Below are 56,504 nucleotides of genomic sequence, written 5' to 3'. Positions count from 1 at the left end.
GGTCGAACTCCCCGCCGGCCAGCCCCGCTGCGAGCCCCTCGCCGACGACCGTCTCGTTCTCGTAGATCCGGGCGGTGTCGAGGTGGCGGTAGCCGAGCGAGAGCGCGGTCGCGACCGCGTCCGGGTCGTCGATCCCCATCGTTCCGAGGCCGACGGGCGGGAGGTTCATACGAACGAATCGCGTGGGGCGGTCAAAAAGCGGTTCGGACCAGGCGCCGCCGACGGCCACCGTCGCCGCGGCGGCGGGCGCCCTCAGGCCGAGTCGTCCGCCTCGGGGGCCCGCCCGCAGATGCTCACGAGGTCGTGGAGGTCGCCGATCTCGTAGGTCGGATGACAGGAGAGCTCCGTCGACCGCCGGTGGGGACGGCGGATGAACGCCGAGTCGATGCCGGCGTTGTCGGCCGCGCGAACGTCGGACTCGTTGTCGCCGACGAACAGCGCCGTCTCGGCGCCGAGGTCCTCGAGGGCGCGCTCGATGTAATAGGGCGAGGGCTTCTTCCGCGAGAGGCTGGCCACCGAGGGCTCGCGGCCGTACGCGACCTCGAAGCGGCCCGCCAGCCCGAAGTGGTCGAGGAGCGCGTCGACGGTCGCCTGCTGGTTCGAGGAGACGACGCCGAGCGAGGCGTCCAGCGCGCGGAGCGCGTCGACGTCGTCGTACGGCGTCTTCTGCCCCCTCCGCGCGGCGTCGATCTGCGCCGCGGCCGCCGTCTCGTCTCTGACACGCCAAAACTCCGCCGGGTCGACCCCGTAGCGCTCGCAGATGTCGGTCAGCGTCGCGGGGTCGACGCCGACGGCGACGTCGTCGACGTGCGCGAGGTCCGGATCCTCGACGCCGAGGCTCACGAACGCGTCCCACGCGGCCTCGCGGAGCGTGTCGAACGGCGTCCGCCCGACCAACACCCCGTCGTTGTCGAGGACGACGGCGTCGTACACGCCTCTCTCTGTGACGGTAACGGGCAAAAAGGTTTCACACGCCGGGAGCGCGGCGCTTCACACGCCGAACAGCCGGAGAACGAGCCCGGCCAGCAGCGCGAGGGTGCCGACGATCACGCCGACGAAGGGGATCGGAACGGGGAGCGGAATCACGATCAGCGCGACGCCGACGGCGATCAGCGCGGTCGAGAGCTTCACGTCCCGACTTCGTCGGCGACGCCCAAATACCTTCAGGCGAATTTCGACCGTCAGACGACGGTCGCCGCCGCGCGCGACGACTCCCGCACTTTCAATACCCGGCCCGTCGAATCCTCAGAACGGACTATGAACATCTCTGATATCGCAGTGCCGGAATACGTCGAGGTCGACGTCGACGAGCGGCTCGCCAAGGTCCGTTCTATCTTCGAGCGAGAGAACCCCAAGGGGATCGTCGTCGTCGAGGACGGCGAGTACGCCGGCGTCGTCGGCGAGAAGCAGCTCATGCGCTCGCGCATGGAGGACGACACGAAGGTGTCGGCGGTGATGAAGCCGGCGCCCTCGGTCGACCGCCACGAGGACGTCCGCGAGACCGCCCGGCTCCTCGTCGAGGGCGACGTGAAGATCGCGCCGGTCTACGAGGGCGAGAAGCTCTTCGGGATCGTCACGGTCGACCAGATCCTCGAGGCCGTCCTCGACAGCCTCGACGCGATCACCGTGGGCCAGATCGCCACCGAGGACGTGATCGGCATCGGCGAGACGGAGAGCGTCGGCCGCGCGATCAACCGCCTCCGCGAGAACGGCGTCTCCCGGCTCCCCGTCCTCGACGACGACGGCGACCTCGTCGGCGTCGTTACCACCAACGACATCGTGGAGTTCGTCGTCCGCGACCAGGAGCGCCAGGGCAGCGGCGATCGCGCGGGCGACATCGACCGCATGCTCGACATCCCCGTCTACGACATCATGTCGAGCCCGGTCGTCACGGCGGCGCACGACGAGACGGCCCAGACCGTCGTCCAGCGCATGTTCGACAACGACGTCTCCGGGTTAGTCGTCACGCCCGAGGGCGCCGACACCGTCGCCGGGATGGTGACGAAGACCGACGTGCTGCGCGCGCTCACGTTCACCGAGCAGGACTCGATGGACGTCCAGATCACCAACGTCGACCTGCTGGAGGGAACCACCCGCGAACACATCGTCGAGTCCATCGAGCAGGTCGCGGACAAGTACGCGGACATGCACGTCATCCACGCGCACGTCCGGCTCCACGCGCACAAGGAGAAGCTCCGCGGCACGCCCCTGATCCAGTGTCAGATCCGCCTCCGCACCAACGAGGGCCAGGTCGGCGGCTCCGGCGAGGGGTACGGCGCCGAACACGCCTTCCACGTCGCGCTCGACAAGTTAGAGCGGAACGTCCTCGAGATCAAGGGCGTCAACGCCGACGAGGAGTACCGCGGCCAGCTCCTCCGCAAGCTCGGCGAGCTGTGAGCCGATAGGCGCCCGAATCGGCGGGCGCAGTCGTCACGCCGTCGACCTGCTCACCGACACCGCCGACCTGCTCGCCGACCCCGTCGACGGATCTCGACGCTGTCAACGGACCTCGATCGGTCGCTACGAGCGTTCGGTCCCCCGTCTTTGCCTCCGCCGCTGTCCGCTTCGGTTCGTCCCTCGTGACGCTCAGGTGTCGGTCCCCTCAGCGAGCCCGTCGCCCACGATCCGAAACGTCGCGGTGTCTCCGGCGGGCTTCGAGCGGTGTTTTTCCAGAGTTGCCCGACGGTTCCCGCCGCGGAACCGGTCGACCCGAACGATCGCGCCAGTCCAGTGGTTCAGCGTGTTGCCCCCGAGCGCGCGGTCGCGGTCGCCCTCCGGGTCCGTGAACACCTGGTTCGTGATCACGACGGCGATGTCGTGACGCCGGGCGAGCGAGAGGAGGTGCGTCACCTGTTTGGCGACCTTGCGGAGCGACTCGCCGCCCTCGGTGTCGCCGGCGCGCTCAAGGCGGTAGAAGCCGGTCGCGGAGTCCAACACGATCAGCTCGACCTCCTCGGCGAGCTCCTCGGCGTCGCGGACCGCCTCGCGCTGGTCGTGGAAGTCGTACGCCTCCGAGATGACGAGCCGCGAGGCGAGCTCCTCGAGGGAGTCGTCGCCGTCGCCCCGGTCGAGCCGCCCCTCAGCCATCTGCTCGAAGCGGTCGATCGAGAGCCCCTCTGTGTCGATGTAGAGGGCGCGGTCGCCGCCGCCCGCGACCTCGACCGCGGCGGCGAGCGCGAGGTTCGTCTTCCCCGCCGCCGGCGGCCCGTACACCTGCGTGACGACGCCGCGCTCGAAGCCGCCGCCCAACAGCTCGTCGACCGGGCGACAGCCGGTCGGGATCGGATCGCTCACTACCGAGCGATTCGCTCGCGCTCGTATTTAAACGGTCGATCGCGGCACCCGTCCGGGCGAGCGCCGTCGCTCGTCGAGGTGTAATAAGTGTGAAAGAAACGGAGATAGGCGTCGATCGCGTCGAGCGACAGCCGAAATCCGGTAGTGCGTGCGGACGCGCCGTCCGCTACGTGGGGGTTAGTTGCGGACGAGGTTCGTCGCGCGGGGTCCCTTGGGGGACGATTCGATGTCGAATTCCACTTCCTGACCCTCCTCGAGGTCCGGGCCGCCGACGTCTTCCATGTGGAAGAACACGTCTTCGTCGTCGTCGAGGTCGCCGTCGTCAGTCGAGATGAAACCGTAGCCGCCAGTGTCGTTGAAGAAATCAACCTTACCGTTTGCCATTGCGAATAAACGTACAGCCCGTTCGGGGATAACCCTTGCGAGGGGCACGGTACCACGGGGGTTCCGGACGTTCGTCTATCCGAGAAACGCCGAATACCGCCTCGTCTCTGGCCGCTACGGTCGATGTTCCAACTCTCTCGGTCGTGTTCACCGCGCGCAACCAGCCGCGGGGTTCATTTACGAGCGACCACGTAGGTCGGACAACGACATGGACCGCCGCCACTTCCTCCGCTCGCTCGCCGCCACCGGCGCCGCCGCCGGCGCGACAGCCACCGCCGGCTGCGCCGGCGTCCTCGGCGAGTCCGGTCCCGAGGGAACGATCCTCGGCCCGCCGGAGCAGACTCGGGGAGACCCTGTTCACCCGATCCAAGGCGACGAGATGCCCGAGTTCACCGTGCCCGACCCGATCACGGGCGAAGAGATATCGACGGCGCAGTTCGAGGGCGAGCGCGCGTTCCTGTGGACGATGTTCTACACCCACTGTCCCGACGGCGTCTGTCCGGCGCTCATCCTCCGCCTTCGGCGCGCACAGGAGGTCGCCGCCGAGGAGGGGTTCGAGGACGAGGCGGCCTTCCTCCCCACCACGTTCGACCCCGAGCGCGACACGGCCGAGGTCCTCCGGGAGTACGCGGACCAGCGGGGCGTCGACCTCGACGCCGGCAACTGGCACTTCCTCCGCCCGGAGACGTACGAGCGCGGACAGGAGCTGTTCGACGAGGAGTTCGGGCTCAAAATCGAGAAGGCGTTCGACAACGACTACGAGAGCTTGGAGTACACGTTCCCGCACTACGGGCTCATCCTCCTCGTAAACAAGCGGGGGATCGTCGAGCGCGCGTACCCGCGCGGGCCGGCCACCGACGTGGAACGGATCGTCGACGACTTCCGACGGGTGGTCACGGCGTGAGGCGACGGCACCTGCTGGCCGGGCTCGCGAGCGTCGGCGTCCTCGGCGGAGCGGGCGCCGTCGCGACCGGCGGAGTGCCGGACGCCCTCGGTGGCGAGTCAGCCGGTAGTCAAGGCGCCAGCGGCGGGTCGGAGCCGATCGAGCCGGTGACGCTCGACACCATCGAGGCACCGGGCAGTCGCGACGGTGAGGTGACGCTTCCGGCGCCCGACCGGCCGACGTTCGTCGACTTCTTCGGGACGTGGTGTCCGCCCTGCGCCGAGCAGATGCCGGCCCTCGCGGCGGCCCACGATCGGATCGGCGACGAGGTGCTGTTCGTCTCCGTGACGACGGAACCTGTCGGCGAGAGGATCAGCGAGGACAAGGTGGTGAATTGGTGGCGTAAACACGACGGTAACTGGCTCGTCGCGGCCGACGTCTCGGCCGAACTCGCGGCGCGACTCAACGTCGGCAGATATCCGAGCGCACGCGCCATGGACGCCTCCGGGCGCGTGCGCTGGGCGACCTCCGGCACCCACACCACCGAGGAGTTCGTCGCGGGCATCGAGCGCGTGGTCGGCGATGACTGAGTCCCGATGACCGACGTCTCGCTCGCGACCAACGTCCCTTTCGCCGTGACCGCGGGCGTGGCAACGTTCTTTTCGCCGTGCGCGTACCCGCTTCTCCCGGGGTACGTCGGCTTCTATGTGAACTCCGTCGAGGCCGACTCCGCCTCGGTCCTCGGGGCCGGAGCCCGCGGCGTCGCGGCTGCGGTCGGCGTGTTAGCGACGTTCGCGCTGCTCGCCGGCGCGACCGTCCGGGTCGGCTACTCGACGCTGTCGAACATCACCGTCTTCGAGACGCTCGTCGGCGGGCTGTTAATCGCCTTCGGGCTGCTCGTAGTCTCGGGCCGGATGCCGTCGATATCGGTTCCCCTTCCCGAGCGGCGGTCGAGCGTCCTCGGCTTCGGGGTCTTCGGCGCGGGGTACGCGCTCGCCGGGGCGGGCTGCGTCGCGCCGGTGTTCCTCGGCGTCGTCGCCCGCGCGATCGCGCTCCCGTCCGAGGCGGCGCTCCTCGTCGTCGCCGTCTACGCCGGCACCGTCGCGGTCCTGATGGCTGCGACCACCGTCGCGACCGGAGTCGGCCTCGTCAGCAACGCGAACCGGGTGATGGCTCACGCCGGGCTGCTGAAGCGGATCGCGGGCGTCGTGATGGTCGTCGCGGGGATCGGCCAGCTGTACCTCTCGCTGGTCGTGTACTGACCGACGGCGACGCGGCCGATCGGTGTCGGACGTTCCCGAGTCTCCCGTAGGTTCTTAAGTGATACCGCGGAATCTCCGTACAGCCGAACCGAACGGTTCGGTCCCCGTACCATGAACCTAGACGAGTTCACCGCCGAGAACGCACCGACCGACAGCGCGGAACCGTTCCAGCGCGAGAACAGCTACACCCTCGACGTCGACGTCGACGGCACCGTCATGGCGAAGGCCGGCTCGATGGTGGCGTTCACCGGCGACGTGTCGTTCACCGGGAAGGCCTCCGCGGAGGGCGGCATCACCGGGTTCCTCAAGGAGGCCGCCACCGGCGAGGGGACGCCGATCATGGCCGTCGAGGGACAGGGCCACGTCTACTTCGCCGACGACGGGAAGAAGGTCCAGGTCGTCGAGCTCGACGCGGGCGAGTCGATCACGGTCAACGGCGAGGACGTGCTCGCGTTCGAGGAATCGCTCTCCTACGAGATCAGCGCCATCGACAGCCTCGCCGGCGCGCTCGCTGGGGGCTTCAGCAACGTCTACCTCGAAGGACCGGGGTACGTCGCGCTCACCACCCACGGCGACCCGATCGTCTTAGAACCGCCCGTGGCGACCGACCCGAGCGCGACCGTCGCGTGGAGCGGTACCTCGCCGGACGTGGAAGTCAACCGGAGCCTCTCGGACATGATCGGTCAGGAGTCCGGCGAGCGCTACCAGATGCGCTTCGACGGCGATGGCGGCTTCGTCGTGGTCCAGCCGCGAGAGGAACACGTCTGAGGCGGGGCGAGAGGTCGACCCCGCGACCGCGGCCACCGCGCCGTCGGCTTACCGCGCTGCCAGATTACCGCGCCGCCAGCCAGTCTGCGAAGCCGCCGGTGAGGAAGTCGACGTAGTCGGTGACGCCGAGGATCAGCGAGACGAGGATGACGATAGCGACCGGGAGCCGAACGACCCAGATCCACGCGACGTCGAGGCCGCCGACGTCCGCGATCCCCTTCCGAAGCTCTTCGCGGCCCAGATCCGGAACGACCCAGCCGACGAACAGCACGAGCAGCAGCGAGCCGAGGACGAGCAGAATGCCGTACGCGAGCCCGTCGTACAGACCGAGGAAGATCGTGTCGACCGCGACGGGCACGCCGAGCAGGAACACCGCCGCGCCCACCGCAGCCGCGGCCGGCACGCGAGCGACGCCGACCTCGTCGATCAGGTAGGAGACGAGCACTTCGAGGATGCTGATCGCGGAGGAGAGCGCCGCGATCCCGACCATGCCGAAGAAGACGATTCCGAGGACTCGACCGCCGGGGATCCCCGCGAACGCGGCGGTGAGGCTCACGAAGATCGCGCCGGGACCGCCCGTCCCCGGCTCGATACCGACCGAGAAGAGGACGGGGAAGACGACGAAGCCGACGAGGACTGCGACGAGCGTGTCGATCGTCGCGATGGCCCCGGCGTCGGCCGCGAGATTCCGGTCCTCGCCGAGATAGGAGGCGTACGTGATCATCACGCCCATTCCGAGCGAGAGGGTGAAGAACGCCTGTCCGGCGGCGGCGGGGAGGATCTCCGTCCAGTTAGCGGCGATCGTGCCGAAGTCGGGCGAGAGGTAGTAGGCGTACGCCGCGCTCGCGCCATCGAGGGTCGATCCGTACGCGGCGAGGCCGACGAGCAACACCAGAATGGCGGGCACCATTACCTTCACGCTGAGTTCGATCCCGCGCCTGACGCCGGCAGCGATGATGCCGACGACGAGCAGCATGAACAAGGCGTGGAAGACGACCGCGTCGAGACCGGCCGAGACCGACTGGTAGAGCGCGTTCGCCTCCGACGGATCGGTCAGCGTGTATCCCTCCGTGATCCCAATGAGCGTGTACCGGAGGAACCAGCCCGCGACGACGCTGTAGTACGAGAGGATGACGAAGCCGGTGACGACGAACAGCCACCCGGCGTACGACCAGACGCCGCTCCCCAGTTCCCGCAGCGCGCCGACGGGGTTCCTCTCGGTCCGCCGCCCGATGACGAACTCCACGAGGATCGCCGGGAACCCGATCAGCGCGACGAACGCTAAGTAGGTGATCAGAAACGACGATCCGCCGTACTGGCCGGTGATGAAGGGGAACCGCCAGACGTTCCCCAGCCCGACCGCGCTACCCACCGCGGCGAGGATGAACCCCATCCGCGTTGCCCACGTCTCGCGTGCCATTGATATCTGAGAGAGATCCCCAACCGTGTAAAAACGTGTCTCTCTGCCGCTCTTACCGTTAATCATCGAACGTGATCAATCGGGCACCGGCGTGACGAGGACGGACTGGCGCCGAGGGACCCTCAAAGTCGCCGAGAATCGCCCCGGAGCAACGGCCGAGACCGATCCGCATCGGGGACCGTGAATTTAATAGCCGGACAGAGACCTCACGGGGTATGGAACGCGTAGACGTCGCGATCGTGGGCGGCGGGCCGGCCGGGTCGTCCGCGGCGCACGCGGCGGCGACCGGCGGAGCGGACGCGCTGGTCATCGAGAAGGGGGTCCCCCGGGCCGACCGCGACCGCCTCGGTCCCGACTCAACCGACGCGGCCGGAATCCTGGACTACTGGGTGGACATCATGGGGATCCACCCCGACGAGTTCGACGACGGGGTCGTCCAGCGCGAGCTGAACCGCGCGGAGTTCCGCGGCCCGGACGAGTCGGCGACGCTCACCGCCACCGGCATCGACTCCTCGTACGACAAGTTCGGGTACACCTTCCAGCGTGCGCGCTTCGACGACTGGCTCCGCGACCGCGCGGAGGACGCGGGCGCCGAGTACCGCGTCGGCACCTCCGTCCGCGGCGTCGACACCGATCTCTCGGTGACCCCGGACGACAACGACCCGCGACACACGCTCGAACTCGCCGACGGGGGGACCGTCGGCGCCGACTTCGTCGTCCTCGCCGACGGCCCGCAGCGGACCGTGACGAACCGCGTCCTAGACGAGTACCTCCCCGCGGACGCGCAGGCCTCGGAACGGTTAGCCTCCCGGACCGCGAACCACATCGCCTATCAGGAGTACCGGCGCGTCCCCGAAGAGGTGTTCGAGGAAGTGAACGACGCCCTCGTCTTCTGGTGGGGCGTGATGCCCGGCGAGACCGCGTACCCGTGGATCTTCCCGAACGCGGACCGCGTCTGTCGGGTCGGGCTGACGATGCCGATCGGCCTCGACATCGACGAGGTCGACGCCTCGGAGTACGCGCTGCTCCACGAGGACGACGAGTCGATCCCGCAGGGCGGCGAGTACATCCGTCGCCTCTTAGAGTGGCAGTACGGCGACGAATACGACGTCGGAGAGGAGTTCCCGGTCGTCGAGGACGCCGGGAAGCGGAACGGGACGGAGACGTATCCGATCTCGTCGACCCGGCCGATCGACTCGCCCGTCGACGCCGGCATCGCGGTCGCGGGCGGCGCGATGGGGACGACCTCGGCGTTCCACGAGGGCGGCGACCACGTCGCCGTCCGCACCGGCGCGATCGCCGGGGAACTCGCCGCCGAGGGCGACCTGGCCGCCTACAACCGCCGCTGGAAGGAGGCGATCGGTGACGAGGTCGTCCGCAACGTGACGATGGCGGACATGGTCGCGGAGTACGAGCCGGACGACTGGAACCGGGTCATCGGCGCCGCGGACGCGATGCTCGCCGCCGAGGCGGGCGGCAGCCTGCTCTCGCAGCCGTACCGCTCCGGCTGGGAGTCGGCCAAGCTCCTGCTCGGCTACAAGTGGAACAAGCGCCGGGTGAAGAAGAACTACGTCGGCATCGACGAGAGCGAGTACGTCTACTGACGCCGCGTTCGCGCGGATGTCCGCGCGGTACCGGCGGTATCGCCCTCCTTACCGGATCACCGGCGCCGCTAACTCGACGGGTTCGGTATCGATCCCCGAGACATCGACCGGCTCGACCTCGTGAGTCGGCCAGCGGCCCGTCTTCGTGAGCCGCTCGGTCAGATCGGACGTGACGAGGTGCGTGTCCTCGCTTTTCGTCCCCTGAACCGTCGGATTCCACGCGTAGCCCATGGGGCGCCGGACCGGCTCGTCGCTCTCGGGGGTCGCGATCCACTCTCGGCCAGCGAACCCGGCCGCGCCGCCCTGGTGGTGTTGCTCCCACTCGTCCGCGAAGCCGACCTCGTCGTACGCCGCTCGGATGGCCTCGAAGACGTCGCCGGCGGTGTCGGGGGCGTCGGGGTCAGGTGCGTCGCTGTCGGCGCCCTCCCCGCCTCCGGAGAGCGCTCCGGCCGCGGCGGCCTCGGTGGCTCGGAGGGCGGTCGCCTCGACGCGCGCCGCGGCGCGGTGGCGCTCCTCGAACCAGTCGGGGGCGTCGAACGCGACGGTGCGCGTCATCGAGGCGTACAGCCCCGCGCGCTCGGCGGTGACGGAGACAAGCGCGTAGTCGCCGAGGGCGGCGTCGCTCGGCGTGTAGTGGCGGAACGCCTGCGCCCGCTCCGCGCCGCCGACGAGGACGACCGGCGTATCCACGTCGCGGGAGGCGAGCGAGATGTCGATGCCGGCCGCGACCTCGTACTCGGGGTCCTCCGGTTCGAGGTTCCGACAGACGGTCTCCACGGCGGCCGCGACCTCGCGGCCCAGCTCGCGGTAGCGCTCGACGTCGTCGTCGGTGAGCGGCTGCCTGAGTCGGCTCCCGTCGACGCCCTCGAAGCCGGGCACGTCGAAGTCGGCGGCCGCCGGCGCGGGCGAGCGCTCGGCGACGGCCTCGGCGAGCGAGCCGGCGTGCCACGGGACCGACTCGACCGCGAACGCGTCCGGGAGCTCCTCGTCGGCGAGCCGATCCGCCTCGATGTTGTCGGTGATCACGCGGAGCTCGCCGTCGTAGCCGGCGGCGGCGACGCCCGTTGGCGCGTCAGCGTCGACGACGTTGTCGCCGCCGGTGAGCCACGCGAACCCGTTCGGGCGGGCGAACCAGACCGCTTCGAGCCCGCGCTCGTCGAGGTACGCGTCGAGCCTCTCCGTGCGGGCGGCAAGGTCGACCATACGGACGGACTGTCGGCGAGCGGGTAAAAACAGTCGAAAGCCGTCGCGCCGTCGGCTCCGAGGGCCTGCCGTCTCCCGATCGGCGGGCGGTAACTCCCCCCGTCCGGATCCCCGAAACGAAAGGTTCAATTACGTCCCCCGGATACGACGAGACGCGTCAGTAAGCCCCTGCGGGTTGGTAGTCTAGTCCGGTTATGACACCTCCTTGACATGGAGGAGGCCGGCGGTTCAAATCCGCCCCAACCCACTTCCTTATACGCGAAAACAGTACGACGAGGACGTTACGTACCATAACGAACACGAGACCGGTACGGTTTCGCATATTAACCTATATACCGACAGTTGATAGTATTATCTCATGGAGGATCGGACTCGGAGAGAGGTTATCACGGTCGGGGCAACCGGACTGGTCACCGGCGTCGCGGGATGTAGCGGAGCGATTCCGGACGCCGTCGAGCGTCGAGCGCTCTCCGGGAACGTGGAGGACACGGAACCGCCCGAACTGGGCGGATTCACAGAGGAAGAGCTGGACCGCGCCGAGTCGCTGGGGGAGGACGTCCGCGAGGCGGTCGCGGTGATCAGGGGCGAGAACGGAGCGGGCGGCACCGCGTGGTTCCTCGACGACGGTCGGCTCCTCACGAACAGCCACGTCGTCGACGGCAACGAGCGCTTCGAGGCGTGGCCGATCGCCGGCGAAAAGTTCGAGCCCGACCTCGTGGGAGCGTCTGATTACTTGAACAGCCCGTACCACGACGTAGCCGTCCTCGAGACGGATTTCTCGCCAACTAACCGGCTCTCTCTCGGCGAGTCGGACTCGGTCGAGACGGGACAGCCGCTCATTCAGGTCGGCCACCCGTTCGGGATCGGCGACTGGGTCGTGTCGATCGGGCGGTACGTCGAGCGCGGGAACGGGGAGACGCTGCTTACCTCCGTCCCCTCGCTGAGCGGCAACAGCGGCGCGCCGCTCCTCACGCTCGATGGGGCGGTCGTCGGGATCACGACCGGCGGAGTACCCCGGGATCAGCTGAACTCCCCGCGGCCGGAGCCGGTCGACCTGAAAGTGTACGAGGAGTTCACCGACTACGAGTGGGCGACTCACGATGACACCTCGGTCCTCAACCGGTACGTCGAGGAGTTCTGAGTCCCAGCCGGAGCGAGCCCGGACCCCGGACCGTAGGGGGCGCTCAATGCGAAGTTTCTTTTACGCTAGCCCGGAGGGTACGGACAGATGAGTGACCGCGGTGGCCGAGCGTCGGACCGAACCGAATCCCCCGATTCAAGCGGTGAAACGGCGGATTCGTTCGATCCAACGCCGTCGACCTCGGTCGACGACGACGAGGGGTTGGCGGGGCGGTTGGTCGTCGTCTGCGGCCTGCCCGGCGTCGGCAAGACGACCGTCGCCGAGCGGGTCGCGGACCACGTCGACGGGCGGATCCGCCGGACCGACGTGATACGCAAGGAGCTGTTCGACGACCCCGAGTACACCGACGCGGAGACCGAGGCCGTCTACGCCGAACTCCTCGCACGCGCCCGCGACGACGTCGACGCCGGCGACGCCGTCGTCCTCGACGCGACGTTCGCGGACGCCCGGTTCCGCGCGGACGCCCGCGAGACGGCCGCCGCGGCCGCCGCCGAGTTCGACCTCGTCGAGGTCGCCTGCGACGAGGCCGTCGTCGAGCGCCGGATCGAGCGCCGCGACGGGATCAGCGACGCCGACTTCGAGATCCACCTCCACTTCAAGGAGCTGTTCGACGAGGTGGCGACCGACCACGTCGTCGTCGACAACTCCGGGACCGAGGCGGAGACGTTCGCGCAGGTGGACGCCGCGTTCGGGGAGAACGTGGCCGGCGAAGACCAGCCGACCGACCGCGGCGACCGATCGGCCCCGGTCACCGACGCGGAGTGAGCGTCGCCCTCCGCGGTACCGGTTTCGTGCGAACATATCGCGTGACGCGGGCACACACTCGTCTCCCATCACTTATACGGGCGAGCGCACTACGGGTGGTATGAGCGAAGAATCCGGGCGGAAGAACCTCCGCATGCCCAACGACGACGAAGTGTTCGCCGTGGTGACCGAGCACCTCGGCGGCAACCACGTTCAGCTGCGCTGCGCCGACGGCGTCGAGCGGCTCGGCCGAATTCCCGGCCGCATGAAGTACCGCACGTGGATCAGCGAGGGCGACGTGGTCCTCGCCGAGCCGTGGGACTGGCAGGACGAGAAGGCGAACGTCGAGTGGCGCTACGAGGACGAGGACGCCGACCAGCTCCGCCGCGAAGGCCACATTCAGTAGTCGAACTACCCGCACCGCGTCGCTGTCGATCGACTTCTCGCGGTTTCTCTCCACTCCGATACGACCCCGGTCGGGCGGCCGCTCGCTCGACCGTACCGGTTTTCGAACGCCGATAGCGACCGCATCGGCCCGTATCGCGACGGAGCCGGACGGGAAACACGCATCTGGACCATCGTAGTATTGTGGAAACTATCCAAAACCATTATTACCACGAGGCGCGTACGGCTTGGTATGAGTTCGACAGAAGCCGCACCCGGAGAGCCGATCCAGCTGACCGACGCCGACGCGTTCGACGAACAAGTGGCCGACGGCGTCGTCCTCGTCGACTTCTACGCCGACTGGTGCGGCCCGTGTCAGATGATGGAGCCCGCCGTCGAGGCGGTCGCGGAAGACACCGACGCGACGGTGCTGAAGGTCGACGTCGACGTCCACCAGGCGTTAGCCGGCGAGTACGGCGTTCAGGGCATCCCGACGCTGCTCGTGTTCGCGGACGGCGAACTGGTCAATCAGATGGTCGGCGCGCAGACCGAGGAGGCGCTGGCGGACGCGGTCCGCCAGGCCGACGCCTGATCCGAGCGAGACCCGCCGCGGCGCCGCCGAAACCGACACCATGAGAACGATCCAACTCGACGACGACCGTATGACCCCCAGAGAGCTTCGCGCGGACGTCCCGGCGCTCGGCGACGCGGCGTACTTCAACTTCGGCGCGCACGGGCCGAGCCCCGAGTACGTCGTCGAGGCGGCCGGGTCGTTCGTCGCGGACCACGAGTACGGCTCCGCGACGACCGACCCGTACGAACACGCGTTCGAGACGTACGACCGGGTGCGCGAGCGGATCGCCGAGTTCGTCGGCGCCGACCCGGAGGAGATCGCGCTCACCGAGAGCACGACCGACGGGATCAACCGCGTCGCCGGCGCGATCGACTGGGAACCGGGCGACGTCGTCGTCCGGACCGACCTCGAACACCCGGCCGGCGTCCTCCCGTGGCAGCGCCTCGAACGCGAGGGCGTCGAGGTGCGCGTGTTGGAGACCGAGGACGGTCGCGTCGACCGCGACGAGTACGCCGAGGCGGTCGCGGACGCCCGCCTCGTCTGCTTCAGCGCGATCACGTGGACCCACGGCACCCGCCTCCCGGTCGCCGACCTCGTCGAGGTCGCGAACGACGCGGGCGCGTTCACCCTCGTCGACGCGGTCCAGTCGCCCGGGCAGGTCCAGATGGACGTACACGAGTGGGGCGCCGACGCGGTCGCGGCCGCCGGCCACAAGTGGACGCTCGGTCCCTGGGGCGCCGGCTTCCTCTACGTCGACCGCGACGCCGCGGCCGACCTCGAACCCCGCGCCGTCGGCTACCGGGGCGTCGAGGACCCGACCGGCGACGAGATCGAGTTCAAGCCCGCGGCGGGGCGCTTCGAGATCGGAACGACGACGGCCGCGGCCCACGTCGGCCTCGTCGAGGCGCTCGACGCGGTCGACGCCGTCGGTCTCGACGCGATCGAGTCGCGGATCGAGTCGCTAACCGACCGTCTCAAGGACGGCGTCCCGGAGGACCGACTGCGCAGCCCGCGAGAGTACGAGTCGGGGCTCGTCACGATCGACGTCGACGACCCGGAAGCGACCGTCGAGCGGCTCGGGGAGCAGGACATCGTCGTGCGGTCGCTGCCGCATCCGAACGGGATCCGGGCGTCGGTCCACGCCGTCTCGACCGAGGCCGAGATCGACCGGCTCGTCGAGGCGCTGGAACCGGAGTGGTGAGGCGGGGCGGAGCGAGACGCGGCGGCCCGTGGCAGCGCGACCGCCGTCGCGAGGGACGCCCGTGCCGCGCGATCGGACGCGTTTTGTCACTCCGCGCGCAAGACCGGGCATGGGATTCCACACGTTCGACGCCGAGGGCGCTGACCGCTTGGAGCGACCGGCGGTGCGGTATCGCTGGGTGTCCGCCGAGGAGCTGATCGGTCCGTTCGCGGCGGACGCGTTCGGCGTCCTCGCGGACCTGGGAAGCGGCACCGGCTTCTACACCGACGACGTCGCCGAGCACGCCGAGACCGTCTACGGCGTCGACGTCCAGTCCGAGATGCACGAGTACTACCGCGAGAAGGGCGTCCCCGACAACGTCGACCTCGTCGCGAGCGACGTGTCGGACCTCCCGTTCGCGGACGGCGAGCTCGACGGCGCGTTCTCGACGATGACGTACCACGAGTTCGGCAGCCCGGAAGCGATCGAGGAGGTCGCCCGCGTCCTCCGCTCGGACGGGCGGTTCGTCGTCTTCGACTGGTCGGCCGACGGCGACGGCGAGCACGGCCCGCCTGTCGACGAGCGCTTTTCGGTGAGCGACGCGCGCGACGCGCTCGCCGAGGCCGGGTTCGACGTCGAGCGCGCCGAGACGCGGACCGAGACCTTCGCGCTCGTCTCGCGGGCGCCGTAGGCGACGGCTCCCGACGGGGGTATCGAGCGACCCGAAGCGGCGCAAACCCGCCCCACAGGGTCCGATTCGAACGTTCGTGAAGAAATACCGTTAGGTGCGTTCGGCGCGTAAGCGAGGTATGTCCGTTCGCCACCGATCGGTCGCCGTCGCCGCGCTCGCGCTGCTCGCGACGCTCGCCGCGCGGCCGGTCGCGGCCCACGTCGACTACGTCACCGAGGACTCGGGCGATCCCCTCGACGCGGTCGCGTTCGTCGCCGAGGTGCTCTCCGACCCGTTCAACGCGGCGCTGTTCGCGGGCTCCGGCCTCCTCGCCGCCGCCGGGGTCGCGGCGTATCTCTGGGTGCGCCCGACCGTCGTCGACGTCGTCGTCCTCCGCGAGAAGCTCGCCGGCTACGGCGACCTCGTCCCGTGGATGCTGCGGCTCGCCGTCGGACTCCCCCTCGTCGGCGCCGGCTTCCAGGGGTACCTGTTCGCGCCGACCCTCTCGTTCGACGTCGGGGCGAGCCCGCTGCTCCGCGTGCTCTTCATCGGGCTCGGCTTCTTCACCCTCTTCGGGCTCGCGACGCGGATCACCGCCGCGGCCGGCCTGCTGACGTACGCGTGGGTGCTCGTCGCCGGCGACCCCCTCGTCGTCCTCGCGGTGGAGTACGTCCCGGTGTTCCTCGCGCTGCTGATACTCGGCGGCGGTCGGCCGAGCGCCGACGACATGCTGCTGGCGGTGGCGAGCACGCCGGGGTCGTACTACGGCCGGATCGACCCCGTCCACCACCTGAAGTCGTTCCTCGACGAGGCGACCACCCCGCTGCGGCGCTATGTTCCGACGGTGCTCCGGGTCGGAATGGGCGTCTCGTTCGTCTACCTCGGGCTGATCCAGAAGCTCGCCGACCCCGGCAGCGCGCTGCTCGTCGTCGAGAAGTACGACCTCACGTCGGTCGTCCCCGTCGACCCGGGGCTGTGGGTCGTCGGCGCCGGCGTGACCGAGGTCGCCGTGGGGCTCGCGCTGATCGCGGGGTTCTTCACCCGCGGCGCGGCCGCGCTCTCGTTCGTGCTGTTCACGACGACGCTGTTCGGGCTCCCCGACGACCCCGTCCTCGCCCACGTCGCGCTGTTCGGTCTCGCCTCCGCCGTCTTCACGCTCGGCTCCGGGCCGCTCTCGTTCGACCGGTGGTTCGGTCGCCCCGCGCTCGACGACGGCGAGGAGCCGGTCGCGGCGGCCGACTGACGGTCGGGTCGACGCGTCCCCGCCGCGGGGCGGCGCTCGGCCCGGCCGGCGGTTTTTAAGTCGCTCTCGCGCGGTGAGGGAGGTATGCGAGTGGACCTCGGAAACGCCTTGGAGACGACCCCCGGGCTCACGACGGAAACGCTGGACAGACTCGACGACCGCGTCGCGGCCGCGCACGAGCGGATCGCGGGCGGGATGGCCGACGACGAGTTCGGGTACGCCGCCCTGAACCTGCCGGAGGCCGCCGACCCGGACGCGATCTACGCCGCGGTCGACGGGTTCGACCGCCCCGAGGCGGTGCTGACGGTCGGCATCGGCGGGAGCGCGCTCGGCGCGGCGACGCTGTCGAACGCCCTGTCGAGCGACGTGGACGCGTACGTTCTCGACAACGTCGACCCCGACGACACGCGGGCGCTGCTCGCCGACCTCCCGCTCGACGACACCGTCGTCAACGTCGTCTCGAAGTCGGGGACGACCGCCGAGACGCTCGCGAACTTCCTCGTCGTGCGCGAGGCGATGGCCGACGCGGGCGTCGACTGGACCGAGCGCACGCTCGTCACGACGGGCGAGGCGGGGAACCTCCGACAGCTGGCGGACCGCCACGACCTCCCGTCGCTGCCGGTCCCGGACGGGGTTCCCGGGCGGTTCTCGGCGCTGTCGACGGTCGGGCTCGCGGTCGCGGCCCTTCAGGGCCACGACGTCGAGGCCGTCCTCGCGGGCGGCCGCGACGGAATGGAGTCGCTCGCGGGGTCGCTGTACGAATCACCCGCGTACGCCTACGGCGCGGCGACGTACGCGCTCGCGGAGCGCGGCGCGCGCACCAACGCCGTGATGCCGTACGCCGAGTCGCTGGAGACGTTCGCGGAGTGGTTCGCCCAGCTGTGGGCCGAGAGCCTCGGGAAGGACGGGCTCGGGCAGACGCCGGCGCGCGCGCTCGGCGCGACCGACCAGCACTCCCAGCTCCAGTTATACCGCGCCGGCCCGCCGGACAAGCTGGTGACGCTCGTGCGACCGACCGAGCGTGCCGACGTGGGGATCCCAGAGACCGAGCTGGACGGACTCGCGTACCTCGGCGGGTCGTCGCTCGGCGGCCTGCTCGACGCCGAGTTCGAGGCGACCGAGGCGAGCCTCGCGGCCGCGGACGTCCCCAACGTGCGCGTCGAGATCGACCGCGTCGACGAGCGGGCGCTCGGCGAGCTGCTCTATGGCATGGAGGCGGCCTGCGTCCTCTACGGCGAGCTCGCGAGCGTCTCGACGTTCACGCAGCCCGCGGTCGAGTGGGGGAAGAAGGCCGCACGCGGGCTGCTCGGCGGCGGAGACTTCGCCGAGGCCGAGGCGGTCGACGAGAAGCGCGAGCTGCGGATCGAGTGAGCGGCGGGCTCGGCGTCCGGCTCGAACGCGCGCGACGCCGAGTCGACATCCGGTGCGTCTAAGCCTCGGGGCGCCGTACGACCCCCAATGAGCGACGACGCACCTGGCTCGGCGGTCGCCGAGCGAGTGCTCCGGGTCGCGAGCGCGCTGTTCGCGATCGTGTTCGCGCTCCTCGTCGCGAGCGCGATCACCGTCCCGGCAGCGGACCTGGCGGTCTCGATCGGGCTGGTCACGGAGGGGTCGACCGGCTACCAACTGCTCCGGACGGTGCTCCAGTTCGGCGGGTTCGCGGTCGCGGTCGCGGGGTACCTCGCGATCACGGGCGAGTGGGAGCTCGCCCGCGTTTCCCGACCCGACGCGCGCCAGGCGGCGATAGTCGTCGGCGGCGGGGCCGTCCTCTTCGCGTTCCAGTACGGGGCGCTGTTCGCGCTCGATCAGGTCGGGCTCTCGACCGGCCAGAACCAGGCGGTCGTCCCCGCGGGCGACCCGGTCACCTACTACCTCGCGATGATCGCGGTGTCGCTCGCGGTGGTCGGACCCGTAGAGGAGCTGCTGTTCCGCGGCGTCGTCCAGGGCGGCGTCCGGCGCGCGTTCGACGCGGTCCCCGCGGTGCTTATCGCGAGCCTCGCGTTCGGACTGATCCACCTCCCCTCCGTCTCCGGCACCCCGGTCGAGCGGTGGGCGTACGTCGGCGTCGTCGTCGTGCTCGGGTCGGTCCTCGGCGCGCTCTACGAGTGGACGGACAACGTCGTGGTCCCGGGACTGGCGCACGGCGTGTACAACGCCACCATCTACGTGGTGCTGCTCGCGCAGGCGCTCTGAGGGGCCGGAGCGGCGGGGACCGAGGTCACCGGTTCGCCCTCGGCGCTGATCACCCGCCGGCCGAGCGCTCCGTGACGGCGAGTTCGCCCGAGAGCGACTGCGCCGACGGGGGCGCGATCGCGATTCCCTCCTCGTCGAACCGACGCTTCACCTCGCGGCGGAAGTCGGACCGGAGGGTCGCCACGTCCCTGTCTCCGGGGTCGTCGACCCACAGCTCCGCCTGGACCGTGATCGCGTTCTCGCCGAGGTCGAGGACGCGCGCGTTCGGCGCCGGGTCGTCAAGGACCGCTCCCGTGTCGGTCGCGACCGAGCGGAGCGTCATGAGCGCCCGCTCGACGTCCTCGTCGTAGGCGACGTACACCGTCTCCGTGATCCGGTAAGTGTCCCGGCCGTACGGGCGGGTGAGCGCGTTGCTCGTGAGTTCGGTGTTCGGCACCGATATCGTCTCGTTGTCCGGGGTCCGGACCCGCGTCACGCGGAAGTCGACGGCCTCGACGGTCCCCTCTCCGCCGGGCCACGCGATCCAGTCGCCGACGTTGAAGTCGGGGTCGGCCACGAGGAAGATCCCGCTGATGAGCGACCCGAACACCTGCTGGCCGGCGATGCCGAAGACGAAGGTGATCGCCGCGATGACGATCGCCGAGTCGGTGAGGACGGCCCCATAGCCGGCGGCTATCACGCCCGTCAGCGTCGCAAACCCGATCAGCGCCACTCGGACGTACGTCCTGACCGCCGTCTCGATCGTCGGGTTGTTGCGGTTCCGCGCCCGCACGACGCGGACGACGAACGGCACGACGACGACCTGTCCGAGGACGTAGACGGCCGCGAGCGCGACGAGAAACCAGAACAGCTCCGAGAGCACGCGGTCGTACGCCGACACCAGTTCTGTCGCCCACCTTGGCAGCGCCGTCAGCCGGATCATACGGTCGCGTCGCGTCGCTCCGATAAAAATCCCGGACCGCACGGGAGCCGAGCCGACCGCTCAGTACCCGTCTTTCCCCCAGCGCAGGTCGTCGTACGTCGCCTGCTGGTCGCTGCCGAGGCGCTTTCGAACTTCCGACCGAGCGCCGCCATCTCCGGGACCGAGCCTTCTCCGGGACCGAGATTTGATCCAGTTCGCAACCATACCGCTCGAACGCACTCTCGAGCGCGAACTGAGGACCGAAGACAGAGGAAAATATATATCGAGTAAATAGAGGTATGTGACCTCCGTACTGGTCAGAGTAGTCCGGTGGTATCAGTCCGGTCTCGTACCCCTATTATAAACGGCTTTTATGTGGCTTCCCGAGCGTCCACGTGATGACGCAGGACGGAGAGCGTCTGGCGGACTTAGTATCGCGTCGTAAGATTCTCGTCACGACCGGAGCCGTGGGAGCGGCCGGCCTCGCGGGCTGTTCGGGCGGGAGCGACGGCGGCGACGGTAGCGACGGTAGCGACGGAAGCGACGGTAGCGACGGCGGCGACGGCGGCGACGGCGGCGACGGCGAGGACGAGAGCGCAGACACCTCGCCCCTGACCGCGGACGGCTCTTCGACCGTGTACCCGATCACGAGCCTCGCGGGGTCGCTCTGGAACGGGAACGCGCCCGCCTCCGACGAGGAGTACTGGGGCCCCGGGCAGTACGGCATCGACACGGACCAGAACATGGCCGACTACTGGGCGGGCCTCTACGGCTTCGAACCCAGCGGCGAGGAGGGGACGCCCCCGTTCTTCACGAGTATCGGCCTCAACCACACCGGCGTCGGGCTGGAGAAGCTCGAGCGCGGCCAGGTCGACATCGGTGACGCGTCCGCGCCCGTCAGCGCGGAGTTCCCGGATCGGAGCGAGGAGGAACTCGAACCGTTCACGGACCACGTCGTCGCGGTCGACGCTCAGCCGATCGTCGTCAGCCGAGAGATCTACGACGCGGGCGTCACTGAGCTCACCCTCGAAGACGTTCAGGACATCTACCGGGGAGACGTCACCAACTGGTCGGAGCTCGGCGGTCCCGACCGCGAGATCAACGCCGTCGGCCGCGCCGAGGGCTCGGGGACCGACACCTCGTTCCGCGTCAACGTCCTCGGCGACCCGGACGCGTCGATGGGCGGCGTCGACGTCCGTCAGGGGCAGAACCAGCAGGTCGCCTCGACGGTCGACAACACTGACAACTCCATCGCGTACATCGCGCTGGCGTTCCTCGAGCCCGACGGCGGCGTGCCGCCGGTCGCGCTCACCATCGAGGGCACCACGTACCGCTACGGCGAGAACCTCGGCACGCTCGATTACCCGCTCTCGCGCGCGCTCCACTGTTACACCTGGGACGGCACCTCCAACAAGGAGGCGGCGTTCATCCGGATGATCCTCAGCGAGTACGGACAGGAGATGTTCGTCGAGCCGAACGACTACCTCCCCCTCGAGGACGAGTTCCGTCAGGAGCAGATCGACGCGCTGCCGGAACCGTCGGCGTAACGCCGAGGGCTCGCGGTGCGCCGTTCTTCGGCGCGCCGGTCTCCGGAGATTCCGCGCCGACGTCCGGCCGACGCGGCGACCCATCTTTCGGGCCACGAGAAGGCCATTCATGTTTCAGTATACGAACGAGCCGTTCACCGATTCACCACACACGCACGAATGAAACTCAGTAACACTAGCATCGCCGGCTTCGAGGGACGAAGCGTCACGGACGCGGACCGTGGGGTCCTCCTCACCGGTCTCGTAGGCGGGGCGTGTCTCCTCGTCGCGTTCGGGCTCTTCCTCTCGAACTCGACGCTGACCGTCGTCCCTGTCTCGGGCTTTCTCGCCGCGACGGCGTACGGGTGGTTCAACCACCAGGCGGCCACGGTCAAGTCGGTGACCTTCCTCGCGACGGTCGCGACGACGGTCATCTTGGGGCTCATCTCGATCTTCCTGATCGCGCGCTCGATACCCGTGTTTCAGCACATGGGGATACGGATCTTCGGGCTCACCGAGCCGGTCCGCGTGTTCGGAGTCACCCTCATCCCCGGCGTCGGAGAGCTCTGGAGCACGAGCGGGGACGTCTACTCGCTGACCCCGATGATCTGGGGCACGCTGATGACGACCGTCATCGCGATGCTCGTCGCCGGCCCGCTCGGCGTCGCGGGCGCGGTCTTCATCGCGGAGATCGCCCCGCCGACCGTGCGCGAATCGGTGAAGCCCGGCATCGAGATACTCGCCGGCATCCCCTCGATCGTGTACGGGTGGCTCGGATTCGTCCTTATCTCGCCGTTCGTCTACGACCACCTCGGCACGCCTGGCCTCGGAAACATGGCCATCGTCGGCGTCGTCATCGGGCTGATGGCGCTGCCGACGGTCGTCTCCGTGGCCGAAGACGCGCTGACGAGCGTCCCCAACTCGATGAAGGACGGCTCGCTGGCGCTCGGCGCGACCGACTGGCAGACGATCAAGGGGATCACGATGCCGGCATCGTTCTCGGGCGTCTCGGCGGCGGTCCTGCTCGGCGTGGGACGCGCCGTCGGCGAGACGATGGCCGCGACCGTGATCCTCTCGAACGTGGTCCAGCTGCCCGAGCCGCTGTACAACGTCTTCGGGAACACCATCTCGCTGACCAGCCTCATCGCGAGCCAGTACGGTAACGCCGACGGGATGCACATGCAGGCGCTGTTCGCGGCCGGCGTGGTGCTTTTCGTCTCCGTGATGTTCCTCAGCATCGTCTCGCAGGCGGTCGAATCGCGAATGAAACGGAAACTGGAGGGCCAAGCGTGAGCACCGTCACCAACCGCTCGCTTCGAAGCGACCAAGGCGACGGCTTCGTCCGTCTGACCGACAGCGTCGTCGGCGTCGGTATGACCGTCATCGGCCTGTCGGCCCTCGCCATCGCCCGCGTGATCACCGGCGACACCGCCGCCTTCGGACTCAATGCGTTCGAGTGGGTCGCGCTCGCGCTCGCCGCGGCGGGTCTGACGGTCGTCGGCCTCGGCGTCGGCTCGTTCCTCGGGACCTTCGAGACGACCCCGGAGGAGCGCGGGACCGTCGGTCCGGCGCTCGGATTCGGCGGGATCGCGCTCGCTGCGGGAGGCCTGACGGCGTCCCAGACGCTCGGGCTCCCGCTTGTCGTCTCCCTACCGGCCGCGCTGGTCGCGGGGCTGGCCGTCGGCGGCTTCGTCACGCTCGCCCGCGAGGACCTCGGGACGACGCTCCCCGCGGGCGGACTCGCGCTGCTCGTCGGCGCGCTCGTCCTCGCCGACGTCGTTACCGCCGGCTGGACGTGGGCGCCAGAGGGGTTCTCAGTCACGTTCCCCGGCTACATGGTCATCCCGGTGCTCGCTGGGGTGGCGTCGCTCGTCGCCTGCTGGGCGGCGGTGTCGGCCCGGAGCGGATTCGGCGCCGCGGGCCGGCAGTCGGCGGCGTACTTCCTCGTCGGGCTCAACGCGATCGGGATGCTCGTCGTCCTGGCGACGCTGATCCTCTTCATCGGCGTGAAGGGGTTCGGCCGGGCGACGCAGGGGATCGTCTTCGACCCGCTCGCCTTCGAGTTCCGCTGGCCGTTCGTCATGGACGGGTACAACTTCCGGCCGGACGTGGCGAACGGCGTCTTCCCCGCCGTCGTCGGGACGGTGTGGCTCGTGATCGGCGCCGTCCTCGTCGGCGTCCCGCTGGCCGTCGGCGCGGCCGTCTTCCTCTCCGAGTACGCTGAGCGCGGCCGGTTCACGCAGCTGGTCGAGGTCGCGACGAACGGCCTCTGGAGCACGCCGAGCGTCGTCTTCGGCCTGTTCGGTTACGCGTTCCTCGTCCCCCGGTTCGGCAACACCACGTCGCTGCTCTCGGGGATGTTAGTGCTCGGGTTCATGCTTCTCCCGCTGGTGACGATCACCAGTCGGGAGGCCATCAAGGCCGTCCCCGACGAGTACCGCGACGCAAGCGCCGCGCTCGGGGTGAGCCAGTGGGAGACGATCCGAAGCGTCGTCGTCCCGACGGCGCTCCCGGGCATCGTCACCGGCGTCATCCTCGGGGTCGGTCGGATCGCGGGGGAGACGGCCCCGATCCTGCTCGTGATGGCGGGCGGGCTGCGCGACGACGCGCCGAGCGTGCTGGGTTCGTTCCAGTTCGTCGCGCGGCCGCCGTTCGTCGTCAACGACGCGCTCCTCCAGAGCGCGCCGGCGCTACCGTATCAGCTCTACGCGACGATCACGGCGGGCGTGAGCGGCAACGAGGAGTTCGGCTGGGCGACCGCGTTCGTCCTTCTGGCCGTCGTCTTGAGCTTCTACGCGATCGGCGTCGGCACTCGCATCTACTTCCGGCGGAGGTTACAGCATGAGTAAGGCTACGAGCGAATCCACGACGGCGGCGGAACAGACCACCACCGGGGAGACCGACGAGCGCGTCGACCCCGAGTGGTCGAACTACCAGTTCAGCGGCGCGCCGAAGATGGCGGTCGAGGACCTCGACGTGTACTACGGCAGCGACCACGCGCTCGACGGGATCTCGATGGAGATCCCCGAGCGCAGCGTGACGGCGCTCATCGGCCCGTCGGGCTGCGGGAAGTCCACGTTCCTGCGCTCGCTCAACCGCATGAACGACCGCATCCGGAGCGCGCGCGTCGAGGGGTCGGTCAGGCTCGACGGCGAGGAGGTGTACGCCGACGGCGTCGACCTCGTGGAGCTCCGGAAGCGGGTGGGGATGGTGTTCCAGAATCCCAACCCCTTCCCGAAGTCGATCCGTGACAACGTCTCCTACGGGCCACGGAAGCACGGCGACCTCGAAACGGGGCTTCTGGCCCGCGCGCTCGGCCGCGACGACACCGAGGAGCTCGACGACCTCGTCGAGCGGTCGCTCCGCCGGGCCGCCATCTGGGAGGAGGTGAACGACCGGCTCGACGACAACGCGCTCGGGCTGTCGGGCGGCCAGCAGCAGCGGCTCTGCATCGCGCGCTGTCTCGCGACCGACCCCGAGGTCATCCTGATGGACGAGCCGGCGTCGGCGCTCGACCCCATCGCCACCGCCAAGATCGAGGACCTGATCGACGAGCTCGCGGAGGAGTACACGGTGGTCATCGTCACGCACAACATGCAGCAGGCCGCGCGCATCTCCGAGCAGACGGCGGTGTTCCTCACCGGCGGCGAGCTCGTCGAGTACGACGAGACGGAGAAGATATTCGAGAACCCGGAGAGCCAGCGGGTCGAGGACTACGTCACCGGCAAGTTCGGGTGACCAGCGTGCCCAGAGACCGATACCGCACCGAGCTAGACGACCTCCGAGACAGGGTCGTCGCGCTCGGCGAGGCGGTCTTGGACCAGTTGGAGACGGGACTCGACGCCTTAGAGTCGGGCGACCCGGCGGTCGCCCGCGAGGTCATCGACGGCGACGACGCGATCAACGACGCGTACCTCTCCGTCGAGGCGGACTGTATCGACCTCTTCGCGCTCCAACAGCCCGTCGCGAGCGACCTGCGGTTCGTGGCCGCCTCGTTCAAGATCCTGACTGACCTCGAACGGATCGGCGACCTGGCGACGAACTTCGGACGGTACGCGCTCGCGGAGCCCGGCGAGTCGCCGCCGGCGGTCGACGCCGTGGCGATCGGCCGCGAGGCGCGCGACGCGGTCGAGGACGCGCTGACCGCCTACCGGACGCGAGACATCGAGCTGTGCCGCGAGATCCACGCCGGCGACGACCGGATCGACGCCCTGTGTCAGCGCGCGAGCGAACAGGTCGTCCGCGACCTCGTCGAGCGCGCGACGGGCGAGGTGGCGGACGACTCCTGGGGCGTCGAGCGCGTCCTCGACGACGTTTCCCGGCTGCTGCTCACGGTCCGCGACGTCGAGCGCGTCGGCGACCACGCCGTCAACGTCGCCGCGAGGACGGTGTACATGGTCGAACACGACGCCGAACTCCTCTACTGAGACGATGGAGACCCGAAAACTCCAGCGGGTCGGCGGCGGGACGTACACCGTCTCGGTCCCCAAGCGCTGGGCCGTCGAACGCGGTCTGGACGCCGGGACCGAGGTGCGCCTCTACGCGCACGCCGACGGCTCCATCGTCGTGCGGAGCTCCGAGCGGGACGGCGCGGCGTTGGAGGGCGTCGCGCTCGACGTCGACGGGGACGACGCGGCCCTCGTGCGACGGCTGCTTCGAGCGGCCTACGCGACCGGCTACGAGCGGGTGACCCTCACCCCCCGCGACTCGCTTGCCGACGGCCAGCTCCGCGCCGCGCGGGAGACGAACCGCGGGCTGGTCGGGACGGAGGTCGCCGCCGACACCGCCGACGAGTTCGCGCTCCACAGCGTGTTGGAGACCGCGGACGTGTCCGTTCGCCAGACGGTCGTCCAGCTCCGGTTCGTCGCTCGGTCGGCGCTCAGACAAGCCGCCGTCGCCTTCTGCGGAGACCGGGACGCGGACCTCGAACGACTCCGCGAGCGGGCGGCGGAGGCGGACCGGCTGTTCGAGATGGTCGCCCGCCACCTCAACCGTTCGCTCGTCTCGATGGCGGAACTCGACCGCCTCGGCGTGGACCGTCCGGCGCTCTTCGACTACTACGTAACCGCGAGGGAACTCACGGCCGTCGCCGACCTGAGCGTCACGGTCGCTGAGACCGCCGGGGACTCCTCGGCGGCGATCGGCGACCGGCTCGTCGCGGATCTCGAAGCGACGGTCGACGACGCCGAAGCGCTGGTGGCGGCGGCCGCCACGGCGGTCCTCGAAGGGGCAAGCGCGACGGACGCGCACGAGGTGCTGGCGGACCGCGACGAGGTGACCGCCGGGCTCGACAACCTCGAAGCGGCCGTCTTCGACGACTCGGACGCGTCTTTCGACGGAACGGCGGCCGACGCACGGGCGCTGACGCGGCTGCTTGACGCGCTCGGCCGGATCGCGGACCATTCGGCGGAGATCGGGACGGTGGCGATGCGGGCGGCGATGCGCCCGGACGCGGAGTGACGGTGGCGTCGGCGTCGGTCGCGCCGTCTCGCCCCGCCCTGCCCCGCGCCGTCTCGCCGGCGGTTCAGTACGTTTCTTTCCCCCAGCGCAGGTCGTCGTACGTCGCCTGCTGGTCGCTGCCGAGGCGCTCCTCGAACTTCCGGCGGAGCGCGGCCTTCTCGGTCGCGGAGATCCGCGCCAGCTCGTCGGCCTTCGAGACCGGCTCCGGCGGGCCGCGCGTCGCCGCCACCTCGGTGACCACCTGCCGGGTGAGCCGTTCGCGGGTCGCCGCGTCGCGGGTGAACGCGTACGGCGCCTCCAGCTTATACGTCACGTCGGTCCGCGGGTCGTAGACGACCATGAACGTGGGCTCGTACAGCTCCGGGTCGAGCTCGCGCTCGACGCCGAGCGCGTCGCCGTCGGCGGCCATCGGCGCGTCCGCGCCGCCGCGGCTGCGGAACCAGGTGGTGAACGTGAGGTCGTCGTCGAGGCGAGCGCCGCGGGCGGCCGCGGGGTCGTCACCGTCCGTTCCGACGGGTTCGGCGCCGTCACCCTGCTCCCGCCGCTCCAGCAGCCGCGTGAAAAGCGCCGTGTCGTCGGGCCACGGCGACTCGACGCCGGCGCGCGAGAGCGCCCGGACCGCGGCGCCGCTCGCGGGGTTCTTCACGAAGCCGGCCAGCGGCACGCCGCGCTCGGCGAACCGCTCGACGAGGCGGACGTACTTCTCGATCACCGCGCGGGGCTTCGCCTCGCGGGCGAGCGCGCCGAGCTCGGGGTCGCGGTCGGCCCAGGTGAAGAGCTCCTTCGGGTAGATGGGGCCGTCGAGGACGAGCAGCTCGTCGACCTCGTCGGCGCGGTCGAGCGCGTGGGTCCCCTCCGCGAGGTAGAGGGCGAGCGCGTGGACGACCCGCTCCGCGTAGCGGTTCACCCGCGGCACGTGGAGCACGCGCTGTTTGGTGTGCCCCTCGTCGCGGCGGGTCCACTCGCTGTCGAAGCCGGCAGTCGAGTCGCCCGCGTGGACGGTGGCGACGATGGTGCGGTCGCGGTGGAGGTCCAGATCCGTCGGCGAGCTCGCCATCGCCGCGTGCGCGACGTCGACGACGAGGCCGTTTTTAAATGTCGTCGGGTTGATCGTCCCCGAGTCGAGGCCGTGGACGGTCTCGAACGGGCGCTCGGCGAGCGCCACGTCGTCGATGGCGGCCCGGCGGCGCTCGTGGTCGCCGAGCGCCGCGATCACGACCCGCCCGTCGCGGCGCAGTTCGGGGAGCCACTCGCGCCACACGCGCTCGGCGAGGTCGTCGTGGTCCGTCGCGTCCACGTCGCCGCCGATGCCGTACGCGAGCTGGGCGATGTTCTCGACGTGGATCGGATCGAGCGTCACGACCGTACGGCGGTCCGGACGGATATAAAAGTCGTCGGCCGCGCGGTCGACGGCACCGTCGCGGCCCGGCGGCGACTCGATCCGTCGAGCTGAATCGAGGGACGGCCGATCGGGACCGCCGATCGACCGAACCAGTTCGGACTACGTCAATTTACCAGCAAAATGGGCCGAAAGAGGAGTCTCGTCAGCGAATGGCTCCAGTTTCTTAGCGTCGCTGCGCACGCTAAACGACGGTATCAGGGATAATAGTTGGAGGCGATGTGTTTTTAAAACATACGACAACCCACGGGTATGGCAGAGACTGCGACCGGGATAGATTCGGGCGGATCGGGCGGGCTGACCGGGAGCGTACGAGAGGTGATCCGGTACATCCCTGACGGCACTTCGATGCCGGAAGAGATGTGGGCGCCGCGCCACCGGAACATCCTGATCGCGACCGTGGTACAGGTGCCGCTGTTGATCGCGATGGGGCTGTACAGCGGGACCGAGTCGATCACCGGCGCGCAGATCCCGGCGACGCCGCCGTGGATGCTCGGCGGGTTCGTCGCCGTCATCCTCGCGACCGCCGCGCTGGCGAACTGGTCGGGGCTCGGGCGCCGCCAGCGGACGGTGCTCACGGCGTTCAGCCTCATGACCGTCTCGATGGCGATGGTGAAGCTGTCGGGCGGGTACATCGAGGCGCACTTCAGCTTCTTCGTGTTCATCGGGGTGCTCGCGCTGTACGAGGACTGGCTCCCGTTCGCCGTCGGCGTCGGGTACGTGGCGATCGGCCACGGCGCGTTCAGCCTCATCGACTCGAGCCTCGTCTACAACCACACCGCGGCGATCGAGAACCCGATCGTCTGGGGCGGGATTCACGCGGTGTTCGTCCTCGCGCTGGCGGGCGCGCTGATGGTCAACTGGTACTCGATCGAGAAGTCGCGCGAGGCGGCGCGCGAGCAGCTCGAACTGGCCGAGCGGAAGCAGTCGGAGATACAGGACGTCGAGGCGGCGAAGGCGGAGGTCGAACAGCGCCGCGAGGAGGTCGAGCGGCTGAACAGCCACCTCGAGACGAAGGCGGACGACTACAGCGCCGCGATGGACCGGGCGGCCGACGGCGACCTGACCGTCCGGCTCGACGCGGCAAGCGAGAGCGAGGCGATGGCCCAGATCGGCGAGGCGTTCAACGGGATGATGGACGACATCGACGAGGCGATGGGCGAGGTCCGGTCGTTCGCCCAGGAGGTGTCGACCGCGAGCGCGAACACGGTCGACGGCGTCGAGACCGCGGCCGACCGGAGCGAGGCCGTCAGCCAGTCCGTCACGGAGATCGCCGAGGGCGCCGACGAGCAGCGCGAGATGCTCCGGCAGGTGTCCGACGAGATGAACGACCTCTCGGCGACGATCGAGGAGGTCGCCTCCTCGACGGAGACGGTCGTCGAGGTCGCCGAGGGGACCGCCGACATCGCGGACGACGGCGAGGAGACCGCCGAGGCTGCCATCGAGCGCGTCGAGGAGTCCCGCGAGGCGCTCGACGACGCCGCCGAGACGGTCCAGCAGCTCGACGAGCGGATGGAGGACATCGGCGAGATCGTCGACCTCATCGGCGACATCGCCGAGCAGACCAACCTGCTCGCCCTGAACGCCAACATCGAGGCGGCCCGCGCGGGCGGGGGCGGCGGCGGGAGCGACGGGTTCGCGGTCGTCGCCGACGAGGTGAAACAGCTCGCCGAGGAGACCCAGGACGCGGCCACGGAGATCGAGGAGCTGATCGGCGCCACGCAGTCGCAGACCGAGGGGACCGTCGAGGCGGTCCGGAGCGCCGAGGAGAACATCGCCGTCGGCGCCGACGCCGTCGAGGACGCCGCGGACGCGTTCGCGCGGGTGTCGGACAACGCCGCCGAGGCCGGCGAGGGGATCCGCGAGATCAGCCGCGCCACCGACGACCAGGCCGCCAGCACGGAGGAGACCGTCTCGATGGCCGAGGAGGTCGCGGACATCAGTGGGTCGACCGCCGACGAGGCAGACGCGGTCGCCGAGGCCGCCGACGAGCAGCTGACCGCGATGAACGAGGCGACGACGGAGGCCGGCTCGCTCGCGGAGCAGGCCGAGCGGCTCGGCGCGCTCGTCCGCGAATTCGACGTCTCCGGCGACGACGTCGACCCGGGCGCCGCGCCCGGGCCGACCGTCGCGGTCGGCGACGGCGGACAGCCGGAGTAGTCGACGACTGCGCGGCGAGGACGCTTTTCTTTTCACCGGTCGGCGTCGGCCGTCGGCTACTCGGTATCCGACGCGTTTCCGACCGCTTCGAGGACCCCGAGCGCCCGCTTCACCTGCGCGCCGTCCTCGACGAACACCAGCGTGCGCGGCGGGTGGACCGCCTTCGGACGGGCGCGGAGGTCGACCTCCTTCGCCGCGTCCGCGGCCGCGTCCGGGGCGACGACCGCCTCGATCAGCGCGCGGTCCGGCTGGACGTACACCTCGACGAGGGCTTCGGTCGCGCTCTCGTCTGTTCCGGAGCCCTCGTCGGCGATCCGGTACGCCAGCGCGCCGTCGGCCGTCGGCTCGACGTCGCGATCGGCGTCGACGACCGCCAGCCCGCGGAGGTCGCTCTCGTTGCCGGTCACCTCGGAGGCGAGCAGTTCGGCGATCCGGACGCCGTCGGCGAGGCGGTCCGTGACCATCTCAGGCGGCCCCCGAGTCGTCGGCGTCGCTCGGTTCGGCCGTGTCGGTCCCGCCGGTCGCCGCGCCCCCGTCGTCGCCCGCCGCGGCGGCGAGTTCCTCGCGCACGTCGGCCGCCAAGCGGTCGACCGCGGCGCCCTGCTCGCGGGCGTAAAGGACCGCGGCTGCCTCGATGGTGACCGACAGGGCTCGCTGGCGCTCGTTGATCGCGGCGACCGCGCGCTGCTTCTCGACGCCCGCGGCCACGATGGCGTCGAGCGCGCTCTCGAAGGTGGACTGCTCGCGGAGCACCGACTCGTCCGGGGCGAACCCCTCCGGGACGGTCACCTCGGCCGGGTCGAACTGCGGGACTAAGTCGCCGTCCTCGGACGACAGCAGCCCGCGACCGACGGCGACGTCGACGAGGCGCTTCGCCTGGTCGGGCGAGAACCACTCCCGCTCTAACGACAGCGCGACGACGAACTCCCCTTCGCCGAGCCGGTCCTGGGCCCGGGTCTTGAACGGGGCGGCGACGGCGACCTCCAAACTCATGTGCGAATCGGGGGGCGCCGACGGCGGTAAACCTACCGGACCGCATCCCGCTTCAGGGCGGCCGCGACGTCCGGCTTACGCCCGGAAACCGTTATGTCGGGCCAGCGAGATGGCGCACGTATGGAGACCCGCCCGCTCGGCGACACCGGCCACGACAGCACCGTCATGACGTTCGGGGCGATCGCGCTCAACTGGCTCGAACAGGAAGGCGCGAACCAGCTGGTCGAACACGTCCTCGACTACGGGGTCAATCACTTCGACGTGGCCCCGACGTACGGCGACGCGGAGCTGAAGCTCGGCCCGAAGCTCCGCCAACACCGCGAGGAGATCTTTCTCGGCTGTAAGACCCAAGAGCGGACCTACGAGGGCGCGTGGCGCAAGCTCGACCGGTCGCTGAACCGCCTCGGCGTCGAGAAAATCGATCTGTATCAGGTCCACGGGCTCGAGTACGACGAGGAGTTGAACGAGATTACGGGCGACGACGGGGCGCTCACGGCGTTTCGCGAGGCCAAAGAGCAGGGGCTGATCGACCACATCGGCCTGACGAGCCACGGCGACCCGGGACTCATCCTCGACGCGCTCGACCGCATCGACGACCTCGAGTCGGTGATGTTCCCCCTGAACCCTGTCGTCGTCGGGAAGGACGACGACGAGTACGACTACGAGGCGGTCCTCGCCCGCGCCGACGAGAAGAACGTCGGTACGCTGGGGATCAAGGCGTTCGCCGGCGGCTCGTGGCCGCCGACCGACGAGCTTCCCGAGGCGGACCGACCGTTCGCGAACTGGTACCGGCCGGTCACCGCGCCCGACGAGATCCGCGAGCGGTTCGACTTCGCTGCCGCACAGGGGCTCACCAGCGTCATCAACGCCGGCGATCCGAAGCTTGTCACCATGATCCTCGAGGCCGCGGCCGACTACGACGGCATGGACGAGGCCGCTCAGCGGTCGGTGATCGAACGGGCGCGCCACGACGACAGCCCGGTTCCCGAACAGCTCCACCACTGAGAACGGCGAATGGACGTGCCAGACACGGTCGCGACCGCGCTCGACGACCGGCCGGTGACCGGGAGACGCTGTCTGGAGGCCGGTGCGGGCATGGGGAACGCGACCGCCGGACTGCTCGCGAACGGCGCCGCTCGGGTGTACGCCGTGACGAACGACCGGGACCACGCGCGGACGACGCGCCGACGCGTCGCCGATAGCGGCGGCGACGGTAGTGGCGGCGACGGTAGCGACCGCGACAACGACGCCGACCGACTGGCGGTGCTGGAGGCGGACCTCCGGTCGATCCCACTACCCGACGGCTCCGTCGAGCTGATCACCGCGCACGGCCTGTGTAACGTCCTCGATCCGGCAGCGCTGACGGCGGTGGCCGAGGAGCTCTCTCGGGTCGCGGCTCCGGGTGCGCACCTCGTCGTCGACGACTACGACCCGTTGCCAGACGGCGCCGCGATCGGCGAGCTGTTCGCCGTCGAGAACGCCGCGTCGGAACTGGCCCGCTGCCGCCCGGCGCTCACCTTCTACCCGGCGGCGTTCCTGCGACGGTTCTTCGCGGGCCACAACTGGGAGTTCGATCGGGAGCGGACGCTCTTGGAGCCGGTCCCCTGGACCGAGAGTCACGTCTCGGCACACGCCGACGAGGCGGCCTCCATGGCCGCGGAATGTCCCGGTGAAGCGGGCGATGCGCTGTCGGCGACCGCTCGCGGGCTCGCGACCGAGATCGGGTCGGAATCAGTCGGGCGGATGTACAGTCTCGCGTTTCGACGTCCGGGCTGAGGGCCTCGGAAGTCGCGGCTCAGTCGTCGTCGGTCGCCGCGGCCGGCTCGTCGGCGGCTGGCGCCCCGGCCGCGAGCGGGCCCACGTCGATCGTGTAGCCGGTCGCGGCCATGACGAACAACACGAGCGGCGAGAGGAACGCGAACAGGTAGTAGGGCGCGTACTCCAGCGTCGGCACGCCGGTGGCGCTCGCCATGAAGACGGCGCCGGCGTGCCACGGGAACAGCGCGCCGGTCGGCGTCCCGGCGGCCTCGACCGCGCGGGAGAGCTGGTCGGTGTCGAGCCCGAACTCGTCGTAGGTGTTCCGGAGCGTGACGCCCGGGAGGACGATGCTCATGTACTGCTGGGAGGTGAGCGCGTTAATAACGATCGCGGAGACGCCAGTCCCCGCGACGAGCGCGCCCGGGCTCCGGACGGCCGACGTGAACGCGTGCGCGATCACCGCGAGGACGCCCGTGCGCTCTAAGATTCCGCCGAGCGAGAGCGCGGCGACGACGACCGTGATCGTCCACGCGGAGCCGGTGAGGCCGCCGGTTGCGAGGAGGTCGTTTACGGTCTCAGAGGCCGACTCCGGCGCGGTCCCGGACATGAACACCTCCCACGCGGCGACGAAGCCGGTCCCCTGGAGGAGGATCGTCGTGAACGCGCCGGCGAACACGCCGGCGACGAGCGTCGGGAGCGCGGCGTAGCCGCGCAGCGCCAGCCCGAAGGTGACGACGAGCGGGACGAACGCGACGACCGTGATCGCGTACGTCTCCGTGAGCCCGCCCTGTATCTCGGCGATCCGGCCCGCCGGAATGGCTCCGCTTGTGCGGAGGCCGAGCGCGGCGAAGCCGAGGACCGCGAGCCCGAAGGCGATCGCGGTGCCGGTCCGCATGCGGCGGATGTGGCCGTACAGGTCGGTGTTGGTGACGCCGGCCGCGAGGTTCGTGGTGTCGGAGAGCGGCGACTGCTTGTCACCGGCGTACGCGCCCGAGAGGACCGCCCCGACCGTCATCGGGGCGGGAACGCCGAGCCCCGCGCCGATGCCGACGAAGGCGACGCCGAGCGTCCCGACGGTGGTCCACGAGGAGCCGATCGCGAACGCGACGACCGCGGCGAGGACCGCGGCCGCCGGGAGGAACGTCGTCGGCGAGAGCACCTCCAACCCGTAGTACATCAAGCTCGGGATGGTGCCGGCGCTGACCCAGGTGGCGATCAGCCCGTAGATGGTGAAGATGATCAGGATCGCCTGGAGCCCCATCACGAGCCCGTTGGCGATGCCGTCGAACAGCTCGTCCCAGTCGTAGCCGAGCCACAGTCCGAAGGCGCCGACGAAGGCGATGCTCCAGAGGAGCGGCGGGTGCGGGTCTAAGCCCAGAAGGGCCGAGCCGATACCGAGGAACGCGACGACGGCGAGGACCGGGACCAGCGCCGCCGCCAAGCTCGGGCGGCGGTCCGAGTCGAGGTCCTCGTACGCCGTCGGCGTGAACGAGCGTGCCATGCGCGGTTATATTCTTTTGAAGCATAAGAACAACTCGAAATATGCGTGAGAAAGATAACGATCGTTCATCTCGTTCGCGGCGGGGCCGCGAGCCCGAGGCGTCCGACGGGACGACGGCGCGGCGCCCGCTTCCGTCACCCCGCGCGTCCGACCGTGTGCCGCCGTGTCGCGGCGGTCCGCGAACGGACGCTCTTATACGCGTCGGCGGTCAAGTCGGGGCAACATGATATTTGAGGGCCTCCCGACGACTCCGCGCTCCGAGGAGCTCGTCGACAAGGCGTTCTCGCGGGCGGCGCGGGCCGGGCGCGCGAAGCGCGGCCACGAGGCGCAGGAGTCGATGCTCCGGACCGCCGGCAACGTGCTCTCGGACAACTTGGAGAACGTCGTCACCTCGTGGCCCGACTTCGGCTTCGACGTCGACCCGTTCTACTACGAGCTCGCCGACGCCATCGTCGACGTCGACCGCCTCCGACAGGCGCTCTCGCAGGTGATGTGGGCCGGCCGCCAGATCGAGGACCTCCGCGACGAGTACACGACGAAGATCCGGAACTCCGACGTCGATACGGCGCGGAAACACCGCAAACAGGCGTTCGCCCGCATGGCGGACGTGATGGACCAGATCGAGTCCGACCTGCGCTATATCGGCGACTCCCGCGACCAGCTGAAGGTGCTCCCGGAGATCGACCCCGACGAGCCCGCCATCGTCGTCGCCGGCTACCCGAACGTCGGGAAGTCCTCGTTCGTCAACCGCGTCACCCGCGCGTCGAACCAGATCGCGGAGTACCCGTTCACCACGAAGGGCGTCCAGATCGGCCACTTCGACCGGAACCACGTCCGCTACCAGATCGTCGACACGCCCGGCCTGCTCGACCGCCCGGAGGACGAGCGCAACGACATCGAGCGGCAGGCGGTGAGCGCCCTCGAACACCTCGCGGACGCCGTCGTCTTCGTCATCGACCCCTCCGGCGACTGCGGCTATCCCCTCGACGTCCAGTTAGAGCTCCGCGAGGAGGTCCGGGAACTGTTCGGCGCGGACGTACCGCTGCTCACGGTGGCGAACAAACACGACCGCTTCGAGGCGGTGAAGGCGGAGTCCGTCGACGCGACGATGAGCGTCACCGAAGAGGAGAACGTCGAGGACGTCCTCGACATGGCGGTCGACGCGGTCGGCTACGAGCCCGACCTGCCCACGCGAGACGGGGAGTAGTCGCGGGAGTACGTGTAGTACGTGGTTGGTGAGGGCATTTATAAGCAGAACAGCGAGGTTGCTGTCGGCTGTTTATAAATAGTTGAGGCTGCTGCGGTTGACACCTACAAAGCCCCAGCTGGTGAGGCAGGCGCACGCTCGCTGCGCGCCTCACTCGGTCGCTACCGCTCCCTCGTTGCGGTGCTTGTGTCGCCTGCGCCTGCCTCACCAGCTGCCCCTTTGAGTCCCGCCCCGCACGGCACCGCACAGCACCTCACGCCTCCCCAACCTCGCCGCTCGCTCCGCTCGCGGCGTCCCTCGCGGGCTGGCTCGCGGCCTCCGCTTCGCTCCGGCCGCTCGCAGGCGCGCCACCGCATTCGGGTTTAAAAGCTCGTCGCCGTCGCTCACGACTATTTAAAAACTACATCACGGCCGCCAGTCTGCGATACTCACTCCCGCACTCGATCAAGAAGGGCCCAATTAATCGGCTTTTTCAGGTCGTAAACTGTCTAAAAATATGAGTGTAACAGCGGCCTGTGATCGATGCGTCCCCGTTCGGCCGTCAGGCCGGCGTCGCCTCGTAGACGACGTTCACCGAGACGCGCACGCTCACGTCGCCGGTCTCGACGGCCGTCGAGCCGCCCGCGTCGCCGCCGGCCGCCGCGTCGAAGCTCTCAGCGATGAACGGCCGCGATCCCGACTGCGTCGTCGACACCTCGTAGACGCCCGAGACCTCCAGGTCGCTCGCGTTCGCGAGCGCGGCCGCGTCGTCGTCGGCGTTCGACATGGCCGTCGCGATCGCCTCCTCGCGGACCTCCCGCTCGGTCTCCTCGCTCAGTCCGAACTCGATCCGCTGGACCTCGTCCGCGCCGGCGTCGATCGCGACGTCGATCACCTCGCCGACTGCGTCGACGTCATCAAGCTCGATCGCGTACTGGTGGACGCCCTCGTACCGCGTCCGGTTCGGGTCGTCGCGGGTCTCGTAGCTCTCGCGAACGTCGTACCGCTCCGTCCGGATCGCGTCGTCGTCGAGCCCCCAGTCGGTCAGCGCCGTCCGGAGCTCCTCCTCGCCGGCGGCCAGCTCGTCGCGCACGCCCGCGGCGTCGTCGCCGGTCGCGGTGACCCCGACGCGGAGGGTGGCGCGGTCGGGCGCCGACGTCGCCTCGCCCGCGGCCGTCACTTCGATGCTCCGCTCCAGTTGCGCCTCGTCGCCGCCGGTCGGGGTGGCGGTGCCCGCGAACCCCGTACAGCCGGCCAGCGCGACGAGCGCCGCGATGCCGATGAGTGCCGTCAGTCGCCTGTTCATACGCGACCGTTCGCTTCCCGACGACGTATAAGCCGCAGATAACACAAAGAGCCGTTTTGCCTATCGGCCGTCGTCGGCCTCGTCGTCCCGCTCGGCGGCCGCGTCGTCGTCGGCCGCCTCCTCGGCGGCCTCCTCGTCCGCGTCGTCGTGGTCCACGACGTACGTGTCGTCGAGGTGCGGCTGTTCGTCCTCGGGGGAGTGCCCGCTGTCGGCCGCCTCCTCCCGCTCGTCGAGCGCGTCGTTGACGGCCGCGTCCGCGGCGTCGGCGGAGCCGCCGTCGGTGTCGGGTCCGTCGCCGTCGCCGTTGCCGTCGTCGACGGCGAGCTGACCGTCCTCGACGGAGCGCACGTTCGTGCCCTCCGACTCTTCGGGGTCGCGCTCGACGCCGCCCGACATGTCGGTGGCGCGGCGGCCGGAGCCGAACAGCCGCTCGCGCAGCGACCGGCTGCTGGGGCGTTCGGTGAGCAGCACCGACGCGTCGACGTCGTGGATCACGTCGAGGTGCAGCGAGTTCGAGACGAGCCGCGAGAGCAGCCCCTTCTCCGTGGCGCCGATGATGACGAGCGTCTTGTCGGCGGCCGCGTCGCAGATGCCGGTCTCCACGTCGCCGCCGTCGTCGACCACGAACTCAGCGTCCTCGAGGCCGTGTTCCTCGGCCCAGTTGGCGAGGAACGCCTCCCCCCGTCCCCTGTTCTCGGGCCCGTCGACCACGTGGAGCAGCGTCACCTCGGCGCCGACGGTGTCGGCGAGCACCTTCGCCACCTCCGCGCTCAGGTCCGAGTCCGGCCCGCCGGAGGTCGGGATGAGGATCCGCGAGGTGTCCAGCTCGTGCTCGTTGAGGATGAGGAAGTCGCAGGGGAGCTGGTTGGTCAGCTCGTCGATGGGCCGCTCGGCGCGGGCGGCGCTCCACAGCTGGTCGTCGCCCCAGCCCATCAGCACCGCGTCCGGACGGGTCCGGCGGGCCATGTTGAACACCTCCTCGAACGAGCGGTGCGAGACGACCGTTGAGGTCGACACGTCGACGTCGTAGTCCGTCGCGGTCGACCGGAGGTTCGCCATCCCCTCCGCGGAGACGTCCGCGATCCGCCGTCCGGCGTCACCGGAGGACAGCGACATGCGCTCGGGCGCCTGAACGACGTGGACGATGTGGACGACGCCGTCCTCGTGGCTGCTCGCGAGCCGCGCAGCCAGCTCAACGATGGGGCCGTCCGTCCGGGGATTCGTGATCGGCACCATGATCCGGTATCCCTCGCCCGCGAACAGCGTCGCCTCGGTGGCGTCCAAGATGGGGACGTACGAGCGACCGGCCGCGCGGCCGAACACCCACTCGGGGACCGTCAGGCGGCGGCTGACGCCCTCGAAGCGCGCCTCTTCGAGGCGCTCCTCGCTGGTCTGGAAGTAGTTGACGAGCGTGACTAAGACGACCCCGCCGATGGTGTTCCCGAGTAACACCGGGATCACGAAGCCGACGATCCCGGAGTAGAGGCTGATCTCGGCGCCGTACAGCGGGATGTTATACTCGAAGAACAGGTAGAGCACCTCGGTGAAGGAGACGACCACGTGGAACAGGTCGCCGAGCGGGATCGCGAGGAACGCGAGGTAGACGACGAGCATCCGGCTCACGGAGTCGGTGGAGGCGAAGCCGACCCAGACGACGCCGGCGACGATCAGCCCCGCCATCGCGGCCTTGAAGAACAGCGGCACGGTGCCGACGCTGAACCCCCCCTCGGAGATGTACAGCGCCGCGTCGACGGTGTCGCCCGTGAACACGCCGCCGTACGACAGCACGAGCGCGCCGATCCCGCCGCCGACGAAGTTGCCCGCGAGCACGATCGTCCAGTGGCGGAGGAGCGTGGGGAGGCTCGCGAGCCGCTCGAGCGTCAGCGCCACCGGCGGCAGCGTGTTCTCGGTGTACAGCTGGTAGCCGCCGATGATGATGTAGATGAACCCGAGCGGGTACAGCATGACGCTCAGGATGGGGTGGGAGTCGGTCGCCGCCGTCAGCGACGCGTACAGCATGAACGTGATCGTGATCGCCAGCCCGGCGGCGAGCCCGCTGAAGAACAGCTCTCGGCTCCCCGAGGTCACCTCCTCGTCCGCGGCCGCGATGATCCGCTGGAACACCTCGTCCGAGGAGAACCGGTCCCGGACGGCCTCGCCGACCGCGGGCGCGCCGCTCCGGGACCGCTCGACGACCTCCCGCATGGAATCGTCGTCGGGTTGCTCTGAGTCCGTCACTGGCGGAGCCCACGACGGCCCGATAAAAGTCACTTGCTCTTCCGGTCACCCGGTCCTGATCGACCTCACGCCCGTTCGACGGTGACGATGCGGACTTCGATCCGTACGTCGCTGCCGATCGTCGCCTCAACTCGATCGTCGAGCGCGTCGGCGAGCCCGGCGAGGTCGCTCCCCGGCGGCGCGCCGACGATCACGTCGACGCGCTCCGTTTCGAGCGGGGGGATCGTTCCGGTCCGCTCGATGTCCAGCTCCAGCAGCTCCACGTTCGAGTCGAGCGCGGCCAGCTCGTCGCCGACGGCCGTTCTGATGTCCGCCTCGGTCGTCGAGACGGCGTACGACTCGTAGGTGACCCCGCCGAGGAACACCGACAGCACCGCGATGGCGAGGACGAGGATGACCGCCCGCTTCAACACCGCCGAACGGGCGTCGTCCTCGCGGAACCAGTGTCGCGGTCGGTACCCCTCGTACCACAACACGATCAGCGCCGAGAGATTGATCGAGAGGACGTTCACCGCGACGATCACGCCCGCGCCGAGTACGAGTTGCGGGATCCAAAAGGCGATCCCGATCCCGACGGCGGCCGCTGGCGGGATGAGCGCCACGGCGATCATCACGCCCACGAGCGTCGCCGAAACGCCGGTCATCAGCGAGACGATCCCGGCGACGCCGGCACCGATGGCCACGATGAGCACCAACACGTTGGGCGCGAGCCGCTCGGACACCTCCGCGAGTTCGAGCGGGTCGAGCCCGGGCGGGACCAAGGCGAGAGCGCGCAGCGCGAACGCGAACAGCGTCGCCGCGAGAATCGCGACGACGACGCCCAGTATCTGCATCCGTACGCCCCGCCGGAACAGCGCATCGTCGTCGACGACGGTGCCGACCGCCGCCGACATCGCGGGGCCGATGAGGGGCGCGATCACCATCGACCCGACCACGGTCGCCGGCGAGTCGAGCAGCAGCCCCGCCGTGGCTATCACCGCCGAGATAACGGTCATCAGCACGTACGTCCCCAGTCCGGAGGCGAGCCCCTCCGCCTTCGCCTGGAGCTCCTCCCGCGAGATGCGGTCGCCGCCGTGTTCGGCCTCCTCCTCGTACTCCTCTTCGAGCGCCTCGAACCGCCGCGAGATGACAGTCTCGGCCGCGACGATGACGGTGTAGGTACTCTCGTCGATCCCCGCCTCTCGCAGCCGGTCGAGGACCGGCTCGACCGCGGCGGTCGGGAGCGGGAACGTCGCGACTGCGGTGTACTCCCGGCCGCTCGTCTCGTCGGTGACGACGTAGTCGACCCCCTCGTCGTCGAGCGCGCGGACGACCGCCGCCCGCTTGCCCGCCGGAATCATGACCTGAACGAGTCGCACGGTCCCCGGTCGCACCGACGGCTCTTATAAGATCGGCACGCGATCGGCGGGCGCCGGCCACGAGAAACGGAACTTTAATGCGCGAATCGCTCGCACCTCCAGCCAAGAATGCTCTCGCCGCTGGTCATCGACACGTTCCTGCTCAACTACCACCTCGGGCACATCGTCCTGTTCGGGCTCCTCGTGTCGCTCCTGGGGGCAGCGCCGCTGAAGTCACAGAAGGTCATCGCGTCGATTCTGGCCGTCTTCGGGGTCGTCTTCCTGATGGCGCCGTACACGACGATGCCGCCGACCTTCATTCTCCTCGGCATCCCGCTCGTCTTGGTCGGCACGCTGCTGTGGACGATGGCCCGCTGACGCGGCCGAACGTCGCCGAACGGAGCGCTCGACCGAACCGCCTCGACGCGTCCCCTCTCCTTCTCTTTCGCAGACCGCGAACGGCCCCGCCGTCGTTCTGTTCGATCCCGCTCCTTTTTGCCCCCCGGGAGACACTCCCCGCCATGGTAACGGTACGGGCCCCCGCGACGAGCGCGAACCTCGGGAGCGGCTTCGACGTGTTCGGGGCGGCGCTCTCGCGGCCGGCGGACGTCGTCACCGTCGAGAAGGCGGCCGAGACGACGATCGAGGTCACGGGCGTCGGCGCGCAGTACATCCCGGAGGACCCCGAGAAGAACACCGTCGGTGCCGTCGTCGAGGCGCTCGACGCGCCCGCGCGCATCCACATCGACAAGGGCGTGCGCCCGGCCTCCGGACTGGGCTCCTCGGCCGCGAGCGCCGCCGGCGCCGCGGTCGCGCTCAACCGACTGTACGACCGCGGGCTCTCGCGGGAGGAGCTGGTCCCGATCGCCGCGGAGGGCGAGGCGGTCGTCTCCGGGGTCGCGCACGCGGACAACGTCGCCCCCTCGATCCTCGGCGGGTTCACCGTGACGACCGCCGAGGGCACCTGTTCGGTCGACGCCGCGATCCCCCTCGTCGTCTGCCTCCCGGACGTGGCGGTCTCGACCCGCGACGCGCGCCGGGTCGTCCCCGAGACCGCCTCGATGGAGGAGCTCGTGGAGACCGTCGGCAACGCGGCGACGCTCGCGGTCGGCATGTGTCGCTCGGACCCAGACCTCGTGGGGCGCGGCATGAGCGACCCGGTCGTCACGCCCGAGCGCGCCCGCCTCATCACCGGCTACGACGACGTCCGCGAGCGCGCCTTCGGCGCCGGCGCGACCGGCGTCACCGTCAGCGGCGCCGGTCCCGCGGTGATCGCCGCCTGCCGCGAGCGCGACCGCCGCGACGTCGCGGCCGAGATGCTCGACGCCTTCGCCGGCGCCGGCATCGAGGCGCGCGCGTACCAGACCCGGATCGGGCGCGGCGCGACGTTCCTCGACGACTGAGCCCCGCCGCCGCGCGGCGACATCGCGGCGCGGCGCTCGCCGACGGTTCCGTCACACCCGGCTCGGCCGGCGGATGCCACCGTCACCGAAAGGGGTATATATACGCAGAAAGCTAGGATTAGACGAGTCTAACAATTGGATGTGGTAAGTAATATGTTACCCGACACGGACGACGGACGGTCGGTGACGCGGCGCGACGCGCTTCGCCTCGGCGGCGCGACGGCCCTAGCCGGAGTGGCCGGGTGTACGGCGCTCCCGAGCGCGCCGGTCGGAACCGGGCGCGCCGAGGGCGACGACGGCGGGCCGGTCGCCGTCGCCTCCTTCTTCAGCTTCTACGACTTCGGGCGAAAGGTCGCCGAGGGGACCCCGCTGACCGTCGAGAACCTCGTTCCGACGGGTCTCCACGGCCACGGCTGGCAGCCGAACGCGAGCATCACCCGGCGGATCGTCGAGGCGGACGCGTTCGTCCACGTCGGCGAGGACTTCCAGCCGTGGGCCGACCGCGCTATCCGGACCGTCGAGGCCGACGGGACGGACACCGCGCTGATAAACGCCCGCGAGGGGATCGAACTCGTGGACCTCGCGGCGTCGCTCGACCGCGACGAGGAGGGGGTCGGCACCCAGCGCGGGAAGGACCCGCACTTCTGGCTGGACCCGCTGCGCGCGAAGCGGTCGGTCGACAACATCGCCGAGGGGTTCGCGGACCTCGTCCCGGACCACGCCGAGACGATCCGCGAGAACGCCGAGCGGTACAAAGGCGACGTGCTCGACCGCATCGACGCCGACTACGAGGCCATATTCGACCGGTCGGACCGCGACGTGGTCCAGCTGGCCGCGCACAACGCCTTCCAGTACATCGGGGTGCGGTACGGCGTCCGGATGCGGCCGCTGGTGACCAGCCTCGCGGCGAGCGGCGACGTCAAGCCCGCCGACATCCGCGAGGCGACGCGGGTGATCCGCGAGAACGACATCCGGTACATCGCGAACGGGGTCTTCGAGTCGCAGCTCCCGGCCCAGCAGCTCGTCCGCGAGACCGCCGTCGAGGCGTACTTCCCCGTCACGCCGTACGCCGGGATCCGCGAGGAGTGGCTCGCGGAGGACTGGGGGTACGAGGAGATCGCGTACAACATCAACATGCCGACCTTCGAGATCGTCTTGGGCAACGAGACGCCCGAGGCCGCGGCGCCGACGGACGGGTGGGTCGAACAGTGGCGGAACTTCGAGCCGATATGAGCGCGAACGACGCGGCCTCCGCGACCGTCGGCGAGAGCGCGGAGCGCGCGACCGAGACCGTCGCCGAGGCGGACGAGTCGGTGATCGACCTCGCCGGCGTCACGTTCGGCTACACGGCGACCCCGGTGGTCGAGGACGTGTCGCTGCGCGTCGAGCCCGGCGAGTACGTCGCCGTCGTGGGGCCGAACGGCTCCGGGAAGTCGACGCTGATGCGGCTCATGCTCGGGCTGCTCGGCCCGGACGCCGGGACGGCCCGGCTGTTCGGCGAGGACGCGGCGCGGTTCGACGACGGCGAGCGCGTCGGCTACGTCGCCCAGCAGGCCACCGCCGCCGAGGACATGCCGATCACCGTCCGCGAGGTGGTGAAGATGGGCCGGTTCCCGTACCTCGGCCTCGACCGGCTGGCCGACGGCGCGTTCGCCGACGAACTGGCAGAGAACCCCGTCCGCACGGCGCGACGGACCGCCAACGTCGTCTCGGGGCGGCTCACGGCCGCCGACTGGGAGATCGTCGACGACGCGCTCGCGACCGTCGGGATGAGCGCGTTCGCCGACCGGCGCATCGGGCGGCTCTCCGGCGGCCAGCGCCAGCGAGTGTTCATCGCCCGGGCGCTGGCGGGCGAGGCCGACCTGCTCGTGCTTGACGAGCCGACCGTCGGCGTCGACGCCGAGTCGGTCGACGCGTTCTACGACCTGCTCGACGCGCTCAACGACGCGGGGATCACCGTGGTCCTCATCGAACACGACCTCGGCGCGGTCGTCGAGCACGCCGACCGCGTCGTCTGTCTCAACCGCGAGGTGTACTTCGACGGCCCGACCGACGAGTTCGTCGAGAGCGACGCCTTGGCGCGGGCGTTCGGCACCGAGGCGCGCTTCCTCACGGGGAGTGCCGAATGAGCGACCCGCTGACCGCCGCGCTCGTCGCGTGGCTCCTCGGCGCGGTCGACCAGTCGCTGCCGCTCGCCGCGGGCACCCAGCCGGCGGCGCTCACGCTCCAGGGCGGTTTCGCCGCCGTCGGCGAGGCGATTTTCGCCGCGCTGCGCTGGGTGTTGGCCCAGTGGTACTGGCTGATGGACTGGGCGTACTACCTCACCGGCCTGGAGATGCTGAACCCCCGCTACCGGTACATGCACCGGGCGATCCTCGTCGGGCTCTGCGTGGGCGTGATGGCGCCGCTCATCGGAACGTTCCTCGTCCACCGACAGCTCGCGCTCATCGGGGACGCGCTGGCGCACACGGCGTTCGCCGGCGTCGCGGTGGGGCTGTTCCTCAACGCCGTCATCGACCTCGGGGTGTCGCCGTACCTCACCGCGGTCGTCGTGGCGATGATCGCCGCGCTGTTCATCGAGCTCATCTCCGAGACGACGGACGCGTACAACGACGTCTCGATGGCGATCGTCCTCTCGACGGGGTTCGCGCTGGGGACGACGCTGATCAGCCTCAACGCCGGCGGGCTCGCGGTCGGCGTGAACCAGTTCCTCTTCGGGAGCCTCTCGACGGTGTCGCCCCAGAGCGCGGGGATCCTGCTCGTCCTGTTCGTCGTCATCGTGGGGACGGTCGCGGTGACCCGCAACCAGCTCCTGTACGTGACCTTCGACGAGACCGCGGCCGCCGTCTCCGGGATCTCCGTCAACTGGTACAACCGCGTGATGGTGATGCTGACGGCGATGGTCGTCGTCGGCGCGATGCAGATCATGGGCGTCATCCTCGTGGCGGCGATGCTCGTCGTGCCCGTCGCGGGCGCGACGCAGGTGTCGCGCAGCTTCACCGAGTCGCTCGTCGTCTCGGTCGTCCTCGCGGAGCTCGCGGTCCTCCTCGGCATCGCCGTCGCCTACTACGGCGGCGTCACCGCCGGCGGAGTGATCGTGCTCGTCGCCGTGGGCATCTACGTCTGCGCGGTCGGCGTCGGGAAGCTCCAGTCGGCCCGCGGCGGGCGGGAGGTCCCCGAGATGGGGAGCATCGAGACCGACGACGCGGACCCGGGCGCCGGAACGGGGGGTGACTGACCGTGGCGGGCGACGAGAACGGCGTCGAGGCGGGCGACGAAAACGGATCGAACGGAGAACCCGGGGCCGACGCCGGCGGCGACGGACCCGGACCGAGGGCGTCGTCGGACGTCATCAGCGCGGTCATGGAGGACTACATCAAGTCGATCTACGCCATCGAGCGCGACACCGGCGAGCGGGTGTCGACCTCCGCCCTCGCCGACTACCTCGAGGTCACGTCGCCGACGGTCTCCTCGATGGTGAAGAAGCTCGAGGAGCGCGGGCTGGTCGACCGCGAGGAGTACAAGGGCGTGACGCTCACGGAGGAGGGAGAGGTCGTCGCCTTGGAGATCCTCCGGCACCACCGGCTCTTAGAGGCGTTCCTGACAGAGCAGCTCGACTACAGCTGGGTCGACGTCCACGACGAGGCCGACAGGCTCGAACACCACGTCTCCGAGAAGCTGAGCGACCGCATCGCCGAGGCGCTCGGCAACCCGCCGGTCGACCCGCACGGCGATCCGATCCCCGACGCCGACCTCTCGCTGCCGACCGCGGGCGACACGGTCCGGCTGGTCGACGCCGACGAGGGGGACCGCGTGGTCGTCCGCCGGATCCGACACCAGGGCGACGCCGAGCTTCGCTACCTCTCCGACGCCGGCGTCCGCCCGGAGGTCGAGCTCGCCGTCGTCGACGTGGCGCCGTTCGGGATGGTGACCGTCGAGACGCCGACGGACGACCAGAGCCTCCCCGAGGAGATCGCGCGGCTCATCGAGGTCGAGCCCGCCGACGCCGCGGGCGACGGCTCCTGACGCCGGCGCGGACCCGGGGACGCCGTCGGTCGGCGCCGTCGGCGCCGCTCACTCCCGCTGAACGAACGGGCCAGAGCAGTCGTACTCGATCAGTTCGAACCGGTCCGCGGCCTCGACCGTCCCGTTGTAGGGGTTCGTTCGCTCGTACGACTGGTAGACGGTCACGTTCTCGACGGCCGTCTCGTGGGTGCGGTTCCACTCCCCGCAGAGGTAGTTCGCGAGGTACGAGCGGTGGTTCTCGTTGTCGGCGCCGTAGACGTTCTTGAGGTACTTCCGCCAGCGCGAGGTCGGATAGGTGGTCTCCGCGCGCGCCGGCCTGTCGAAGGTGACCGGGGCGTCGCGGAACACGTCCCGTTGGGTGCCGTCCTCGAGCGTCCCGGCCGCGACGTACCACCGCGTCGTGCGGATCGGGTCGGGCGCGAACATCTGCCACGACTGGTCCATCTCGGCGGCGTCCAAGGCGTCGCCGGCGGGCTCCGGAACCTCGGCGTAGCCGACCGACGCCGCGCTCGACAGGAGGATCAACACGAGGAAGACGTACGGCAGGACCGTCGAGAAGAGGACGCGTCCGCGGGAGAGACCCGCGGCGAGGTCGCTACCGCGGAAGTCACCGATACGCTCCGACGGCGCCGGTCGGGGGAGCGACGCGCCGGCCGAGAGACCGGTCTGCGCCAGGGATTCGAAGCGGTCTCGCCAGCGAGCGAGCGCCGTCGACCAGCCCAGTCGGTCGACACCGCGTTCCAGGGCGTCCCAAACGGGCGTCTGGAGGAACGGAAGGAAGCCGACGACGACGACGATCGGGAAGAGGCCGACCCGTATCGTGACCGCCATCCCGAGGTGCATCCCAACGAACATCGAGGCGAGGGCGGCGCGCGGAATCCCCGTGAGCAGGAGCAACAGCGGCGACGCGAACAGCAGGGCGACCCACAGGAGCGTGAACATCCGCAGGAGTCCGGTGAACTCGGCGAGGTAGTTGCCGAGGAGGTAGGTGAACTGGTCGGCCTGCATGACGTACGCGACCGCCTCCCCGCTCATCCAGACGTCGCTCGCGTACTTGTGGACGGAGTTCGTCAGGTACATCACCAGTATCTGCAGCAGGACCGCCATCGTGGCGACGCTCGCCACGGCGCCCCCCGCCGGTCCCGGCGTCGGGGGGTCCCCGTCGGTATCGCCCGGCGCGGAGTCGGCGGCGGACGCCGCGCCGGCTCCCCGGTCCGCTCGCCTGACGGCGTCGAGCGACCAGCGGGCGCCGAGCGGGAGGAAGACGCTCCAGAAGAGCAGCAGCCGAAGGAGGGTGTCGCCCGAGTTCAACACCATCGGGTTCCGGGCGTGTAGCGAGACCAGCAGCACCCACGAGACGAGCGTCACGAGCCGCGTTCGGTACCCGACGACCAGCGCGAGGGCGAAGGCGCCGGCCAGCGCGAACAGCAGGCCGACGGCCCACGGTTCGCCGGAGAGCGCGTGTAGCGAGTAGTTCCCCGAGTAGTCCGAGAAGAACGCGCGGCGCGGTAGCACGCCGTAATCGGTGTAGAAGGCGGTCAACGAGCGCGAGCGGAGGAGCAGGTCGGCGATCACCAGGGCTCCGAGCCCGATCCGGAACGCGGCGAGCGCCCGCAGGTCGACCGAGACTCGCGCGGCGACCGCGGCCGCGAGCCGTCGAACGGCGGCGGTGAGCCGCGACCGGACGGTCGAGGCGGAGGGGTTTCCAGCCATGCTCTTTTGATCCAACTTGTTGGAGACACCGAGGGACCGATATAAGTTTTCCGTGCGACGGGGCCGCCTCCATCTCGGGCGTCCGCGGGACGAGCGTCGGCCCCACCGGAATCCTGAACTGCGACGGCCGCGTACGTCCGACAGGTGATGGACGAGGACATCCCGGAGGACGCCGCAGTCGTTCTCTTCGACGGCGTCTGTAACCTCTGTAGCGGGTTCGTACAGTTCATCTTCCCCCGCGACCCGGAGGGCAAGTACCGGTTCGCCTCGCTTCAGTCCGACGTGGGGCGGACCCTCTTGGCCGAACACGACCTCGCGGACGAGGAGCTGGACTCGATCGTCCTGATCGAGGACGGCGAGAGCTACGTGAAGTCGTCGGCGATCATCCGGATTGCGGCGGGGCTCGGCGGCCGCTACCGGCTCCTCTCGCCGTTCCGCTACGTGCCCAAGGCGGTCCGCGACCGCGTGTACGACTTCGTCGCCGACAACCGGTACCGGTGGTTCGGGAAGAAGGACCGATGTATGATGCCCTCTGGCGACGTGGAGTCGCGATTCATAGAGTGAGTCGCGGGCTCGGAGCGAGCGGAGGGGCGCGCCCCGGCGTCCGGTCCCGCTCCGGCCGCGGTCACTCGCGCCGCTCGTAGGTGACGAACGCGAGGTCGCCGTCGGTCTCGCGCTCGCGCTCAGTCCACGCCTCGGGGTCCCACTCCGGGAACCGCGTGTCGCCCTCGGGTCGCTCCGGGATCTCGGTGAGGACCATCCGGTCGGCGCGGTCGAGGTACGCCTCGTACACCGTCGCGCCCCCGATGACGTAGACGGCGTCGACGCCGCGGTCCGCGGCGTCCGCGGCCGCGCGTTCGAGCGCGGTCTCGGGGTCGCCCGCGACGACCGCGCCCTCGGGAAGGTCGTCGTCGTCGATCTCGCGGGTCGTCAACACGACGCTCGTCCGGTCGGGGAGCGGGCCGCCGATCCGGTCGGCGATGCGCTCGTACGTCTTCCGGCCGACGATCACCGGGTGGCCGGTCGTCAGTCGCTTGAAGTGCGTCAGGTCCGCGGGGTAGTGCCACGGCATCCGGTCGCCGTCGCCGATCACGCCGTTCTCCGCGACGGCGGCGACGAGGACGAGGTCCGGGTCGGCGTCCCCGTCAGGCTCGGGGGTGTCGGCGTCCGCCATCACTCCGCGACCGCGAACGAGATGCCGTCCGCGGAGTCGTAGTCGACGACTTCGACGTCCTCGTACGTCAGCTCGTCGAGCGGCTTGTCCGCGACCTCGATGCGCGGGCGGTCGCGGGGCGTCCGCGAGAGCTGTTCGAGCAGGCCGGGCACGTGGTCGTACCCCTCCTGGCCGTTCGGCTCGTCGGGGGCGGTGCGCTCGACCCAGCTCTTTACGTCGAGGTAGTCGTCCTTGGTCTCGACGTTGCCGAGGCGCTCCTGAACGTAGCGGAGGTTGTTGGCGTACCACTTCCCGCGGTCGCCGCGGCCGCAGTAGACGTGCGCGTCGACGACGGTGTGGCCGAACTCGCCAACTTCGAAGCCGGTCCGCTGGGCCAAGGCGTTCGCGAGCAGCGCGTACGCCGCGATGTTGAACGGGACGCCGAGCGCGATGTCGCCCGACCGCTGCGTCAGGTGGAGGTTGAGCCGGCCGTCCTGGACGTTCACGACGAAGGTGTAGTGGCACGGCGGCAGCGTGGAGACGGCGGCGTTCGCCGGGTGCCACGCGTTCACGACCATCCGCCGGGAGTGGGGGTTCTCTTCGAGGGTGTCGAGGACGTACTGAATCTGGTCGAAGGTGCGCCGCGTCGTCCCGTCTTCGTCCTCCTCGACGGTGACCCAGCGGTCCGCGTCGTCTGGCCACGTCTCGCCGGGGAGTTCGGCGGCTCGCTCAGGAACCGGGTAGCGGCGCCAGAACCGACCGTAGGCGGTGTCAAGCTTCCCATCCTCGTCGGCCCAGGCGTCCCAGATCTTCGTCTCCTCGCGGAGGTTCCGGATGTGCTCCTCGCCGGAGAGGTACCACAGCACCTCGTGGATGAGGGAGTTCCACCGGTAGCCGTCCATCTTCTTCGTGGTCAGGAGGGGGAAGCCCTCCGCGAGGTCGACGGTGTACTGTCCGCTGAACGTCGCGATGGTGTCGACGCCGGTTCGGTTCGGCTTGTACGTGCCGGTCGAGAGCGCCTCGTCGACGAGGTCGAGGTACTGTTGCATGGTGGGTTCGGCGCGCCGGGACCGACGGCCGCCGGCGCGGGCTGTTATTTGGTCAAACGAGGCGGGAAAAGTAAGCGCGTCGGTCCGACGGTCGAGGGCAGCTCGTCGGCCGCGACCTCACCGATACCGGTCGGGGAGGTACGGGTCGAACGCCGCCGGGAGCAGCGGGATCACGGCCGCCGCGATCTCCGCGAGTCGACGGCGGAGAACGGTGTACACGACCGCGACGGCCAGGGTCCCGACCACGACCTCTCGGAGGGGGCCGTCGACGAGGAGCAGGAGCGGAACGGCCAGCCCGAGTGAGAGCGCGAGGTCCTCGGCCGCGCCGTCGTACCGCACGCCGCGCCGCGGGGATATCCACCGCTCTCGGTGGTGGTCGTACACCGCGCGGTCGGAGTTCCCTTCCCACGGGCGAAGTTCTAAGCCGCCCCCGTACATGTCGGCGACGCTGTGGAGCGCCGCGCCGAGGAGGAACAGCGCGATTCCGACCGTGAGTACCGACGGGGCCACCACGGCCGCGAGGAGCGCGGGGGCGGCGAAGACGGAGTAGTAGACGGGGTAGTGGAGCGTCCGTCGGTGGCCGGTGTACATGTCGAGGTCGGGGAGGAGCCCGCCGAGGAAGCCGGCGGCGAACCCGACGGGCGCCAGCTCCGGCGCCGCGCGCACCAGCGGGGCCGCGAGCAGCATCCCCGCCAGCACGTGGGTCGGAAGCATCATCGTATTGGATCGCAGGCGACAGAAATATATGAGTGTGTCGGCGCCGCGACCGCGGTCGACTCCCGCGCAGCGACCTCCTGTGGCGCCTCGACGGCCGCTTTCGCGGTTCGTTTATATACCGCCGGTCGAACCGAGGCGTATGCTCATGACGCCGGGACCGACCGCGGTCCCCGAACCGGTGCGCGACGCGATGTCCCGCGAGCTGATCAACCCCGACGTGGACCCGCGGTTTCGGGAAATATACGACCGACTCACGGGCCGGCTCGCGACGGTGTACGGCGTCGACCCGAGCGTCCCGGCCGCCGAAGGCGGGCGCGACGTGGTCGCCCTCGGCGGGGAGGGAATTCTGGGGTTAGAGGCCGCGGTCGCCTCGCTGGTCGAGCCGGGCACCGAGGTCCTCTGTCTCTCGAACGGGCTCTACGGCGAGGGGTTCGCCGACTTCGTCGAGTCGTACGGCGGCGACGCGACCCTCGTCGCGGCAGATCACGACGAGCCGCTCCCGCTCGACGCGCTCGACGAGGCGCTGACGGCCGACGGCGCCGACTTCGACCTCGCGACGATGGTCCACTGCGAGACGCCCACGGGGACGCTCAACGATGTCGAGGCCGCGCTCGACCGGATTGACGCGGCCGCGGATTCCGAGATCCTCACCGTCGTCGACGCGGTCTCCTCGCTCGGCGGGGTCTCGGTGCCGACCGACCGGATCGACGTGTGTCTCGGCGCCTCCCAGAAGTGTTTCAGCGCGCCGCCGGGGCTCGCGACCGCCGCGGTGAGCGATCGCGCGTGGGCCGCGATGGAGGCGCGCGACCCGCACGAACTGTACGCGAACTTCCTCCCGTTCCGCGACGTGAGCGACGGGTTCCCGTACACCCACCTGACGACCGAGGTCGTCGCGCTCGACGAGGCCCTCGGGCTCCTGCTCGACGAGGGGCTCGACGCGGTCCGGGAGCGACACGCGGCGGCCGCACGGCGGTGTCGCGAGCGCGGCGCGGAGCTGGGGCTGGAGACCGTGCCGAGCCCCGAACGGAGTTCGCCGACGGTGACCGCCTTCGAGGTGCCCGGGCGGGCCGAGGCGCTTCAGGAGCGACTGCGCGAGGAGTACGACGTGATCCTCGCGACGGGACTCGGTGACGGCGCCGAGGACATCCTCCGCGTCGGACACATGGGCCACAACGCGCGCGTCGAGCGCGTCGAGGAGACGATGGACGCGCTCGCCGATGTTTTATAAATAGTCCTCGGCGAATCGACGGCAGACGCTTTTAAACCCCCAGTCGCTTATATATAAATGATTGCTGGTAGATCTGCGGCGAACACCGCCAAAGCCCCAGCCGGGAGGGCGGCGCACGCTCGCTGCGCTCCTCGCTCAGTCGCTCACTTCGTTCGCTCCTTCGCTGTGGTGCTTGCGTCGCCTGCGCCGCCCTCCCGGCTGCCCCTTTGAGTCCCGTCCCGCACAGCACCGCAGCCTCACGCCTCCCCAGCCTCGTCGCTCACGCCCTTCGGGCGTTCGCGACTCCCTCGCGCGTGCTCCTCGCGGCCGCCGGTGGCGGCCGCTCGCAGGCACGCGCCACCGCAGCTCTATTTATGAGCGTTGGTCGGCCAAGTCACCCCGATCGCACGACGCCGCCTCCGGAACGCCCTTGCGTTCGCCCGGACAACGTCCGGTCGACATGAACCACCGCGAACTCGGCGAGGTCGGCGAGGTCAGCGAGGTCGGCTACGGCGCCTGGCAGATCGGCGGCGACTGGGGCGAGGTCACGGAGGAGGAGGCGGTCGCGGCCGTCGAGGCCGCCCGCGACGCCGGGATCGACTTCTTCGACACCGCGGACGTGTACGGCGACGGTCGCTCCGAGCGGATCGTCGGCGAGGTTCTGGCCGAGGAGATCGCGAGCGACGACGTCACCGTCGCGACGAAGGCCGGGCGCCGGCTCGACCCGCACGAGGCGGACGGCTACACGGAAGAGAACCTCCGGCGGTTCGTCGACCGCTCGCGGGAGAACCTCGAGATGGACACGCTGGACCTGGTCCAACTCCACTGCCCGCCGACGGACGTGTACTACCGGCCGGAGACGTTCGACGCGCTGGCGACGCTCGAAGACGAGGGTCGGATCGCGAACTACGGCGTCAGCGTCGAGCGCGTCGAGGAGGGACTGAAGGCGATCGAGTACCCCGGCGTCGAGACCGTCCAGATCATCTTCAACCCGTTCCGACAGCGTCCCGCAGAGCTGTTCCTCGACGAGGCCGCCGCGCGCGACGTGGGCGTGATCTGCCGGGTGCCGCTCGCGTCCGGACTCCTGACGGGGGCGCTCTCGCGCGATGAGGAGTTCCCCGAAGACGACCACCGCAACTACAACCGCGAGGGCGACGCCTTCGACGTGGGCGAGACGTTCGCGGGCGTCCCCTTCGAGGCGGGCCTCGATGCGGTCGACGAACTCGACGAGCGCCTGCCGGACGACCGCCCGCTGCCCGAGTTCGCGCTCCGATGGATCCTCGACTACGACGCCGTCTCGGCGGTGATCCCGGGCTCGACCACGCCCGAGCACGTCCGAGCGAACGCGGCCGCGAGCGAGGCGCCCCCGCTCTCCGACGCCGAGCGCGAGGCGGCGAGCGACGTGTACGACGCCCACGTGCGCGAGTACGTCCACCAGCGCTGGTGAGGTGAGCGGGGCGCGGCGAGAGTGAGGCGAGAGCGCGGCGACAGCGGGGCGCCTCGCCCGCCGCCCTCACTCGTCGAGCGCCGCCGCCAACTTCTCTATCGGGTGCGGCGGCGTCTCGGCCCCTTCGCGGTCGCCGAGCTGCGAGCGGCAGGAGGCGCCGGGCGCCGTCACCGCGTCGCCGTCGCTGTCGTCGACCTGCCCGAAGAGGATCCGCCCGATCGCCTTCGAGAGGTCGTAGTGCTCGCTCTCGTAGCCGAACGAGCCCGCCATGCCGCAACAGGAGGAGTCGAGCGGGTCGACGCCGTAGCCGGCTCGTCGGAGGACGCCGACGGCGTGGTGGTCCTTGTTAGTCGCCTTCTGGTTACAGTGGCCGTGGTAGGTGAGCGTCTCCGCGGGCGCGTCGAACGACAGGCGCTCGTCGGCCCGACGGGCGTCGAGGTACTCGCAGACTCCCGCCGCGGCCGCAGACACTGCCTCGACATCCTCGCCGTCGAGTAAGTCCAGATACTCGTCTTGGAACATCACCGCGTCGGAGGGCTCGACGAAGAGGACGGACTGCCCCTCCCGCACCCGGGGCGCGAGCGCTGAGACGTTCTCGGCCGCGCGCTCCCGAGCCGCGTCGAGGAACCCGGTCGAGAAGGCGGCCCGTCCGGAGGGGGCGAGGTCGTCGGGGACCTCGACGCGGACGTCCGCGGCCTCCAACACGCGGACCGCCGCCTTCCCGGCCGTCGGGTAGCTGTAGTTGGTGTAGGTGTCGGGGAACAGCGCGACGGTGTCGACCGCGTCCCGCTCGTCGACCGCCGGGCCGCCGCGGGCCGCGAACCACTCCTCGAAGCTCGTCGACCGGAACGTCGGCAGCGCGCGCTCCGGCGCGATCCCGGCGACCGCGTCCATCGCCTTCCGGGCCCCCGGGACCTTCGCCGCCGCGTTCGACAGCGGCGCGAGCCTGCTCCCGAGCGCCGAGAGCCGGTCGATGTCGCGGAAGAGCCGCTCGCGTAACCCCGCCCCCTCCCGCTCGTGGTGCTCGTGTTTCACCTCCGCCTTCAGCTTCGCGAGGTCGACCCCGGTCGGGCAGTCGCTCTGACACCCCTTACAGCCGACGCAGAGGTCCAGCACCTCAGCCTGGAACCGGTCGGAGTGGATCTCCTCGTCGTCGAGCTCGCCGCTTATCGCGGCCCGGAGCATGTTCGCCCGCCCGCGGGTCGTCTGGATCTCTTCGCCCGAGGCCCGGTAGGTCGGACACATCGTCCCGGAGTCGGTCTCGCGACAGGTGCCGCAGCCGTTGCACAGCTCGACGAGCTCGGAGAACCCGCCCTCGTCGGAAAAGTCCAACGCCGTCTGCGGCTCGACCGACTGATACGTCGGCCCGTACCGGAGGTTCTCGCGTATGTCGGTGTCGGCGGCGGCCTCGGGGTAGCCGCGCTCGGCCGCGGTCTCGCCGTCGACGTAGACGACCTTCCCGGGGTTCATCCGCCACTCGGGGTCGAACGCGGACTTCAGCTCCTGGAACGCCGTCCAGAGCTCCTCGCCGTACATCTTCGGGTTGAACTCCGTGCGCGCGAGCCCGTCGCCGTGTTCGCCGGAGAAGGCGCCGTGGTGCTCCAAGACGAGGTCGGTGACGTCGTCGGCGATGTCGTGCATCGTCTCGACGTCCTCGGACTCCTTCAGCGAGAGGATCGGCCGGATGTGAAGGGTGCCGACCCCGGCGTGCGCGAAGTACGCGGCCGAGGTGCCGTGGTCGTCGAGCACCTCCTCGAAGGCGGCAACGTAGTCGGCGAGCTCAGCGGGCGGCACCGACGCGTCCTCGATGAACGGGTACGGCTTCGCGTCGCCGTCCATGCTCATCAGGAGGGGGATCGCCGCCTTCCGGAGGTTCCAGAGGTCCTCCTGGGTCCCCTCGTCGTACGCCTCGATGACGTCGAACGCGTCGCGGTCGCCGTCGCCGAGGAAGCGGTCGTTCGCTTCGGCGACCGCCGCCTCGAACTCGTCGACCAGCTCCGAGTCCCACTCTAACATGAGCGCGGCCGCGGCCCGGTCCGGGATCGGCTCCGCGTACTCGGCGTACTCCGGTGACCCCGCCGCCAGCTCGACGACCGCGTCGTCCATCAGCTCGACCGCGCTCACCGGGAGTTCGAGCGCCTCGGGGACCGCCCGCATCGCCGCGTCGAGCGTGTCGAAGGAGTACAGCGCCAGCGCGGTCTCCTCGGGGCGGGTGACGAGCGAGAGGGTGGCCTCGACGACGACGCCCAGCGTCCCCTCGGCGCCGACGAACAGCTTCGAGAGGTTGATCACCTCCTCGCCGTCGTCGTTCTCGTAGATCGCCTTGTGGAGGTTATAGCCTGAGACCGACCGCTTGAGCGTCGGGTAGCGGTTCTCGATCTCGTCGGCGTTCTCCTCGACGAGCGCGCGGACCGTCTCGTACAGCGCGGCCTCGCGCTCGCCGCCCGCCTCGCCCGCGACGATCGCCTCGTACTCGGGGGAGTCGAGGACGACCTCACGGGTGTGGATGAGCGAGCCGTCCGCCAGCACCACCCGGAGCTCCTCGGTGTAGGCGTCGGTGATCCCGTACCGCACGGAGTGGGCGCCGGTGGAGTTGTTACCGATGCCGCCGCCCACGGTCGCGCGCGCCGAGGAGGCGGGGTCGGGCGCGAACTTCAGGCCGTCCTCTGCGAGCCGGTCGTCGAGGTCGTCCTGGACGACGCCGGGCTGGACCGTCGCGCGGCGCGCGTCGGGGTCGACCGAGAGGATCGAGTCCATGTGGCGCGAGCAGTCGAGGACGACGCAACCGGGCCCGACGGTCTGACCCGCGAGCGATGACCCCGCGCCGCGCGGAAGGACCGGGACGCCGTGGTCGGCCGCGACCCGCATCGCCGCCCGCACGTCGTCGACCCCGTGAGGGTACACCACGCCCGCCGGCCGGGCCTGATAGACGCTCCCGTCCGTCGCGTACAGCACCTGCGCGTACTCGTCGAACTCGACGCCGCCCGCGACCGCGTCGCGCAGGTCGGCCGCGAGCGACCGGTACGCCTCGACGTCCGGCCGGTCGTGGCCCAGCGCGGCGGCGGAGACGGCCGACC

The 56,504-nt window shown here is 70.0% G+C and carries 54 protein-coding genes and 1 tRNA gene (2 of these 55 running past the window's edge); 35 read left to right on the top strand and 20 right to left on the bottom strand.

Going from position 1 to position 56,504, the window contains the following annotated elements; all coding sequences use genetic code 11:
• From B378_RS0113645 to B378_RS17140, 3 genes are all read right to left on the bottom strand, one after another.
• Positions 1-169 carry the beginning of an aldo/keto reductase gene (locus B378_RS0113645; RefSeq protein ID WP_017344330.1) on the bottom strand. It extends 608 nt beyond the left edge of the window, so only the first 169 of its 777 coding nucleotides appear in the window; the start codon lies at positions 167-169; its stop codon lies off the left edge, out of view.
• An 83-nt stretch (positions 170-252) separates the two neighbouring features.
• Positions 253-933, bottom strand: a complete 681-nt coding sequence (locus tag B378_RS0113640; protein ID WP_017344329.1) for an HAD family hydrolase — start codon at positions 931-933, stop codon at positions 253-255.
• A gap of 57 nt (positions 934-990) precedes the next feature.
• The gene (locus B378_RS17140; protein ID WP_017344328.1) at positions 991-1,131 is read right to left on the bottom strand and encodes a hypothetical protein; all 141 of its coding nucleotides are present in this window, start codon (positions 1,129-1,131) and stop codon (positions 991-993) included.
• A gap of 126 nt (positions 1,132-1,257) precedes the next feature.
• Here B378_RS17140 and B378_RS0113630 point away from each other — a divergent pair, with 126 nt between their 5' ends.
• Entirely contained in the window at positions 1,258-2,397 is a 1,140-nt protein-coding gene (locus B378_RS0113630) for a CBS domain-containing protein (protein ID WP_017344327.1), read from the top strand.
• A 189-nt stretch (positions 2,398-2,586) separates the two neighbouring features.
• Here the strand turns inward: B378_RS0113630 and radB are convergent, their stop codons facing one another.
• Both radB and B378_RS0113620 read right to left on the bottom strand, forming a co-directional pair.
• Positions 2,587-3,294, bottom strand: coding sequence for a DNA repair and recombination protein RadB (gene radB, locus B378_RS0113625; RefSeq protein ID WP_017344326.1), 708 nt, complete (start codon positions 3,292-3,294; stop codon positions 2,587-2,589).
• Between the two features lie 177 nt (positions 3,295-3,471).
• Complete coding sequence (locus tag B378_RS0113620; RefSeq protein WP_004595330.1) at positions 3,472-3,678, bottom strand: cold-shock protein; 207 nt, start codon at positions 3,676-3,678, stop codon at positions 3,472-3,474.
• 208 nt (positions 3,679-3,886) lie between these two features.
• On the opposite strand from B378_RS0113620, the gene B378_RS0113615 reads away from it, so the two are divergent.
• The 4 genes from B378_RS0113615 (at position 3,887) to B378_RS0113600 (ending at position 6,591) form a co-directional block, all read left to right on the top strand.
• Positions 3,887-4,582: an SCO family protein gene (locus B378_RS0113615; RefSeq protein WP_017344325.1), complete on the top strand. Its 696-nt coding sequence runs from the start codon at positions 3,887-3,889 to the stop codon at positions 4,580-4,582.
• Complete coding sequence (locus B378_RS0113610) at positions 4,579-5,151, top strand: TlpA disulfide reductase family protein (RefSeq protein ID WP_017344324.1); 573 nt, start codon at positions 4,579-4,581, stop codon at positions 5,149-5,151. The genes B378_RS0113615 and B378_RS0113610 overlap by 4 nt, the downstream gene beginning before the upstream one ends.
• Before the next feature lie 6 nt (positions 5,152-5,157).
• The gene (locus B378_RS0113605) at positions 5,158-5,823 is read left to right on the top strand and encodes a cytochrome c biogenesis protein CcdA (protein ID WP_017344323.1); all 666 of its coding nucleotides are present in this window, start codon (positions 5,158-5,160) and stop codon (positions 5,821-5,823) included.
• Between the two features lie 111 nt (positions 5,824-5,934).
• Positions 5,935-6,591, top strand: a complete 657-nt coding sequence (locus B378_RS0113600; protein WP_017344322.1) for an AIM24 family protein — start codon at positions 5,935-5,937, stop codon at positions 6,589-6,591.
• Between the two features lie 64 nt (positions 6,592-6,655).
• Here the strand turns inward: B378_RS0113600 and B378_RS0113595 are convergent, their stop codons facing one another.
• Positions 6,656-8,011 (bottom strand): sodium-dependent transporter, encoded by a 1,356-nt coding sequence (locus B378_RS0113595; protein ID WP_044965888.1) that lies wholly within the window; start codon positions 8,009-8,011, stop codon positions 6,656-6,658.
• A gap of 215 nt (positions 8,012-8,226) precedes the next feature.
• On the opposite strand from B378_RS0113595, the gene B378_RS0113590 reads away from it, so the two are divergent.
• Positions 8,227-9,615, top strand: coding sequence for an NAD(P)/FAD-dependent oxidoreductase (locus B378_RS0113590; protein WP_017344320.1), 1,389 nt, complete (start codon positions 8,227-8,229; stop codon positions 9,613-9,615).
• A 48-nt stretch (positions 9,616-9,663) separates the two neighbouring features.
• On the opposite strand, the gene B378_RS0113585 is transcribed toward B378_RS0113590, so the two are convergent.
• The gene (locus B378_RS0113585) at positions 9,664-10,818 is read right to left on the bottom strand and encodes a Xaa-Pro peptidase family protein (protein WP_017344319.1); all 1,155 of its coding nucleotides are present in this window, start codon (positions 10,816-10,818) and stop codon (positions 9,664-9,666) included.
• Positions 10,819-10,990: 172 nt separating this feature from the next.
• Here B378_RS0113585 and B378_RS0113580 point away from each other — a divergent pair.
• From B378_RS0113580 to B378_RS0113535, 10 genes are all read left to right on the top strand, one after another.
• Positions 10,991-11,065, top strand: a tRNA-Val gene (locus B378_RS0113580).
• 111 nt (positions 11,066-11,176) lie between these two features.
• Positions 11,177-11,959: a serine protease gene (locus tag B378_RS0113575; RefSeq protein WP_017344318.1), complete on the top strand. Its 783-nt coding sequence runs from the start codon at positions 11,177-11,179 to the stop codon at positions 11,957-11,959.
• Positions 11,960-12,046: 87 nt separating this feature from the next.
• Positions 12,047-12,724 (top strand): AAA family ATPase, encoded by a 678-nt coding sequence (locus B378_RS0113570; protein WP_017344317.1) that lies wholly within the window; start codon positions 12,047-12,049, stop codon positions 12,722-12,724.
• A gap of 100 nt (positions 12,725-12,824) precedes the next feature.
• Positions 12,825-13,109: a translation initiation factor eIF-1A gene (locus tag B378_RS0113565; RefSeq protein ID WP_006628131.1), complete on the top strand. Its 285-nt coding sequence runs from the start codon at positions 12,825-12,827 to the stop codon at positions 13,107-13,109.
• Between the two features lie 231 nt (positions 13,110-13,340).
• Positions 13,341-13,679, top strand: coding sequence for a thioredoxin (gene trxA, locus B378_RS0113560; RefSeq protein ID WP_017344316.1), 339 nt, complete (start codon positions 13,341-13,343; stop codon positions 13,677-13,679).
• Positions 13,680-13,719: 40 nt separating this feature from the next.
• Positions 13,720-14,862 (top strand): aminotransferase class V-fold PLP-dependent enzyme, encoded by a 1,143-nt coding sequence (locus tag B378_RS0113555; protein ID WP_017344315.1) that lies wholly within the window; start codon positions 13,720-13,722, stop codon positions 14,860-14,862.
• A gap of 109 nt (positions 14,863-14,971) precedes the next feature.
• Positions 14,972-15,532: a class I SAM-dependent methyltransferase gene (locus B378_RS0113550; protein WP_017344314.1), complete on the top strand. Its 561-nt coding sequence runs from the start codon at positions 14,972-14,974 to the stop codon at positions 15,530-15,532.
• Between the two features lie 118 nt (positions 15,533-15,650).
• Positions 15,651-16,754, top strand: coding sequence for a DoxX family protein (locus tag B378_RS0113545; RefSeq protein ID WP_017344313.1), 1,104 nt, complete (start codon positions 15,651-15,653; stop codon positions 16,752-16,754).
• An 84-nt stretch (positions 16,755-16,838) separates the two neighbouring features.
• Positions 16,839-18,125: a hypothetical protein gene (locus B378_RS0113540; protein WP_017344312.1), complete on the top strand. Its 1,287-nt coding sequence runs from the start codon at positions 16,839-16,841 to the stop codon at positions 18,123-18,125.
• Between the two features lie 87 nt (positions 18,126-18,212).
• Complete coding sequence (locus B378_RS0113535; RefSeq protein ID WP_017344311.1) at positions 18,213-18,947, top strand: CPBP family intramembrane glutamic endopeptidase; 735 nt, start codon at positions 18,213-18,215, stop codon at positions 18,945-18,947.
• A 49-nt stretch (positions 18,948-18,996) separates the two neighbouring features.
• Here B378_RS0113535 and B378_RS0113530 read toward each other — a convergent pair whose 3' ends face one another.
• On the bottom strand, positions 18,997-19,869 hold the full coding sequence (locus B378_RS0113530) for a mechanosensitive ion channel family protein (protein ID WP_017344310.1): 873 nt from the start codon (positions 19,867-19,869) through the stop codon (positions 18,997-18,999).
• Positions 19,870-20,246: 377 nt separating this feature from the next.
• Between B378_RS0113530 and B378_RS0113525 the strand changes: the two genes are divergently transcribed.
• From B378_RS0113525 to B378_RS0113500, 6 genes are all read left to right on the top strand, one after another.
• Positions 20,247-21,395 carry a PstS family phosphate ABC transporter substrate-binding protein gene (locus B378_RS0113525; RefSeq protein ID WP_017344309.1) on the top strand — a complete coding sequence of 383 codons (1,149 nt, stop codon included), beginning with the start codon at positions 20,247-20,249 and terminating at the stop codon, positions 21,393-21,395.
• A 159-nt stretch (positions 21,396-21,554) separates the two neighbouring features.
• Positions 21,555-22,667, top strand: coding sequence for a phosphate ABC transporter permease subunit PstC (pstC, locus tag B378_RS0113520; RefSeq protein ID WP_017344308.1), 1,113 nt, complete (start codon positions 21,555-21,557; stop codon positions 22,665-22,667).
• Positions 22,664-24,223, top strand: a complete 1,560-nt coding sequence (gene pstA / locus B378_RS0113515) for a phosphate ABC transporter permease PstA (RefSeq protein WP_017344307.1) — start codon at positions 22,664-22,666, stop codon at positions 24,221-24,223. Before pstC ends, pstA begins: the two co-directional genes overlap by 4 nt.
• The gene (pstB, locus tag B378_RS0113510; RefSeq protein WP_017344306.1) at positions 24,216-25,112 is read left to right on the top strand and encodes a phosphate ABC transporter ATP-binding protein PstB; all 897 of its coding nucleotides are present in this window, start codon (positions 24,216-24,218) and stop codon (positions 25,110-25,112) included. Before pstA ends, pstB begins: the two co-directional genes overlap by 8 nt.
• Before the next feature lie 5 nt (positions 25,113-25,117).
• Positions 25,118-25,801, top strand: a complete 684-nt coding sequence (gene phoU / locus B378_RS0113505) for a phosphate signaling complex protein PhoU (RefSeq protein ID WP_026046297.1) — start codon at positions 25,118-25,120, stop codon at positions 25,799-25,801.
• A gap of 4 nt (positions 25,802-25,805) precedes the next feature.
• Positions 25,806-26,834 carry an AbrB/MazE/SpoVT family DNA-binding domain-containing protein gene (locus B378_RS0113500; protein ID WP_017344304.1) on the top strand — a complete coding sequence of 343 codons (1,029 nt, stop codon included), beginning with the start codon at positions 25,806-25,808 and terminating at the stop codon, positions 26,832-26,834.
• Between the two features lie 64 nt (positions 26,835-26,898).
• Here the strand turns inward: B378_RS0113500 and B378_RS0113495 are convergent, their stop codons facing one another.
• A complete protein-coding gene (locus B378_RS0113495) occupies positions 26,899-28,194 on the bottom strand; it encodes a DNA double-strand break repair nuclease NurA (RefSeq protein WP_017344303.1) in 1,296 nt (431 codons plus the stop codon).
• A gap of 291 nt (positions 28,195-28,485) precedes the next feature.
• Here B378_RS0113495 and B378_RS0113490 point away from each other — a divergent pair, with 291 nt between their 5' ends.
• The gene (locus B378_RS0113490; protein ID WP_017344301.1) at positions 28,486-30,393 is read left to right on the top strand and encodes a methyl-accepting chemotaxis protein; all 1,908 of its coding nucleotides are present in this window, start codon (positions 28,486-28,488) and stop codon (positions 30,391-30,393) included.
• Positions 30,394-30,449: 56 nt separating this feature from the next.
• Here the strand turns inward: B378_RS0113490 and B378_RS0113485 are convergent, their stop codons facing one another.
• Both B378_RS0113485 and B378_RS0113480 read right to left on the bottom strand, forming a co-directional pair.
• Positions 30,450-30,857 carry a hypothetical protein gene (locus B378_RS0113485; protein WP_017344300.1) on the bottom strand — a complete coding sequence of 136 codons (408 nt, stop codon included), beginning with the start codon at positions 30,855-30,857 and terminating at the stop codon, positions 30,450-30,452.
• Between the two features lies 1 nt (position 30,858).
• On the bottom strand, positions 30,859-31,386 hold the full coding sequence (locus tag B378_RS0113480) for a DUF2240 family protein (protein ID WP_017344299.1): 528 nt from the start codon (positions 31,384-31,386) through the stop codon (positions 30,859-30,861).
• A 120-nt stretch (positions 31,387-31,506) separates the two neighbouring features.
• Here B378_RS0113480 and B378_RS0113475 point away from each other — a divergent pair, with 120 nt between their 5' ends.
• Positions 31,507-32,391, top strand: coding sequence for an aldo/keto reductase (locus tag B378_RS0113475; RefSeq protein WP_017344298.1), 885 nt, complete (start codon positions 31,507-31,509; stop codon positions 32,389-32,391).
• Between the two features lie 9 nt (positions 32,392-32,400).
• Positions 32,401-33,162, top strand: a complete 762-nt coding sequence (locus tag B378_RS0113470) for a class I SAM-dependent methyltransferase (protein WP_017344297.1) — start codon at positions 32,401-32,403, stop codon at positions 33,160-33,162.
• Positions 33,163-33,181: 19 nt separating this feature from the next.
• Here the strand turns inward: B378_RS0113470 and B378_RS0113465 are convergent, their stop codons facing one another.
• Positions 33,182-34,645: a Na+/H+ antiporter NhaC family protein gene (locus B378_RS0113465; RefSeq protein ID WP_017344296.1), complete on the bottom strand. Its 1,464-nt coding sequence runs from the start codon at positions 34,643-34,645 to the stop codon at positions 33,182-33,184.
• A 223-nt stretch (positions 34,646-34,868) separates the two neighbouring features.
• On the opposite strand from B378_RS0113465, the gene B378_RS0113460 reads away from it, so the two are divergent.
• Positions 34,869-35,852 (top strand): GTPase, encoded by a 984-nt coding sequence (locus B378_RS0113460; protein ID WP_017344295.1) that lies wholly within the window; start codon positions 34,869-34,871, stop codon positions 35,850-35,852.
• A gap of 541 nt (positions 35,853-36,393) precedes the next feature.
• On the opposite strand, the gene B378_RS0113455 is transcribed toward B378_RS0113460, so the two are convergent.
• From B378_RS0113455 to B378_RS0113445, 3 genes are all read right to left on the bottom strand, one after another.
• Positions 36,394-37,137, bottom strand: a complete 744-nt coding sequence (locus tag B378_RS0113455) for an SIMPL domain-containing protein (RefSeq protein ID WP_017344294.1) — start codon at positions 37,135-37,137, stop codon at positions 36,394-36,396.
• 60 nt (positions 37,138-37,197) lie between these two features.
• Entirely contained in the window at positions 37,198-39,375 is a 2,178-nt protein-coding gene (locus tag B378_RS0113450) for a formate/nitrite transporter family protein (protein ID WP_017344293.1), read from the bottom strand.
• 65 nt (positions 39,376-39,440) lie between these two features.
• Complete coding sequence (locus B378_RS0113445; protein WP_026046295.1) at positions 39,441-40,715, bottom strand: TIGR00341 family protein; 1,275 nt, start codon at positions 40,713-40,715, stop codon at positions 39,441-39,443.
• 126 nt (positions 40,716-40,841) lie between these two features.
• Between B378_RS0113445 and B378_RS0113440 the strand changes: the two genes are divergently transcribed.
• The 6 genes from B378_RS0113440 (at position 40,842) to B378_RS0113415 (ending at position 46,141) form a co-directional block, all read left to right on the top strand.
• Positions 40,842-41,090, top strand: coding sequence for a hypothetical protein (locus B378_RS0113440; protein WP_017344291.1), 249 nt, complete (start codon positions 40,842-40,844; stop codon positions 41,088-41,090).
• 143 nt (positions 41,091-41,233) lie between these two features.
• Positions 41,234-42,115 carry a homoserine kinase gene (locus tag B378_RS0113435; RefSeq protein ID WP_017344290.1) on the top strand — a complete coding sequence of 294 codons (882 nt, stop codon included), beginning with the start codon at positions 41,234-41,236 and terminating at the stop codon, positions 42,113-42,115.
• A gap of 183 nt (positions 42,116-42,298) precedes the next feature.
• Positions 42,299-43,348: a metal ABC transporter substrate-binding protein gene (locus B378_RS0113430; RefSeq protein WP_026046294.1), complete on the top strand. Its 1,050-nt coding sequence runs from the start codon at positions 42,299-42,301 to the stop codon at positions 43,346-43,348.
• Positions 43,345-44,244, top strand: coding sequence for a metal ABC transporter ATP-binding protein (locus tag B378_RS0113425; RefSeq protein ID WP_017344288.1), 900 nt, complete (start codon positions 43,345-43,347; stop codon positions 44,242-44,244). The genes B378_RS0113430 and B378_RS0113425 overlap by 4 nt, the downstream gene beginning before the upstream one ends.
• The gene (locus B378_RS0113420) at positions 44,241-45,353 is read left to right on the top strand and encodes a metal ABC transporter permease (protein ID WP_017344287.1); all 1,113 of its coding nucleotides are present in this window, start codon (positions 44,241-44,243) and stop codon (positions 45,351-45,353) included. The genes B378_RS0113425 and B378_RS0113420 overlap by 4 nt, the downstream gene beginning before the upstream one ends.
• 2 nt (positions 45,354-45,355) lie before the next feature.
• The gene (locus B378_RS0113415; RefSeq protein WP_017344286.1) at positions 45,356-46,141 is read left to right on the top strand and encodes an iron dependent repressor, metal binding and dimerization domain protein; all 786 of its coding nucleotides are present in this window, start codon (positions 45,356-45,358) and stop codon (positions 46,139-46,141) included.
• 48 nt (positions 46,142-46,189) lie between these two features.
• Here B378_RS0113415 and B378_RS0113410 read toward each other — a convergent pair whose 3' ends face one another.
• Complete coding sequence (locus B378_RS0113410) at positions 46,190-47,854, bottom strand: HTTM domain-containing protein (RefSeq protein WP_017344285.1); 1,665 nt, start codon at positions 47,852-47,854, stop codon at positions 46,190-46,192.
• Positions 47,855-48,001: 147 nt separating this feature from the next.
• Between B378_RS0113410 and B378_RS0113405 the strand changes: the two genes are divergently transcribed.
• On the top strand, positions 48,002-48,418 hold the full coding sequence (locus B378_RS0113405; RefSeq protein WP_017344284.1) for a thiol-disulfide oxidoreductase DCC family protein: 417 nt from the start codon (positions 48,002-48,004) through the stop codon (positions 48,416-48,418).
• Between the two features lie 61 nt (positions 48,419-48,479).
• On the opposite strand, the gene B378_RS0113400 is transcribed toward B378_RS0113405, so the two are convergent.
• The 3 genes from B378_RS0113400 to B378_RS0113390 all read right to left on the bottom strand — a co-directional run bounded on the left by B378_RS0113400 (position 48,480) and on the right by B378_RS0113390 (position 50,770).
• Positions 48,480-49,028 (bottom strand): dihydrofolate reductase, encoded by a 549-nt coding sequence (locus tag B378_RS0113400; RefSeq protein WP_017344283.1) that lies wholly within the window; start codon positions 49,026-49,028, stop codon positions 48,480-48,482.
• Positions 49,028-50,056: a thymidylate synthase gene (gene thyA / locus B378_RS0113395; protein WP_017344282.1), complete on the bottom strand. Its 1,029-nt coding sequence runs from the start codon at positions 50,054-50,056 to the stop codon at positions 49,028-49,030. Before thyA ends, B378_RS0113400 begins: the two co-directional genes overlap by 1 nt.
• A 117-nt stretch (positions 50,057-50,173) precedes the next feature.
• On the bottom strand, positions 50,174-50,770 hold the full coding sequence (locus B378_RS0113390) for a metal-dependent hydrolase (RefSeq protein ID WP_192812447.1): 597 nt from the start codon (positions 50,768-50,770) through the stop codon (positions 50,174-50,176).
• Between the two features lie 142 nt (positions 50,771-50,912).
• Here B378_RS0113390 and B378_RS0113385 point away from each other — a divergent pair, with 142 nt between their 5' ends.
• Entirely contained in the window at positions 50,913-52,001 is a 1,089-nt protein-coding gene (locus tag B378_RS0113385; RefSeq protein WP_017344280.1) for an alanine--glyoxylate aminotransferase family protein, read from the top strand.
• A gap of 439 nt (positions 52,002-52,440) precedes the next feature.
• On the top strand, positions 52,441-53,427 hold the full coding sequence (locus B378_RS0113380; protein ID WP_017344279.1) for an aldo/keto reductase: 987 nt from the start codon (positions 52,441-52,443) through the stop codon (positions 53,425-53,427).
• A 66-nt stretch (positions 53,428-53,493) separates the two neighbouring features.
• Here B378_RS0113380 and B378_RS0113375 read toward each other — a convergent pair whose 3' ends face one another.
• Positions 53,494-56,504 carry the 3' portion of an FAD-binding and (Fe-S)-binding domain-containing protein gene (locus B378_RS0113375; protein ID WP_017344278.1) on the bottom strand. It continues 184 nt past the right edge of the window, so 3,011 of the gene's 3,195 nt are visible here — the last part of the coding sequence; its start codon lies beyond the right edge, outside the window; it ends in the stop codon at positions 53,494-53,496.

This window comes from Halorubrum sp. T3, from assembly GCF_000296615.1.
GTDB classification, from domain to species: Archaea; Halobacteriota; Halobacteria; order Halobacteriales; family Haloferacaceae; genus Halorubrum; species Halorubrum ruber.
This window is presented reverse-complemented; position numbering and strand designations above follow the sequence as displayed.

Bases quoted from the DNA above. Each gene is read 5' to 3' on its own strand.
- B378_RS0113630 (WP_017344327.1), top strand. From the start codon at position 1,258: ATGAACATCTCTGATATCGCAGTGCCGGAATACGTCGAGGTCGACGTC.
- B378_RS0113620 (WP_004595330.1), bottom strand. From the start codon at position 3,678: ATGGCAAACGGTAAGGTTGATTTCTTCAACGACACTGGCGGCTACGGT.
- B378_RS0113615 (WP_017344325.1), top strand. From the start codon at position 3,887: ATGGACCGCCGCCACTTCCTCCGCTCGCTCGCCGCCACCGGCGCCGCC.
- B378_RS0113605 (WP_017344323.1), top strand. From the start codon at position 5,158: ATGACCGACGTCTCGCTCGCGACCAACGTCCCTTTCGCCGTGACCGCG.
- B378_RS0113600 (WP_017344322.1), top strand. From the start codon at position 5,935: ATGAACCTAGACGAGTTCACCGCCGAGAACGCACCGACCGACAGCGCG.
- B378_RS0113595 (WP_044965888.1), bottom strand. From the start codon at position 8,011: ATGGCACGCGAGACGTGGGCAACGCGGATGGGGTTCATCCTCGCCGCG.
- B378_RS0113590 (WP_017344320.1), top strand. From the start codon at position 8,227: ATGGAACGCGTAGACGTCGCGATCGTGGGCGGCGGGCCGGCCGGGTCG.
- B378_RS0113585 (WP_017344319.1), bottom strand. From the start codon at position 10,818: ATGGTCGACCTTGCCGCCCGCACGGAGAGGCTCGACGCGTACCTCGAC.
- B378_RS0113575 (WP_017344318.1), top strand. From the start codon at position 11,177: ATGGAGGATCGGACTCGGAGAGAGGTTATCACGGTCGGGGCAACCGGA.
- B378_RS0113570 (WP_017344317.1), top strand. From the start codon at position 12,047: ATGAGTGACCGCGGTGGCCGAGCGTCGGACCGAACCGAATCCCCCGAT.
- B378_RS0113565 (WP_006628131.1), top strand. From the start codon at position 12,825: ATGAGCGAAGAATCCGGGCGGAAGAACCTCCGCATGCCCAACGACGAC.
- trxA (WP_017344316.1), top strand. From the start codon at position 13,341: ATGAGTTCGACAGAAGCCGCACCCGGAGAGCCGATCCAGCTGACCGAC.
- B378_RS0113555 (WP_017344315.1), top strand. From the start codon at position 13,720: ATGAGAACGATCCAACTCGACGACGACCGTATGACCCCCAGAGAGCTT.
- B378_RS0113550 (WP_017344314.1), top strand. From the start codon at position 14,972: ATGGGATTCCACACGTTCGACGCCGAGGGCGCTGACCGCTTGGAGCGA.
- B378_RS0113545 (WP_017344313.1), top strand. From the start codon at position 15,651: ATGTCCGTTCGCCACCGATCGGTCGCCGTCGCCGCGCTCGCGCTGCTC.
- B378_RS0113540 (WP_017344312.1), top strand. From the start codon at position 16,839: ATGCGAGTGGACCTCGGAAACGCCTTGGAGACGACCCCCGGGCTCACG.
- B378_RS0113535 (WP_017344311.1), top strand. From the start codon at position 18,213: ATGAGCGACGACGCACCTGGCTCGGCGGTCGCCGAGCGAGTGCTCCGG.
- B378_RS0113530 (WP_017344310.1), bottom strand. From the start codon at position 19,869: ATGATCCGGCTGACGGCGCTGCCAAGGTGGGCGACAGAACTGGTGTCG.
- B378_RS0113525 (WP_017344309.1), top strand. From the start codon at position 20,247: ATGACGCAGGACGGAGAGCGTCTGGCGGACTTAGTATCGCGTCGTAAG.
- pstC (WP_017344308.1), top strand. From the start codon at position 21,555: ATGAAACTCAGTAACACTAGCATCGCCGGCTTCGAGGGACGAAGCGTC.
- pstB (WP_017344306.1), top strand. From the start codon at position 24,216: ATGAGTAAGGCTACGAGCGAATCCACGACGGCGGCGGAACAGACCACC.
- B378_RS0113500 (WP_017344304.1), top strand. From the start codon at position 25,806: ATGGAGACCCGAAAACTCCAGCGGGTCGGCGGCGGGACGTACACCGTC.
- B378_RS0113490 (WP_017344301.1), top strand. From the start codon at position 28,486: ATGGCAGAGACTGCGACCGGGATAGATTCGGGCGGATCGGGCGGGCTG.
- B378_RS0113485 (WP_017344300.1), bottom strand. From the start codon at position 30,857: ATGGTCACGGACCGCCTCGCCGACGGCGTCCGGATCGCCGAACTGCTC.
- B378_RS0113480 (WP_017344299.1), bottom strand. From the start codon at position 31,386: ATGAGTTTGGAGGTCGCCGTCGCCGCCCCGTTCAAGACCCGGGCCCAG.
- B378_RS0113475 (WP_017344298.1), top strand. From the start codon at position 31,507: ATGGAGACCCGCCCGCTCGGCGACACCGGCCACGACAGCACCGTCATG.
- B378_RS0113470 (WP_017344297.1), top strand. From the start codon at position 32,401: ATGGACGTGCCAGACACGGTCGCGACCGCGCTCGACGACCGGCCGGTG.
- B378_RS0113465 (WP_017344296.1), bottom strand. From the start codon at position 34,645: ATGGCACGCTCGTTCACGCCGACGGCGTACGAGGACCTCGACTCGGAC.
- B378_RS0113460 (WP_017344295.1), top strand. From the start codon at position 34,869: ATGATATTTGAGGGCCTCCCGACGACTCCGCGCTCCGAGGAGCTCGTC.
- B378_RS0113455 (WP_017344294.1), bottom strand. From the start codon at position 37,137: ATGAACAGGCGACTGACGGCACTCATCGGCATCGCGGCGCTCGTCGCG.
- B378_RS0113445 (WP_026046295.1), bottom strand. From the start codon at position 40,715: ATGATTCCGGCGGGCAAGCGGGCGGCGGTCGTCCGCGCGCTCGACGAC.
- B378_RS0113440 (WP_017344291.1), top strand. From the start codon at position 40,842: ATGCTCTCGCCGCTGGTCATCGACACGTTCCTGCTCAACTACCACCTC.
- B378_RS0113435 (WP_017344290.1), top strand. From the start codon at position 41,234: ATGGTAACGGTACGGGCCCCCGCGACGAGCGCGAACCTCGGGAGCGGC.
- B378_RS0113425 (WP_017344288.1), top strand. From the start codon at position 43,345: ATGAGCGCGAACGACGCGGCCTCCGCGACCGTCGGCGAGAGCGCGGAG.
- B378_RS0113420 (WP_017344287.1), top strand. From the start codon at position 44,241: ATGAGCGACCCGCTGACCGCCGCGCTCGTCGCGTGGCTCCTCGGCGCG.
- B378_RS0113410 (WP_017344285.1), bottom strand. From the start codon at position 47,854: ATGGCTGGAAACCCCTCCGCCTCGACCGTCCGGTCGCGGCTCACCGCC.
- B378_RS0113405 (WP_017344284.1), top strand. From the start codon at position 48,002: ATGGACGAGGACATCCCGGAGGACGCCGCAGTCGTTCTCTTCGACGGC.
- B378_RS0113400 (WP_017344283.1), bottom strand. From the start codon at position 49,028: ATGGCGGACGCCGACACCCCCGAGCCTGACGGGGACGCCGACCCGGAC.
- thyA (WP_017344282.1), bottom strand. From the start codon at position 50,056: ATGCAACAGTACCTCGACCTCGTCGACGAGGCGCTCTCGACCGGCACG.
- B378_RS0113390 (WP_192812447.1), bottom strand. From the start codon at position 50,770: ATGCTTCCGACCCACGTGCTGGCGGGGATGCTGCTCGCGGCCCCGCTG.
- B378_RS0113385 (WP_017344280.1), top strand. From the start codon at position 50,913: ATGCTCATGACGCCGGGACCGACCGCGGTCCCCGAACCGGTGCGCGAC.
- B378_RS0113380 (WP_017344279.1), top strand. From the start codon at position 52,441: ATGAACCACCGCGAACTCGGCGAGGTCGGCGAGGTCAGCGAGGTCGGC.